The sequence below is a fragment of the Marivita sp. S2033 genome (genome assembly GCF_046592965.1).
Taxonomy (GTDB): domain Bacteria; phylum Pseudomonadota; class Alphaproteobacteria; order Rhodobacterales; family Rhodobacteraceae; genus Marivita.
The window spans coordinates 57672-114545 of sequence record NZ_JBISBV010000002.1; the positions used below are offsets into that span (position 1 = coordinate 57672).

Annotated in this window: 51 protein-coding genes, 1 tRNA gene and 1 riboswitch (2 of these 53 running past the window's edge); of the genes, 28 read left to right on the forward strand and 24 right to left on the reverse strand. The window is 61.2% G+C overall.

What is annotated here, in order from left to right:
* A protein-coding gene (locus ACGKZZ_RS04385) for a pilus assembly protein TadG-related protein (RefSeq protein ID WP_411222255.1) crosses the window boundary here: on the reverse strand, positions 1-300 show its 5' end (the start). Its footprint begins 1365 nt before the window's first position; only the first 300 of its 1665 coding nucleotides appear in the window; the start codon lies at positions 298-300; the stop codon falls past the left edge of the window.
* Between the two features lie 299 nt (positions 301-599).
* Between ACGKZZ_RS04385 and ACGKZZ_RS04390 the strand changes: the two genes are divergently transcribed.
* The 5 genes from ACGKZZ_RS04390 to ACGKZZ_RS04410 all read left to right on the forward strand — a co-directional run bounded on the left by ACGKZZ_RS04390 (position 600) and on the right by ACGKZZ_RS04410 (position 6785).
* Positions 600-2036 (forward strand): Glu/Leu/Phe/Val family dehydrogenase, encoded by a 1437-nt coding sequence (locus tag ACGKZZ_RS04390; RefSeq protein WP_411222256.1) that lies wholly within the window; start codon positions 600-602, stop codon positions 2034-2036.
* 71 nt (positions 2037-2107) lie between these two features.
* Positions 2108-2410 carry a hypothetical protein gene (locus ACGKZZ_RS04395; protein WP_411222257.1) on the forward strand — a complete coding sequence of 101 codons (303 nt, stop codon included), beginning with the start codon at positions 2108-2110 and terminating at the stop codon, positions 2408-2410.
* 52 nt (positions 2411-2462) lie between these two features.
* Positions 2463-4409, forward strand: coding sequence for a DNA primase (gene dnaG / locus ACGKZZ_RS04400; RefSeq protein ID WP_411222258.1), 1947 nt, complete (start codon positions 2463-2465; stop codon positions 4407-4409).
* A 112-nt stretch (positions 4410-4521) separates the two neighbouring features.
* A complete protein-coding gene (rpoD, locus tag ACGKZZ_RS04405; RefSeq protein WP_411222259.1) occupies positions 4522-6507 on the forward strand; it encodes an RNA polymerase sigma factor RpoD in 1986 nt (661 codons plus the stop codon).
* A gap of 2 nt (positions 6508-6509) precedes the next feature.
* A complete protein-coding gene (locus ACGKZZ_RS04410; RefSeq protein WP_411222260.1) occupies positions 6510-6785 on the forward strand; it encodes an HlyU family transcriptional regulator in 276 nt (91 codons plus the stop codon).
* Between the two features lie 282 nt (positions 6786-7067).
* Here the strand turns inward: ACGKZZ_RS04410 and ACGKZZ_RS04415 are convergent, their stop codons facing one another.
* Both ACGKZZ_RS04415 and ACGKZZ_RS04420 read right to left on the reverse strand, forming a co-directional pair.
* A complete protein-coding gene (locus ACGKZZ_RS04415) occupies positions 7068-7271 on the reverse strand; it encodes a dodecin family protein (RefSeq protein WP_411222261.1) in 204 nt (67 codons plus the stop codon).
* A gap of 81 nt (positions 7272-7352) precedes the next feature.
* Positions 7353-8027, reverse strand: a complete 675-nt coding sequence (locus ACGKZZ_RS04420) for an SDR family oxidoreductase (RefSeq protein WP_411222262.1) — start codon at positions 8025-8027, stop codon at positions 7353-7355.
* Positions 8028-8127: 100 nt separating this feature from the next.
* Between ACGKZZ_RS04420 and ACGKZZ_RS04425 the strand changes: the two genes are divergently transcribed.
* From ACGKZZ_RS04425 to ribD, 4 genes are all read left to right on the forward strand, one after another.
* Positions 8128-8535, forward strand: coding sequence for a secondary thiamine-phosphate synthase enzyme YjbQ (locus ACGKZZ_RS04425; protein ID WP_411222263.1), 408 nt, complete (start codon positions 8128-8130; stop codon positions 8533-8535).
* Position 8536: 1 nt separating this feature from the next.
* Complete coding sequence (locus tag ACGKZZ_RS04430; RefSeq protein WP_411222264.1) at positions 8537-10075, forward strand: amidohydrolase; 1539 nt, start codon at positions 8537-8539, stop codon at positions 10073-10075.
* A 133-nt stretch (positions 10076-10208) separates the two neighbouring features.
* The gene (gene nrdR / locus ACGKZZ_RS04435) at positions 10209-10688 is read left to right on the forward strand and encodes a transcriptional regulator NrdR (protein ID WP_411222266.1); all 480 of its coding nucleotides are present in this window, start codon (positions 10209-10211) and stop codon (positions 10686-10688) included.
* Positions 10689-10697: 9 nt separating this feature from the next.
* Positions 10698-11810 carry a bifunctional diaminohydroxyphosphoribosylaminopyrimidine deaminase/5-amino-6-(5-phosphoribosylamino)uracil reductase RibD gene (gene ribD / locus ACGKZZ_RS04440; RefSeq protein WP_411222267.1) on the forward strand — a complete coding sequence of 371 codons (1113 nt, stop codon included), beginning with the start codon at positions 10698-10700 and terminating at the stop codon, positions 11808-11810.
* Here the strand turns inward: ribD and ACGKZZ_RS04445 are convergent.
* The 3 genes from ACGKZZ_RS04445 to ACGKZZ_RS04455 all read right to left on the reverse strand — a co-directional run bounded on the left by ACGKZZ_RS04445 (position 11771) and on the right by ACGKZZ_RS04455 (position 16370).
* Complete coding sequence (locus ACGKZZ_RS04445; RefSeq protein ID WP_411222268.1) at positions 11771-13804, reverse strand: capsular polysaccharide biosynthesis protein; 2034 nt, start codon at positions 13802-13804, stop codon at positions 11771-11773. The two genes, ribD and ACGKZZ_RS04445, sit on opposite strands and share 40 nt — an antisense overlap.
* Before the next feature lie 6 nt (positions 13805-13810).
* Positions 13811-14959 carry a polysaccharide biosynthesis/export family protein gene (locus ACGKZZ_RS04450; protein WP_411222269.1) on the reverse strand — a complete coding sequence of 383 codons (1149 nt, stop codon included), beginning with the start codon at positions 14957-14959 and terminating at the stop codon, positions 13811-13813.
* A 103-nt stretch (positions 14960-15062) separates the two neighbouring features.
* Positions 15063-16370 carry a capsule biosynthesis protein gene (locus ACGKZZ_RS04455; RefSeq protein ID WP_411222270.1) on the reverse strand — a complete coding sequence of 436 codons (1308 nt, stop codon included), beginning with the start codon at positions 16368-16370 and terminating at the stop codon, positions 15063-15065.
* Between the two features lie 107 nt (positions 16371-16477).
* On the opposite strand from ACGKZZ_RS04455, the gene ACGKZZ_RS04460 reads away from it, so the two are divergent.
* Positions 16478-17068, forward strand: a complete 591-nt coding sequence (locus tag ACGKZZ_RS04460; RefSeq protein ID WP_411222272.1) for a riboflavin synthase — start codon at positions 16478-16480, stop codon at positions 17066-17068.
* Between the two features lie 10 nt (positions 17069-17078).
* Here ACGKZZ_RS04460 and ACGKZZ_RS04465 read toward each other — a convergent pair whose 3' ends face one another.
* Positions 17079-18236 carry an MFS transporter gene (locus tag ACGKZZ_RS04465; protein ID WP_411222273.1) on the reverse strand — a complete coding sequence of 386 codons (1158 nt, stop codon included), beginning with the start codon at positions 18234-18236 and terminating at the stop codon, positions 17079-17081.
* A gap of 102 nt (positions 18237-18338) precedes the next feature.
* Between ACGKZZ_RS04465 and ACGKZZ_RS04470 the strand changes: the two genes are divergently transcribed.
* On the forward strand, positions 18339-20786 hold the full coding sequence (locus ACGKZZ_RS04470) for a ligase-associated DNA damage response DEXH box helicase (protein ID WP_411222274.1): 2448 nt from the start codon (positions 18339-18341) through the stop codon (positions 20784-20786).
* A 49-nt stretch (positions 20787-20835) separates the two neighbouring features.
* Here the strand turns inward: ACGKZZ_RS04470 and ACGKZZ_RS04475 are convergent, their stop codons facing one another.
* Together ACGKZZ_RS04475 and glyA are read right to left on the reverse strand one after the other, a co-directional pair.
* A complete protein-coding gene (locus ACGKZZ_RS04475; protein WP_411222276.1) occupies positions 20836-22398 on the reverse strand; it encodes a 2-isopropylmalate synthase in 1563 nt (520 codons plus the stop codon).
* Between the two features lie 304 nt (positions 22399-22702).
* Positions 22703-23998, reverse strand: coding sequence for a serine hydroxymethyltransferase (glyA, locus tag ACGKZZ_RS04480; RefSeq protein WP_411222277.1), 1296 nt, complete (start codon positions 23996-23998; stop codon positions 22703-22705).
* 169 nt (positions 23999-24167) lie between these two features.
* Between glyA and ACGKZZ_RS04485 the strand changes: the two genes are divergently transcribed.
* The 3 genes from ACGKZZ_RS04485 (at position 24168) to ACGKZZ_RS04495 (ending at position 26656) form a co-directional block, all read left to right on the forward strand.
* Positions 24168-24929 (forward strand): NAD kinase, encoded by a 762-nt coding sequence (locus ACGKZZ_RS04485; protein WP_411222278.1) that lies wholly within the window; start codon positions 24168-24170, stop codon positions 24927-24929.
* Between the two features lie 117 nt (positions 24930-25046).
* On the forward strand, positions 25047-25853 hold the full coding sequence (locus tag ACGKZZ_RS04490; protein ID WP_411222280.1) for a trypsin-like serine peptidase: 807 nt from the start codon (positions 25047-25049) through the stop codon (positions 25851-25853).
* A gap of 257 nt (positions 25854-26110) precedes the next feature.
* Positions 26111-26656, forward strand: a complete 546-nt coding sequence (locus ACGKZZ_RS04495) for a cytochrome P460 family protein (RefSeq protein WP_411222281.1) — start codon at positions 26111-26113, stop codon at positions 26654-26656.
* Positions 26657-26722: 66 nt separating this feature from the next.
* On the opposite strand, the gene ACGKZZ_RS04500 is transcribed toward ACGKZZ_RS04495, so the two are convergent.
* Positions 26723-28120 (reverse strand): MORN repeat-containing protein, encoded by a 1398-nt coding sequence (locus ACGKZZ_RS04500; RefSeq protein WP_411222282.1) that lies wholly within the window; start codon positions 28118-28120, stop codon positions 26723-26725.
* Positions 28121-28275: 155 nt separating this feature from the next.
* Between ACGKZZ_RS04500 and ACGKZZ_RS04505 the strand changes: the two genes are divergently transcribed.
* Positions 28276-29937: an NAD+ synthase gene (locus tag ACGKZZ_RS04505; RefSeq protein ID WP_411222283.1), complete on the forward strand. Its 1662-nt coding sequence runs from the start codon at positions 28276-28278 to the stop codon at positions 29935-29937.
* Between the two features lie 4 nt (positions 29938-29941).
* Positions 29942-30973, forward strand: a complete 1032-nt coding sequence (locus ACGKZZ_RS04510; RefSeq protein ID WP_411222284.1) for a glycosyltransferase family 4 protein — start codon at positions 29942-29944, stop codon at positions 30971-30973.
* A gap of 7 nt (positions 30974-30980) precedes the next feature.
* Here ACGKZZ_RS04510 and ACGKZZ_RS04515 read toward each other — a convergent pair whose 3' ends face one another.
* Complete coding sequence (locus tag ACGKZZ_RS04515) at positions 30981-31370, reverse strand: metallopeptidase family protein (protein ID WP_411222285.1); 390 nt, start codon at positions 31368-31370, stop codon at positions 30981-30983.
* A gap of 119 nt (positions 31371-31489) precedes the next feature.
* Here ACGKZZ_RS04515 and gltX point away from each other — a divergent pair, with 119 nt between their 5' ends.
* Positions 31490-32827: a glutamate--tRNA ligase gene (gene gltX, locus ACGKZZ_RS04520; protein ID WP_411222286.1), complete on the forward strand. Its 1338-nt coding sequence runs from the start codon at positions 31490-31492 to the stop codon at positions 32825-32827.
* Here the strand turns inward: gltX and ACGKZZ_RS04525 are convergent.
* Together ACGKZZ_RS04525 and ACGKZZ_RS04530 are read right to left on the reverse strand one after the other, a co-directional pair.
* Positions 32824-34071, reverse strand: coding sequence for a DUF2254 domain-containing protein (locus ACGKZZ_RS04525; RefSeq protein WP_411222287.1), 1248 nt, complete (start codon positions 34069-34071; stop codon positions 32824-32826). The two genes, gltX and ACGKZZ_RS04525, sit on opposite strands and share 4 nt — an antisense overlap.
* The gene (locus tag ACGKZZ_RS04530) at positions 34071-34634 is read right to left on the reverse strand and encodes a gamma-glutamylcyclotransferase family protein (protein WP_411222288.1); all 564 of its coding nucleotides are present in this window, start codon (positions 34632-34634) and stop codon (positions 34071-34073) included. The genes ACGKZZ_RS04525 and ACGKZZ_RS04530 overlap by 1 nt, the downstream gene beginning before the upstream one ends.
* 91 nt (positions 34635-34725) lie before the next feature.
* Here ACGKZZ_RS04530 and ACGKZZ_RS04535 point away from each other — a divergent pair, with 91 nt between their 5' ends.
* The 4 genes from ACGKZZ_RS04535 (at position 34726) to gcvP (ending at position 39958) form a co-directional block, all read left to right on the forward strand.
* On the forward strand, positions 34726-35196 hold the full coding sequence (locus ACGKZZ_RS04535) for an RrF2 family transcriptional regulator (RefSeq protein WP_411222717.1): 471 nt from the start codon (positions 34726-34728) through the stop codon (positions 35194-35196).
* A gap of 38 nt (positions 35197-35234) precedes the next feature.
* Positions 35235-35322, forward strand: a riboswitch (glycine riboswitch).
* 157 nt (positions 35323-35479) lie between these two features.
* On the forward strand, positions 35480-36604 hold the full coding sequence (gcvT, locus tag ACGKZZ_RS04540) for a glycine cleavage system aminomethyltransferase GcvT (RefSeq protein ID WP_411222289.1): 1125 nt from the start codon (positions 35480-35482) through the stop codon (positions 36602-36604).
* 18 nt (positions 36605-36622) lie between these two features.
* On the forward strand, positions 36623-36982 hold the full coding sequence (gene gcvH / locus ACGKZZ_RS04545) for a glycine cleavage system protein GcvH (RefSeq protein WP_411222290.1): 360 nt from the start codon (positions 36623-36625) through the stop codon (positions 36980-36982).
* 132 nt (positions 36983-37114) lie between these two features.
* Positions 37115-39958 (forward strand): aminomethyl-transferring glycine dehydrogenase, encoded by a 2844-nt coding sequence (gcvP, locus tag ACGKZZ_RS04550; protein ID WP_411222291.1) that lies wholly within the window; start codon positions 37115-37117, stop codon positions 39956-39958.
* Between the two features lie 147 nt (positions 39959-40105).
* Here gcvP and ACGKZZ_RS04555 read toward each other — a convergent pair whose 3' ends face one another.
* From ACGKZZ_RS04555 to ACGKZZ_RS04565, 3 genes are all read right to left on the reverse strand, one after another.
* Positions 40106-41017: an inositol monophosphatase family protein gene (locus ACGKZZ_RS04555; protein WP_411222292.1), complete on the reverse strand. Its 912-nt coding sequence runs from the start codon at positions 41015-41017 to the stop codon at positions 40106-40108.
* A 65-nt stretch (positions 41018-41082) separates the two neighbouring features.
* Positions 41083-43599 (reverse strand): ABC transporter permease, encoded by a 2517-nt coding sequence (locus ACGKZZ_RS04560; RefSeq protein WP_411222293.1) that lies wholly within the window; start codon positions 43597-43599, stop codon positions 41083-41085.
* Positions 43599-44291, reverse strand: a complete 693-nt coding sequence (locus ACGKZZ_RS04565; RefSeq protein WP_411222294.1) for an ABC transporter ATP-binding protein — start codon at positions 44289-44291, stop codon at positions 43599-43601. Before ACGKZZ_RS04565 ends, ACGKZZ_RS04560 begins: the two co-directional genes overlap by 1 nt.
* A gap of 69 nt (positions 44292-44360) precedes the next feature.
* On the opposite strand from ACGKZZ_RS04565, the gene ACGKZZ_RS04570 reads away from it, so the two are divergent.
* Complete coding sequence (locus ACGKZZ_RS04570; RefSeq protein WP_411222295.1) at positions 44361-44984, forward strand: arylesterase; 624 nt, start codon at positions 44361-44363, stop codon at positions 44982-44984.
* Between the two features lie 77 nt (positions 44985-45061).
* Here the strand turns inward: ACGKZZ_RS04570 and ACGKZZ_RS04575 are convergent, their stop codons facing one another.
* Positions 45062-45268 (reverse strand): cold-shock protein, encoded by a 207-nt coding sequence (locus ACGKZZ_RS04575; protein WP_411222296.1) that lies wholly within the window; start codon positions 45266-45268, stop codon positions 45062-45064.
* 543 nt (positions 45269-45811) lie between these two features.
* On the opposite strand from ACGKZZ_RS04575, the gene ACGKZZ_RS04580 reads away from it, so the two are divergent.
* On the forward strand, positions 45812-45976 hold the full coding sequence (locus ACGKZZ_RS04580) for a hypothetical protein (RefSeq protein ID WP_411222297.1): 165 nt from the start codon (positions 45812-45814) through the stop codon (positions 45974-45976).
* Between the two features lie 92 nt (positions 45977-46068).
* On the opposite strand, the gene ACGKZZ_RS04585 is transcribed toward ACGKZZ_RS04580, so the two are convergent.
* Together ACGKZZ_RS04585 and ACGKZZ_RS04590 are read right to left on the reverse strand one after the other, a co-directional pair.
* Complete coding sequence (locus ACGKZZ_RS04585; RefSeq protein WP_411222718.1) at positions 46069-46629, reverse strand: L,D-transpeptidase; 561 nt, start codon at positions 46627-46629, stop codon at positions 46069-46071.
* Between the two features lie 250 nt (positions 46630-46879).
* A complete protein-coding gene (locus tag ACGKZZ_RS04590) occupies positions 46880-47086 on the reverse strand; it encodes a cold-shock protein (RefSeq protein ID WP_411222298.1) in 207 nt (68 codons plus the stop codon).
* 258 nt (positions 47087-47344) lie between these two features.
* Here ACGKZZ_RS04590 and ACGKZZ_RS04595 point away from each other — a divergent pair, with 258 nt between their 5' ends.
* Both ACGKZZ_RS04595 and ACGKZZ_RS04600 read left to right on the forward strand, forming a co-directional pair.
* Positions 47345-47680 (forward strand): DUF3140 domain-containing protein, encoded by a 336-nt coding sequence (locus ACGKZZ_RS04595; protein WP_411222299.1) that lies wholly within the window; start codon positions 47345-47347, stop codon positions 47678-47680.
* A 64-nt stretch (positions 47681-47744) separates the two neighbouring features.
* Positions 47745-48167, forward strand: coding sequence for a thioredoxin family protein (locus ACGKZZ_RS04600; protein WP_411222300.1), 423 nt, complete (start codon positions 47745-47747; stop codon positions 48165-48167).
* A gap of 36 nt (positions 48168-48203) precedes the next feature.
* On the opposite strand, the gene ettA is transcribed toward ACGKZZ_RS04600, so the two are convergent.
* The 4 genes from ettA to putA form a co-directional block, all read right to left on the reverse strand.
* Positions 48204-49859: an energy-dependent translational throttle protein EttA gene (gene ettA, locus ACGKZZ_RS04605; protein ID WP_411222301.1), complete on the reverse strand. Its 1656-nt coding sequence runs from the start codon at positions 49857-49859 to the stop codon at positions 48204-48206.
* Positions 49860-49966: 107 nt separating this feature from the next.
* A complete protein-coding gene (locus ACGKZZ_RS04610; protein WP_411222302.1) occupies positions 49967-50350 on the reverse strand; it encodes a GFA family protein in 384 nt (127 codons plus the stop codon).
* Positions 50347-51090, reverse strand: a complete 744-nt coding sequence (locus ACGKZZ_RS04615; RefSeq protein ID WP_411222303.1) for a rhomboid family intramembrane serine protease — start codon at positions 51088-51090, stop codon at positions 50347-50349. Before ACGKZZ_RS04615 ends, ACGKZZ_RS04610 begins: the two co-directional genes overlap by 4 nt.
* Positions 51091-51121: 31 nt before the next feature.
* Entirely contained in the window at positions 51122-54544 is a 3423-nt protein-coding gene (gene putA / locus ACGKZZ_RS04620) for a bifunctional proline dehydrogenase/L-glutamate gamma-semialdehyde dehydrogenase PutA (protein WP_411222304.1), read from the reverse strand.
* Between the two features lie 110 nt (positions 54545-54654).
* Between putA and ACGKZZ_RS04625 the strand changes: the two genes are divergently transcribed.
* Together ACGKZZ_RS04625 and ACGKZZ_RS04630 are read left to right on the forward strand one after the other, a co-directional pair.
* Positions 54655-55125, forward strand: a complete 471-nt coding sequence (locus tag ACGKZZ_RS04625; protein WP_411222305.1) for an Lrp/AsnC family transcriptional regulator — start codon at positions 54655-54657, stop codon at positions 55123-55125.
* A 64-nt stretch (positions 55126-55189) separates the two neighbouring features.
* Positions 55190-55275, forward strand: a tRNA-Leu gene (locus ACGKZZ_RS04630).
* 66 nt (positions 55276-55341) lie between these two features.
* On the opposite strand, the gene ACGKZZ_RS04635 is transcribed toward ACGKZZ_RS04630, so the two are convergent.
* A complete protein-coding gene (locus ACGKZZ_RS04635; protein ID WP_411222306.1) occupies positions 55342-56124 on the reverse strand; it encodes a DeoR/GlpR family DNA-binding transcription regulator in 783 nt (260 codons plus the stop codon).
* A gap of 249 nt (positions 56125-56373) precedes the next feature.
* On the opposite strand from ACGKZZ_RS04635, the gene glpD reads away from it, so the two are divergent.
* A protein-coding gene (gene glpD, locus ACGKZZ_RS04640; protein WP_411222307.1) for a glycerol-3-phosphate dehydrogenase crosses the window boundary here: on the forward strand, positions 56374-56874 show its 5' end (the start). 1092 nt of this gene lie beyond the right edge of the window; only the first 501 of its 1593 coding nucleotides appear in the window; its start codon is at positions 56374-56376; its stop codon lies beyond the right edge, outside the window.

Consider the following 56874-nt stretch of genomic DNA (forward strand, 5'->3'; position numbering starts at 1 on the left):
GTCGAAATGGTCTTCGACAACAAGATACGGATCAAGCCTCTGCTCAAGATTTGCAGCAGCAAGAGCCGATCCATCGAGGGTATTTTGAATTTTCGTTCGTTCGACTTCGGCGAGCATCATATCGATCCCGACGCCTCCGAACACCAGCATGAGCATCGATCCGGCCAAAGCGAGGATCGACATGTTGCCTTCGGTTTCCCGGGCGAAGCGGCTGAGTGTTACGGCCGCACTGGACCGTAGCATGGATTTCTTCCGTTTCCCGACCGGCAGCCTTGGCAGAAGGTTGCTTGATCCGATCATTAGTTACCTCTTTCCCGCCTTTTTGAAGACGGACTGACACCCCACTTAGATTTTGTCAGGAATGATCGCAAAACACGGCGGGAATAGGGCAGGAATTGTGGAAAAATTAGGGAATATGTTGAATTAACGAGATGATTCAGTTTGGGTAGGGCATATTGAGGCCCGATTTGAAACAGTCGACAGTCTGTGGTGCCGCAACTCCGGGACACCGCCAGCGTAGAAAGGCGTGTCATATCAAGCCGGCTGTCATAGGCTGATCAAGAACGAGGGCAGGAGCCTGCAACCCCCAGGAGGGACCGATGAACATTTTACCCGCACACGAACCGACATTCCGCCAATCCGTCGACCTGATGTTCAACCGCGCCGTGGCGCTGATGGACCTGCGCCCGGGTCTGGAGGAGAAAATCCGGGTCTGCAACGCCACCTATACAGTGCGGTTCGGTGTGCGACTGCGGGGCCACATACAGACATTCACCGGCTATCGCTCGGTTCATTCCGAACACATGGAGCCGGTCAAGGGTGGTATCCGCTACGCGCCCTCCGTCAATCAGGACGAGGTCGAGGCGCTGGCTGCGCTGATGACGTATAAATGCGCCCTGGTCGAAGCGCCGTTTGGCGGCTCGAAAGGGGGGCTGTGCATTGATCCGCGCGAATACGATGAACACGAACTTGAATTGATCACGCGCCGCTTTGCCTATGAATTGATCAAGCGCGACATGATCAATCCTGCGCAAAACGTACCGGCGCCCGACATGGGCACGTCAGAGCGTGAAATGGCCTGGATTGCCGATCAATATGCGCGCATGAACACCACCGACATCAATTCCCGCGCCTGTGTTACCGGCAAGCCGTTGAATGCCGGTGGTATCTCCGGTCGTGTCGAGGCGACGGGCCGTGGTGTCCAATACGCCCTTCGCGAGTTCTTTCGTCACCCCGAAGACGTCAAGGCGACCGGTTTGTCAGGGTCTCTAGATGGCAAGCGGGTCATCATTCAGGGCTTGGGCAACGTCGGCTATCACGCTGCAAAATTTTTGCGCGACGAAGACGGCGCCAAGATCACCGGCATTATCGAACACGATGGCGCGCTCTTCAACGAGGCGGGTCTGAACGTCGATGCGGTGCGCGAATGGATCGTCAAGCATGGCGGCGTCACCGGTTATCCGGATGCGACCCACACCGCCGAAGGTGCGGCTGTGCTTGAGGAGGAGTGCGACATCCTGATCCCGGCGGCTCTGGAAGGTGTCATCAATCTCAAGAATGCTCATGAAATCAAGGCACCATTGATCATCGAGGCGGCGAACGGTCCAATCACCGCCGGTGCCGACGACATTCTTCGCGAGCGTGGCGTCGTCATCATTCCGGACATGTATGCCAACGCAGGCGGCGTGACCGTATCCTATTTCGAATGGGTCAAGAATCTCAGCCATATACGCTTTGGCCGGATGCAGCGCCGTCAGGAAGAGGCGCGGCACGAATTGATCGTGAAAGAGCTTGAACGACTGAGCGATCATCTGGGCGACAAATGGACCATGACGCCGGATTTCAAATCCAAGTACCTGCGCGGCGCCGACGAGCTGGAACTGGTGCGCTCGGGGTTGGATGACACAATGCGCATTGCCTATCAATCGATGCGCGAAATCTGGCACGGTCGCGGAGATGTCGAGGATTTGCGCACCGCCGCCTATATCGCGTCGATCGAGAAAGTTGCCGCCAGCTATCGTGCGAAAGGCCTCTGACACATGACAACCGGATTGGGCTGCGCTAGGTAGCAATCGAAACCGAAGCAGCCCAATTCCGAGGGACCGACATGATCCGTACCGTTTTCACCACCGCCTCCGTCATGCTTGTACTGGCCTTGCCAGCGATGGCTCAGGAGAAAGAGGCGGAATGCCGCAAGCAGGGCCAGATCGCCACCAACATCATGTCGGAGCGCAAGAGCGGCACATCCTCCGGAGCCGCGGAAAAACGTGTGATCCGCATGCTGCCCGACGATGCCAAGAATTACGAAGCGGCGATTCCGGCCTTGGTCGAGTGGATCTACGGGCTGCCAGAAGAACAGATGACGCCGGAGGTCAGCAATGCGCTCTATCAGGTGTGCCTGTCTCAGTAAGACGCCACCGGCGCCACTGGACTCTTAGACCCTCAAGGCCAATATTCGTTGAATGAGCCTGCCACCCGGATTTCTTGATGAATTGCGCACGCGCACCAGCCTCACGCAGGTTGTTGGGCGCAAGGTGCTTTGGGACACGCGCAAGTCCAATCAGGCCAAGGGCGATATGTGGGCGCCGTGCCCCTTCCACCAGGAAAAATCCCCCAGCTTCCACGTCGATGACCGCAAGGGGTTTTACTATTGCTTCGGCTGTCACGCCAAGGGCGATGCCATTTCCTTCGTGCGCGAGACCGAGAACGTGTCGTTCATGGAAGCGATTGAAATTCTTGCGGGCGAGGCCGGAATGCCGATGCCCGCACGCGATCCGCAGGCGCAGGAAAAATCCGATCACCGCAGCGCCTTGATCGACGTGATGGAAAAGGCGGTGCGGTTCTTCCGCTTGCAATTGCGCAGCGGCGCGGGATCGGCGGCGCGGGAATACCTCGCGCGGCGCGGTTTGGACGAAGCGACGCAAGACCGTTTCGGCATCGGTTTTGCACCCGCAGGTTGGCAGGCACTTTGGGATCACCTGACAGGGCAGGGCATTCCACCCGAGCATATCATCGAGGCCGGACTGGCGAAGCCGTCGCAGAAGGGCGGCAAACCCTATGATACGTTTCGCAACCGCATCATGTTCCCGATCGAGGACGCGCGCGGTCGTCCCATCGCTTTCGGTGGCCGGGCCATGGACCCGGACGACAACGCGAAATACCTCAACAGCCCCGAGACGCCACTGTTTGACAAAAGCCGCACGCTTTACAATCAGGGTCCAGCGCGCGAGGCGGCAGGGAAAGGTCAACCGCTGATCGTTGCCGAAGGCTACATGGACGTGATCGCGCTGACGACGGGCGGATTCGATGCCGCCGTGGCACCGCTTGGCACCGCCGTCACCGAGACGCAGTTGCAGATGCTCTGGCGCATCACCGACGAACCGATCATGGCGCTGGATGGCGACAAGGCCGGGCTTCAGGCAGCCTACCGCGTCATTGATACCGCGCTCCCGTTGCTTGAAGCCGGCAAATCCCTGCGGTTTGTCCTGTTGCCCGAGGGGCAGGACCCGGACGATCTGATCCGCGCGCAAGGGCGCGATGCGATGCGCGCCCTGATCGATGCGGCCCAGCCGATGGTGCAGTTGCTTTGGCGACGTGAAACCGAAGGCCGCGTGTTCGATAGCCCCGAGCGCAAGGCCGGGCTCGACAAGACACTGCGCGAGCGTCTCAAGACCATCCAGGATCCGTCGTTGCGCGGCCATTACGGCGAAGAAATCAAACGCCTTCGCTGGGATCTGTTCAAGGCACCACGCAAAGCTGCCAGCGGTTCGTTTCGCCGCTTCAATGCGCAAGCGCCCACCAAGCCGACCGAGGACACGCGCGCGTCCGTGCTGGCGGCTGGCGGTGACAATGTCGAAACGCGTCTGCGCGAGGCCGTGATCCTTGCCGCGCTGCTGACCGTTCCCGATCTGATTGCCGAGTTCGAGGGCCAGATCGAGGACATGCGCTGCACCGATCCCGATCATGCCGCGCTGAGAGCGTGTCTTTTGCGCCACGCTGCTGATGCGCCGGAAAACGTGCAGGCCGCTGCCGATGCGATACTTGGCGGCGATGCTCTTGAAATGCTGTGCCGCGCACGCCATGTCGCCATCACGCCCTGCCTGCGCAACCCCGGCGATCGCGGATTGACCCGTTTGACGATTGCGGAAGAACTGGCGAAACTCGAAGCCCGCACCGGCCTTGATACCGAAATTGCCGAGGCATCCGAAGATTTGCACGGACCGGCCGATGAATCGCTGACCTGGCGGTTGGGCCAGGCAGCAAGAGCCCGACAATCCGCGCAGCGCGCGCAGTCGGAAGATACGACCGAATATGATCGCGGCCCCAACGGGGCATCGATCAACCGAGAAGAACGCAGCGCATTTGCCGCTTTGATGGAAACGATTCGATTCGACAAACCCCGAAGCTGACGGTGTTTTGCTAAGGAACATGTAAACAAAAAAGGGTAAACGGGTGTGCGAATCGCTATTTCGCGCTAATGATTCGGGTCAACCGAATCGCCCCGCCTCGACAGGAGCACACATGGCCGCCAAAGATAACGACGACGCCAAGACAGAACCCCGCGAGGAAGATGTCAGTCTTGATCTGAGCCAGGCTGCGGTCAAGAAGATGATCGCCGACGCGCGGGAGCGCGGTTACATCACTTACGATCAGCTGAACGAGGTGTTGCCTCCCGATCAGGTCAGTTCCGACCAGATCGAGGATGTGATGTCGATGCTGTCGGAGATGGGCATCCAGATCACCGAAGAAGACGAGGACGCCGAGGAAGACGACAAGGGCGCCACCGATCTTGTTCAGACGGCGAAACCCGGTGAGGTCACGCTGGCTTCGGGGACGTCTGAAAAGCTTGACCGTACGGATGATCCGGTGCGGATGTACCTGCGCGAGATGGGCAGCGTTGAACTGCTGTCCCGCGAGGGCGAGATCGCCATTGCCAAGCGGATCGAGGCCGGTCGCAACACGATGATCCTGGGGCTGTGCGAAAGCCCGCTGACCTTTCAGGCCATCACCATCTGGCGCGAGGAATTGCTGTCAGAGGATATTCTGCTGCGCGATGTGATCGACCTCGAAACCACGTTCGGCGACCAGATGGGCGAGGAAGAGGTTGTTCAGGCCGCAGTCGTCGGCGCTAGCGACAGTTCCGGCGAGGCAAAGTCTGACGATTCCAAGGAGCTTGATGCTGACGGCAACCCGATCGCAACCGATGACGATGATGACGACGATGACGATCAGGCCAACATGTCTTTGGCCGCGATGGAAGCCGCGCTCAAGCCGCGCGTGCTTGAAACGCTCGACCGGATTGCGCAGGACTATGAAGAACTGGCGAGCATGCAGGACAACCGCATCTCCGCCACGTTGAACGAAGATGGCTCTTTCAGCAGCGGTGACGAGAAGCGGTATCAGAAACTGCGCTCCGAGATCGTCGAACTGGTCAACGAACTGCACCTGCACAACAACCGCATCGAAGCGCTGATTGACCAGCTCTATGGTATCAACAAGCGCATCATGTCGATTGACTCCGCTATGGTGAAACTGGCCGATCAGGCCCGCATCAACCGGCGCGAATTTGTCGATGCCTATCGCGGGCGCGAGCTTGACCCGAACTGGCTTGAAGAGATGGGTGAGAAATCGGGTCGCGGATGGCAGATGTTCATCGAACGATCGCTGCCCAAGGCCGAAGAACTGCGCGCCGACATGGCGCAGGTCGGTCAGTATGTGGGCCTTGATATCTCCGAATTCCGCCGCATCGTGCAGCAGGTCCAGAAGGGCGAGAAAGAAGCGCGGCAGGCCAAGAAGGAAATGGTCGAGGCGAACCTGCGTCTCGTGATCTCCATCGCCAAGAAATACACCAACCGCGGTTTGCAGTTCCTCGATCTCATTCAGGAAGGCAATATCGGCCTGATGAAGGCGGTGGACAAGTTCGAATACCGGCGCGGCTACAAGTTTTCCACCTATGCGACATGGTGGATTCGTCAGGCGATCACCCGGAGTATCGCGGATCAGGCGCGCACCATCCGTATTCCGGTGCACATGATCGAGACGATCAACAAGCTGGTGCGTACAGGCCGCCAGATGCTGCACGAGATCGGCCGCGAACCGACGCCCGAGGAACTGGCCGAGAAGCTCCAGATGCCGCTGGAGAAGGTTCGCAAGGTGATGAAGATCGCCAAGGAGCCGATATCGCTCGAAACGCCCATCGGCGACGAGGAAGACAGCCAGCTTGGCGATTTCATCGAGGACAAGAACGCGGTTCTGCCCTTGGACGCTGCCATTCAGGACAACCTCAAGGAAACGACAACGCGGGTTCTGTCTTCTCTGACCCCACGCGAGGAACGGGTTCTGCGGATGCGCTTTGGTATCGGCATGAACACCGATCACACGCTGGAAGAGGTGGGCCAGCAGTTCAGCGTCACGCGCGAACGCATCCGCCAGATCGAAGCCAAGGCGCTGCGCAAACTCAAGCATCCCAGCCGGTCGCGCAAGTTGCGGTCGTTCCTGGATCAGTAACGATGTCGTTGTTGAAAAAGCTGTTCGGCGGTGGCGGCGGGACGCCCCCCGCCGCTGCGGCCGAAACACATAACGGGTTCACCATTTATCCCGATCCGATCAATGAAGACGGTCGCTGGCGCATCGGTGCGCGGATCGAGAAAGAAATCGATGGCGAGTTGAAAACCCACCGGATGATCCGTGCCGATATGCTGGAAAGCCGCGCTGCTGCGGCGGACGCGTCATTGGCGAAGGCCAGAAATCTGATCGATCAACAGGGCGATGGAATTTTTCAATAACAATTCGCCAAGGCCGGGAGCGTCTGCCCGGCCCTGATCACGTCAGGTGCGATCTGCCTGGTTTGGATCGCTTGTCGTACCCGGCCCTGTCTTGGGATCTGGGTTTGTCTGCTCCGGTTGGTCAGACGTCTCGGGTATATCTTTGAACGGGTCGCGCCGGGGGTCTCCCGTGCGGTCCGCCTGATTAGGATCCGATGTTGTGCCCGGACCCGTTTTTGGGTTGGATGAACTCATTGATGCGCCCCTCTCCGTGCAAATTTCCGTTGACCTGACCGGCGAGTGTCAGTCCTCAAGCAGGAATGTGATCGCCAGGTTCACTCGGAACGTGGAAATCTTGCCGTCCTCGATCTTGACGTGCTGGTCCTTGACCCATGCGCTTTTCATGTTGCGAATGGTGCGCGACGCCCGGTCGATTCCCTCGCGGGTCGCGTCGTCAAAGCTTTTGGTGGATGTGGCCGAAATTTCGGTGACTTTGGCAATGCTCATGGTGTCTTCCTTTCGGTGTGTACCTGTCAGGCCAACAAGGACCGGGCGCGTTTTGTTCCATGCGCTCTGGCGATCGACGCTTCAGTTGGTCGGCATCACAAAGACTTCCTGCACGTTTGCACGCGGATCGGCTTCAAGCGCGAACATGACCGATCGTGCGATATCTTCGGGATGGAGCTTGTCGGGTTTGGCTTCGTCAAAGAATGGCGTATCTACCATACCGGGCGCAATGACGGTGCAGCGGCCACCCCATTCCCGCATCTCTTGGGCGATATTGCCGCCATAACCGTGCACGAACCACTTTGACGCGCCATAGACGGAGCCCGAAATATGGACGCGGCCCGCCGCAGAGCCCGTCATCACCAGATGTCCGGTGCTTTTGCGCAAATGCGGCATCGCGGCTTTGGTTGTCCACAAGACACCCAATATGTTGATGTGGACCATCTTCTGCCACTCGTCCGGGTCGCCGTCTTCCGTGCCGGACGCGCTGAGACCTGTTCCGGCATTGGCATAGGCGGCGTCGACAGCACCGAAGTGGTCGGCCAGCGTGTTCAATGCCTCTTTCTGTTCGCGGAATTCAGTTGCATCGCCGGGCAAAGCGAGCGCCTGATCTCCAAGATCCGATGCCAGCGACTCAAGCTTGTCTTTCGAGCGCGCAAACAATCCGACGTTCCAGCCCTGTTTGACAGCGGCGCGCGCCGTCGCCTCGCCGATACCCGTCGACGCTCCGGTGATGAAAAGTGTTTTGCGATCCATGAAATCCTCATTGTGTTAGGTGATGTCGTTGGAACGCGGAGTTCGGCAATCCAGTTGCATCACACTTGGCGTGATGAGCGGAGTGTGATGAGGTGCACGGATGCAAACGACCTTCACGATCCACACGAGCGGCCCCGGACTTTACGAATTTACAAAAGACGTGTCTGCGTGGGTGCAAGGCACCGGATTGCTGACGCTGTTCGTTCAGCACAGTTCGGCCAGCCTGTTGATTCAAGAGAACGCCGATCCAGAGGTGCAAAGCGATTTGACCGCGTTTTTCGACCGGCTTGTCCCGCCGAGCACCGATCCCTCGATGGCCTATCTGACCCATACCTATGAAGGCCCGGATGACATGCCAGCCCATATCAAGGCATCGCTCTTGCCTGTGAGCCTATCGATTCCCGTCAGCGGTAACCGCTTGGCGTTGGGGACATGGCAAGGCGTTTATCTTTTTGAGCATCGCACCGCGCCGCACACGCGCAACGTCGTCGCACATCTGGGAGCCTGACATGAGTATCACCGACATAGCCGACCGCTGGGTGGCCGATCATGCGCGAGACTTGTCAGACTGGTGCGCGCATATCTTCGATCTGGCAGAACCCGCATGGCGGGAATATCAATCAGCGGCCTGGTACGTTGAGCGGTTGCGCGCAGAAGGATTCGATGTCGAAGACGGGTCGGGCGGAATGCCCACCGCCTTTTGTGCCCGATGGACGAACGGCGACGGCCCGACCATCGGGATGTACGCCGAATACGATGCCGTTCCTGCCAATTCCCAGGCCGCCTGGCCCGAGCGCGCTCCGCGTGACGATACCGGCTGGCAGGCGGCGGGCCATACAGATCCGCATTCCGCGCTTGGCATCGGCAGTCTGGGCGGCGTGCTCGCCACCAAGGCGGCGATGCAGGAGCAGGGCATCCGCGGCACATTGCAGTTGACCGGAGAACCGGCGGAAAAGGTGCGCGGTTCGAAACCGATCCATGCCGCACAGGGGTATTACGACGGGCTGGATGCGATGCTGTCGTTCCACCCGTTCTACATGCTGCCGCTCTGTAATACCGTGCGCTGGGACACCCAGTGTGGTGCGGCCTATTCGATGATCTATCGGTTCGTGTGCGATGCCCCGCAAGGATGGGGCGCCAGCGACGGAGCGCCGATCCCGCAGGCCCATTCCGACATCCGCGCGCCGGGGGCGAACGATGCCCTGATTCTGATGTATCAGACCGCGCGGCAGTTGCGCGATGCGATGCTGCCCCACCGTGGCGGCTGGTCGGTCTCCGAAGCGATCCTTGGCATGGGGCAGGCAAGTGCCGACAATCTGCCGGCGCTCTGCGCCGATCTGCAATACATGATCCGGGTGCCCGATCTGGCGATGGCCGAGCAGATTACCGCGCAACTCGACCGGCTGGCCGACAGCGCTGCGGCGATCACCGGCTGCCGGGTCGAGAAACACTGGGTCAGCAAATCGCGCCCCGGACTGACCAATCACGTCATGGCTCAGGTGGTCTGGGACTCGTTGCAACAGGTTGGACCGCCACATTGGGGCGAGACGGCCCGCGCCATCGCGCGGAAGGTTCAAACCGCCTGCGGCCAGAAGGCGGACGACGACCCGCTGATCCCCGAATGCACCGCCCTGATCGCGCCGCAGGATGCCGAAGCGATCCTGCGGCGCGATCTGCCGCCCGCCCAAGAGAACAGCACGTCGGATGATTATACCGACATGTCATGGCATTGCCCGACCGCGCGGTTTTATATCGCCCGCCCGGCCTTGCGCGGCGGACCGTACCCGCCCTGGGCGATGAACGCGCTGGGCGGCATCCGCGAAACCATCGACCCGACAGTGCAAACGGCGGCGCGAGTTCTGGCCCATAGCGCGCTGCGCCTGCTCACGCAGCCTGACACACGCGCCGCGTCATGGGCCGAGTTCGAAACGCGCAAGACCACGCAAGGCAACATTCCCCCGCTTGCGGATTACCCCGCCCCGATCGCCTTCAACTGGCCAGAATATGTCGAGACTCCGCGCGGACGGCACTGGCACCTGCCGTTTTGACGCCATCGCAACACCACCGCTTGCGGCGTGAATTGCCCCCTACCCAAAACCTCGCGGCGCGCCTATAGTCGCTGTGGATAAGTGGGGAAAACCCACAGGTCGAGGCAGAGATGAATAAAGAGGGGACCGGCCGATGCGCTGCCCGTTTTGCGGAAATATCGATTCACAGGTCAAGGACAGCCGTCCCGCAGAGGACCATGTCGCCATCCGGCGCCGACGCTTTTGTCCGGCCTGCGGCGGGCGTTTCACCACGTATGAGCGTGTGCAACTTCGCGATCTGGTGGTGATCAAGACCAACGGCCGACGCGAGGATTTCGATCGCGACAAGCTGGAGCGCTCCATTCGCATGGCGATGCAGAAACGCCCGATCGAGCCTGAACGCATCGACCAGATGATTTCGGGCATCGTGCGGCGGCTGGAAAGCCTGGGCGAAACCGACATTGCCTCCAAGCAGATCGGTGAGATCGTGATGGAAACGCTGGCGCGGATCGACACCGTGGCCTATGTGCGCTTTGCCAGCGTCTACAAGAACTTTCAGGAAGCCGACGATTTCGACAAGTTCGTCAGCGAATTGCGCCCGTCGGAAAAAGACAAACCCAAACCCGAAGGCTAAGTCACGCAGATGTGCCCGGACGATGAGCACTATATGGACCGGGCGCTCGAGCTGGGGCGGCGCGGGTTGGGTAATACATGGCCGAACCCGGCGGTGGGGTGCGTTCTGGTCAGAGACAACCGGATCGTCGGCGAAGGCTGGACACAGCCGGGCGGCACACCCCACGCAGAGACACAGGCTTTGGCGATGGCGGGCACATTGGCGCAAGGGGCCACGGCCTATGTCACGCTGGAACCCTGCGCCCATCACGGCAAGACACCCCCCTGTACGGACGCACTGATCGACGCCGGTGTCAGCCGCGTGGTCGCGCCGTTCGATGATCGCGACCCGCGCGTTGCGGGGCAGGGGTTTGACCAGTTGCGCGCAGCAGGCATAGAGGTAACGACCGGCATCGCCACCCTTGCCGCGGCCGAACATCACGCCGGGTTTTTCCATAGCATCGAACTGGGCCGCCCGCTGCTGACGCTGAAACTGGCCACCAGTCTTGACGGGCGGATCGCCACGGCCAGCGGCGACAGCCAGTGGATCACCGGGCCGGAGGCGCGCGCTCATGTGCACAATCTTCGCGCCAGCAACGACGCGGTGATGGTGGGAGCCGGCACTGTCCGCGCCGACGATCCGTTGCTGACGGTGCGGGGGCGGAATGTGCCAAAACAACCGGTTCGGATCGTGGTCACACGGCGGTTGGATCTTCCGCGCGACGGCAACCTCGCACACACAATCCCTGACGCGCCGCTATGGCTGTGTCACGGTGAGGACGCTCCGTCAGAGGCCCGCCATGCCTGGCAAACGCTTGGCGCAAAGCTGGTACAGGTGCCGCCGATTGGCCGTCAGCTCGACATCGCAGCAATGATTCAGGCACTTGGCGACGCCGGACTGACGCGTGTGTTTTGCGAAGGCGGCGGCGAGCTTGCCGCGAGCCTGCTTCACGCCGATGTCGTGGATCGGCTAGAACTGCACATGGGCGGCGTGATCATCGGTGCCGAAGGCCGTCCGGCTTTGGGTGCGCTTGGGCTTGACCGCCTGTCAGATGCACCGCGTTTTGCCTTGCGCTCGGTGCGCCAGATCGGTGACGATGTCGTTCAAAGCTGGTCCCGTCTGCCCCGCCAGAGCCAAGCATAGCTGGCCAATACCCCTTGCGCCTTGGCCAGAATACGCAATCGTTTCGAGCGTGGCACATTGGCCGAGACCAGACGATCAACCGCCACTTCGACGGGGCAAGGCCCGTTCGATAGTGGATCGTGGTAGCGCGGATAGCCAATCAGCGCCGCGTGCGCCAGCGCGTCCAGACTCACCCCCTTCCCACGACGCTCGGGCTGGGTGCAAAGATCGGTCGTCAGACCCCAGCCGGCGTAAAAGGGCTGACCAAGCGTTGTCACAGGCACTCCCCGCAGCAGCGCTTCGAAGCCGGTGAGCGAGGTCATGGTCCAGACGGCATCGACCTGTCCCAGCAGCGCCGCCATCGGCACGTCACTTACAACCTGATCGGCATAAGCGTCGGGCCTGTCCACCACACCGGGGCGCAAACCTGAGACCACATCGGGGTGCGGTTTATACACGATAAACGCGCCTTCATTGGCTTTGCGCACCCGTTTCAACAGCGCCGCGTTGGTCTTGATCTCGGGGCTGCCCAACAATACCGACGCGTCATCTTCGACCTGTCCCGGCACAAGGATCACCGGTTTGCCGCGCGTATCACCCAGCGGCGGGGGTGTGCCGCCGGACGCGTATTTCGTCACGCCACGCGCCACGATCCGCTCGATCACCCTTCGAGCGCGCGAGAGGGCGTATTCGGGCAGTGATCCACTTTGCGAAATCAGCGTTTCGAGCCGCGAGGCGCGCGTGGGATCGTAGTATATGCCCAGATCGTCCAGCACCAAAGACAGCGGCGGCACCAGTTCCGCACCCAGACCGCTGGAGCGCAAGAACCCGTCCTCAACCCGCCACGCCTCTGCCGGAGCCTCGGCCCCCCATGACATGACGCGCTGTGGCGTTGCGCTCTTGTTAAAGCGCATCGGCACGTGCTGGCCGAAGATCTCCTGCATGTGCGGGCGCTTCCAAAGGCGGATATTTTGACCCGTCCAGCCGTGCCGGTCTTCGTCCCAGGCACGTCGCGTCGCTTCAAGGGTGTCGATCACGCGGGCCAGACCGCACAGCCGGTCCCCGTAAGGATCGTACCACACCGGATAGCGCATCATCGCGCCGGCAAAGAGTTGCGCGCGGGTCAGGGCGCGTTGGCGCCGGGCCAGTTGATGTTCATCCTCGCTCAGCCCCCACCCGGCGTAGAACGGCGTGCCGAAAACGCGGGGCTTGTGGCCTGCGAGTATGGCCTCGAACCCCATTTGCGACGACAGGGTGTAAACCGCGATCGCCCCCTCCAGAAGTTCTGCCGGAGCGTGATCGCCATTGACGAACGATACTTTGCCCGTGGCCTGCTCGGTCGAGTAATGCCCGCCGCGCTTGCCAGCGCGGGTTTCGGGATGGGACCGGATCAGTATGCGGGCGGTGGGGTGTTCGGTCTGCGCGTAATACAGCATTTCGGCAAACCGCGCCTTGGCCATACCCTCGCCTGCCACCGATGCGCGCACCGATGCGTCGTCTTCGGCCTGATCGACAACCAGCACATAACCCGGTTCGGGAGGATCAAGATCGGGCTCACAGGCGCTGTATTTCGACAGTTTCAAATCCTGCATCCGCGCCATCAGAGCGCGGGCCTCGTTCAGCAATGCGGTGTCATCCAGCGGATCCTGCATCAGCAGGGTTTCCAGATCCGAGGGATGCGATGCATCAAAATGCAGCCCCGTGCGATCCAGCAGCAAGCCCAGCGGCGGTTCCTTGGCAACGCGTCCGGGATGAAGCGAGCGTAGAAAGGCGTCCTCGACGCGCAGCACGGGTGCATTTCTGCGGTCCGCCACTGCCTGACCGCGCGCCGCGCTTGGAGCCGCTCCCCAGAGGCCCACCAAATCGTTGGGTGAGGGGCGTCCCACGGTCACGCGCCATCCTGCCAGCGCCAGGATGCGCTTGATCCGGCGTTGTGTCAGGAAGCCGCTGTTGTAGACGTATAAACGCCGAAGGGTGGTCCCTTCGGCGTCTGGCTGTGAGGGCGTCTTGTCCACTGCCGGTTACTGGACCCCCAGCCCGGCGGAGGCCGTGTCGGCCAGGCCCGATGCCCCGCCAAGCGTACCGGTGATCGCTGCAATCGTACGGTTCCACTGTACGATTGGCGCTTCGGTGACATAGATCGTGTCGCCATCGCGGATCAGGAAGTCGCGCGCGACGAACAGCCCGTTGGGCTCGGTCAGGTCAAGCACGTAAATCAGGCGCTGTGCGCCCACCAGATCGGTGCGTCCGAGAACGGCGTTGGAGATCTCGGCGGGTTCGTTGCGGAACACGAAGACGCCCGTGGGATCGGCGGTCGATGCGGTGAGGCCACCGAGCTGTGCCAGTGCCTCGACGGCGGAGAGGTTCTGGGTTTCAAACGTCATGCGGGTTTGCGACCCTGTTGCACCCAGCGCAGTGAAGGAGCGTTGATCGGCCTCCACCAGAATGCGGTCGCCGTCGCGCAAGGCGATGTCGAGTTCGGGATGATCGTAGAGATCCTCGAACCAGATGGTTTCGCTTTGATTGCCGCGCGTCAGCGTGATCTGCGCGATTTCCGCCGAGAGACCAACGCCACCGGCGCTAGCCAGCATCGACCCCAGCGTGCGCGTCGGGCGGGTGATGGGAAACACCCCTTGTGTGCCGGTCGAGCCGAGAATCGACACCGTCGCACCGTCACCCGCGGTGCGGCGGACCTGAACCTGCGGATCGGGTGTCTGGTCTTCGAGTTTTTGGGTGATGATCCGGCGGATCGCCTCGGGTGTGTTTCCGGCCGCCTTGATGCGCCCGGCGTAGGGCACAAAGATAAAGCCCGATCCATCGACCTGAACCGCCTCCAGAGTGGTGGCGTTCGACGCTTCACCGGCGAGCAGCCCGTCATCGACGTTTTCCCAAATCGTCAGACCAAGCGTATCGCCGGGGCGGATGATGTCGGCCCCTTGCAGGCTGGAGTTCTTGAGCGCCTCGGAAAATCCAAGCGCCGGAACCACGGCTGTGGCGCGGGTGACACGGTCGTCCACCGATACGACAAACGCATCGCCTTCCCGCTGCACAGATCCTGCAAAGATCTGCTTTTTGCTCGGCCCCATGCCGGGCAGCGTGCAAGACGCCACCAGCGATGCCGACAGCACCAAGGCGATGGATCGTGTCCACCGTAGTTTGGAATTGATCACTGCTCGGTCTCCTCGACCAGTTAAGTCTGCCTCGGTTTTTTGTCGTTTTCCGGTTAAGCTACCGGAATCCTGTCACTCTGACCAGTCCCGCAGTCAAGGATGCCTAGCGAACGACACGCAACTGTTGCGTCTCGGACCCGTGCGGATCAAGGCGCGACTCGTACGGATCGTCCGGTGACAGCATCCTGTCCACCACATGCCTGAGCAATTGCGCCCGCCCACGCGCCGAGTAAAACCCGCCGGGAAGCTGGCTGGTCTCAAGCAGGAACTGGCGGTAAATCGCGTATGCCTTGGTGTCGGGTGGGTGAGGATCGGCAAAAAACGCCGGCAAGGCTTGGTGCGAGACCAGCGCGGGTTTGTCATAGACAGAGGTGCCGAAACTGCGCACCGGCAAGCCGCGCCAAAGCGCCTGATGCGCGGCGGTGGAATTGACCGTCACCGCAGAGCGCGCCGCCTGCACCAGATGGGCAAGCTTGCCGCCCCTGATGAACGTGACCCGATCTGCGATGCCCGTCTGGGCCGCCTTGGAGCGGATGGTCTGCTCCAGAGGGGCGCGCCCATCCTCCAGCGGATGCGCCTTGAAGACCAGCCGGTGATGCGCGGGCGCGCCTTTGGCAAAGGCTTCGATCACCATGTCCACAAATTCGGTCTGCGAGCGGAACTGTGAAAACGCGCGGAAGCTCGCGTCATGTTCGAGTTGCAGGAGAACGACGTGATAGGGCCAGCCGCCGCGCCGCATGTGGCGCGTCGCCAGCCAGCGCTGGACGATATGCCGTGGGCGGCGCAAAAGGCGCAGTAGGTGCAGCCGAAATTCCCGGCCCACGCTTTGATCGCGATGCGACGCGTAATGCGGATAAGCCTGATTCCGGAACAGAACATGCCAATGATAAAGCGCGCCGTGAAGCATGTGTTGACGCAAATCGCCCCATCGGTCGGGCGGCAGCGCCGGCAGGGCGGCGGTCTGGGTCAGGGCGCGCTCCATCTGGTCCAGCGTGATCGACATCAGGCGCGAATTGCCATTCGATCCGTTGCGTTCATAGGTGGCCCAGTAGGGCCGCAGATAGCCTTCTTCGAAAATATGGATCACCAGCCCCAAGGCGCGTGCCGCAGCGATCGCCTCGGCGTGATGGCGGCGGGTGTCGCCGTAGAGCACCAGATCGCTCGCGCCGGTCTCGGCGACCCATTGTGCGAACCGGGCGGGCCACGCATCCTGGGTGCCTAGAAACCGCAACAGTGTCTTGCTGTCGCGCCAGCGTGAGGCATCACCGGCATTGAACGCCACGCGCCAGCACGCCGCGCCGGTTTCTGTCAATTGTGCAGCCAGATCCGCAAAGAACGGGCCATGCGGCCCTTGCAGGAACAGGAACACCCGGCGGGGTGACGTGTCGGGCTTGCCCGTTGTATTTGCCATGTCAGCGCAGTATCCCTCGGCCACGGGCCTCGATACCACAATCGAAGGCACACTTGGAATGGCCGACCGCAGGAGATTGCGGGCCGCGATGGGACGGGGGCAGGATCATGTTTACAGGCATTGTCACGGATATTGGAACCGTCCGGCAGGTTACCCGCAAGGGCGATCTGCGGGCGCGCATCGCCACCGCCTACAACACCGACAGCATCGACATCGGCGCATCCATCGCCTGTAGCGGTGTGTGCCTGACAGTGGTTCTGCTTGGCCCCGACTGGTTCGAGGTCGAGATCAGCGCCGAAACGCTGGACAAGACAACGCTGGGGCAGTGGCGCGACGGCACGCGAGTCAATCTGGAACGCGCTTTGAAGGTCGGCGACGAATTGGGCGGTCATATCGTTTCCGGCCATGTGGACGGCTTGGCCCATATCGTCGAGATGCGCCCCGAGGGGGACAGCGTGCGCTATACGTTCGAAGCGCCGCGCTCGCTGGCGAAGTTCATCGCGCCGAAAGGGTCGGTTGCGCTCAACGGTACGTCGCTGACCGTGAACGAGGTTGACGGATGCCGCTTTGGTATCAACCTCATTCCGCATACGCAGGAGGTGACGACCTGGGGTGACGCCAAAATCGGCGATGACGTCAATCTGGAGATCGACACGCTGGCCCGCTATGTTGCGCGACTGGCGGAGATGCAGGGCTAGGGCGCGCCGATCAGGCAATCGCGCCGAGCGCGCGTCGGCCGATCATCCATGTCAGGCAGATGCCCGCGCCGTAAGCGACGCCGAGGAACAGGAACGGCCCCAACATCGGAGCGCCATGGTAGAGCGCAATCAGCAGCGGTGTGCCGGTCAGGTTACCCACGTTCCCCATCTGCGCCATCGCACCGTTCGCCAGGGCGCGCGCGTTTGGATCGGGGTTGAGTTGCGGCACCAGCGCAAAGCCAGAGCCCTGCACAAAGGCCATTGCCGCGAACAGCGCCAGAACGCTGAGCGTTGAAAACCCGCTTGCCAGCGTCAGTATGGCCGCCAGAAGGCACACGCCAAATCCGCCGATCACTACCGGCCAGGCGCGTATCCGCGACAGCAGGTAGATACCCGCCGTCAACGACACCGCGATCGACACCAAGGGAGCGGCCGAGCCGAGCCAGACGGGTGCGGTGCCGCCGGTCAGCAGGGGCAGGACCGTCAGCACCGATACGAATGTCAGCGTATAGCACAGCCATGCCATCGCAGGGGTCGCGATGCCCGGGGTTGCATAGGCGGTGACGTGGCGTTCAAGGAGCGACCCTTGAGACAGTTGCGGCGCGGGTTCGGACACGGATTTCGGCAAGACCACGGCGCAGAGAACGCCCGCCGCAACCATCCATAGAGCGTGCGACAGGATCAAGGCCGAGAGGCCGCCAAGGGCAATGATGCTTGGCGCAACGATGGCGAGCAGGGCAAAGGCCACCCCGAAAAACGTGCTCCAGAGCGTCAGCGCGGCGGGGCGCAGACGATCCGGCGTTGTCTCGGCAATCAGGGTCGGGGCGGCGACCACGATCAAGAGGTGCGACACGCCCTCGATCACGCGGCTCGCCATGAGCCACGGCATCGACGGCAGGCTGGCTTGCCACAGCGACACCAGAGCGCCCAACGCCAAGGCTCCGATCAGGGCGCGGCGGGTGCCGATGCGGTTTACCACCATGCCGGCAAAAAGGCCGAGCACCACGCCGACAAGGCTGATCAGCGAAATCGCAAGCCCCAGCGTCGTGTCGCGGCCACCGTAAACTTCGCTGAGCGTGATGAAACTGACCGCCAGCTTGGAGAACTGGCCCGCCGCGCCGAGACCGGCCAGATAGATCACCAATGTCAGGAGTAGCGGATGCCTCATGCCGGCCCTTTCGAGTGTCGCGCGACCAATGGCCGAAGCGACAGGACGCTGCAATGGCACAAGGCGTTTTTCTTCTGTCGCGGCTGCGTTATCTAACAGCGCATGACGCAATTGCATCCCTCGCTTCAAGGCTGGTTCGACACGCGCGGATGGACGATCCATCCGCACCAGCGCGCCATGCTGGAACGCGCCCAAGACCCGTGCCTGCTGCTGATTGCGCCCACCGGGGGCGGCAAGACGCTGGCCGGGTTCCTGCCGACGCTCACCGAATTGGCGCACACCCCGCACGAGGGTATGCACACGCTTTATGTCAGCCCACTCAAGGCGTTGGCGGCGGATATCAAGCGCAATCTGCGCACGCCCATCGAAGAGGCTGGTCTGGATATCCGAGTCGAGGACCGCACTGGCGACACCTCGGCGCATATCAAGAAACGTCAGCGGGCCGACCCGCCGCATATCCTGCTGACGACGCCTGAATCGCTGGCGCTTCTCACCAGCTACGAAGATGCGCCGCGCATGTTCAAAGGCGTGCAGAGGGTGGTGGTGGATGAGATCCATGCGCTGGCCGAAAGCAAGCGGGGCGATCAGTTGATGCTCGCGCTGGCGCGGTTGCAGGCCATGTGCCCTGATCTGCGCCGTGTCGGGCTGTCGGCCACGGTGGAAAACCCCGAAGCCATTGCGCGGTTTCTGGCCCGTCACCCCGATCCTTGCGAGATCCTGATCGCCGATCCGGGGCCGGACCCTGACATCGCGATGCTGGTCACCGACGAAGCGCCGCCGTGGTCCGGTGGCGGAGCGAAATACGCCATTCCGGCGGTGCTGGAACAGGTCAAGCGGCACAAGACCACGCTGATCTTTCACAACACCCGCGCGCAGGCGGAGATCTTTTTTCACAACCTCTGGCTTGCCAACGAGGACGCTCTGCCGATTGGTATCCATCACGGCAGCCTTGATCGCGGCCAACGCGAGAAGGTCGAGGCGGCGATGGTGCGCGGCGATCTGCGGGCGATCGTGTGCACCGGGTCGCTGGACTTGGGGATCGACTGGGGCGACGTGGATCTGGTGATCCAGATCGGCGCGCCGAAGAACGTCAAGCGGCTGGTGCAGCGCATCGGGCGCGCGAACCATCGCTACAACGCGCCAAGCAAGGCGCTTCTGGTGCCTGCCAACCGGTTCGAAGTGGTCGAATGCGTGGCAGCACTCGATGCGGTACGGGCGCACGAACTTGACGGAGAACCGCGCGGGCGCGGGCCGCGCGATGTGCTTTGCCAGCATATCCTGATCGCCGCCTGTTCCGGTCCGTTCGAGGCGGATGACCTCTATGCCGAGATGACCGCCGCCGGGGCCTATGCCGACCTGAGCCGCGCTGAATTCGACGCTTGCCTGAACTTCTGCGCCACCGGCGGCTATGCCCTGCGCGCCTATGACCAGTGGCAGCGGCTCAAGCAATTGCCGGACGGGCGCTGGCAGTTGCGCGATCCTCGTTCGGCGGCACGGATCCGGCAGAACATTGGCACCATTCAGGATACCGACACGCTCAAGGTCAAATGGCGCGGTCGGGGCGGTGCGCCGCTGGGCGAGATCGAGGAAGGGTTTGCCGCCACGCTCACAAAAGGTGACACGTTTCTCATCGGCGGCCAGATCGTCCGCTACGAGGGCTTGCGCGAACTCACGGTCGAGGTGACGCGCGATGCCGGGAAAAAGCCCAAGATCGCCACCTTCATGGGCACGAAATTTGCCACCTCCACCCAGCTTTCGGCACGGATCGTGCGGATGTTCGAGCAGGACGACTGGCCCGACCTGCCCCGCCACACGCGCGACTGGCTGCACATGCAACGCCGTGTCAGCCGCCTGCCGGAACCGGGCAGGCTTCTGATCGAGAGCTTTCCCCATGACGGGCGCGAGCAGCTGGTGGCCTACGGCTTTGCCGGGCGCAACGCGATGCAGACCCTGGGGCTGTTGCTCACCAAGCGGATGGAGGAAGAGGGGCTCGCCCCGATGGGCTTTGTCGCGACCGATTACGCGGTGCTGATCTGGGGGCTGGATGCGGTTGTCGATCCTGCACCGCTGTTCGATCTGGCGGCGCTGGAGGCGGGGCTTGAGGGCTGGCTGGCCGGCAACGCGGTGATGAAGCGGACGTTTCGCGCGTCAGCCACCATCGCCGGTCTGATCGAGCGTAACATTGGCGGACAGCGCAAGACCGGGCGGCAGGCGACCATGTCATCCGATATCCTCTATGATACCCTGCTGAAATACGACCCCGACCATCTGCTGATGCAGATCACCCGCGAGGAAGCGATGCGTGGTCTGGTCGATTTCGCCCGCATCCGCGACATGGCCGAACGGGTGGGCGACCGGATCGACCTTGTGCGGCTGAACCGTGTGACACCACTGGCTGCTCCGCTGTTCCTGGAGCCCGGGCGCGTTCCGGTGCGCGGCACGGCGGATGAGCGATTGCTGGAAGAAGAAGTGACGCGGTTGATGGAGGAAAGCGGGCTCGCTCAGGTTACGGCAGAGCCGTCAAAACCGAAATGGCGCGTCCCGTTCTAGTGATCTTCCGAAGAACGGGCCACGCCGAATGCGCAGCCCGTTTTGCCGGTTACGTCAGATCGCGATAGGATATTTCCGGGACATCCTTGCCCGACTTGCCACGCCGCACGATCAAGCGGTTGAGGGCGTGAATATACGCCTTGGCCGATGCGACAACCGTGTCGGTGTCGGCCGACTGTCCGGTGGCGATCATGCCGTTCTCTTCCAGACGCACGCTGACCGTGGCCTGAGCGTCGGTGCCTTCGGTGACGGCGTTCACCTGGTAAAGCTGCAACTTGGCCTTGTTGGGATGCAATATCCGGATCGCCTTGAACGTGGCATCGACCGGGCCATCTCCCTCGCTGACCGCCGATTTGTCCTCGCCGTCGATCTCCATTTCAAGCGTCGCCTGCGCCGGGCCGCCGGTGCCGCAGACCACGCTCAGATTGACCAGTTGCAACGCATCGTCGCCTTCGGTGGTGGCCGAAACAAGCGCGAGGATGTCGTCGTCGAACACCTCTTTCTTGCGGTCGGCCAGATCCTTGAACCGGACGAAGATGTCCTTGAGCTGGTTGTCGCCAACATCGACACCGAGCTCCTTGAGCTTGGCGCGCAAGGCAGCGCGGCCCGAGTGTTTGCCCAAGGGCAGGGAGGTGCCGGCAAGGCCCACATCCTCGGGGCGCATGATCTCGAAGGTTTCGGCGTTCTTGAGCATGCCGTCCTGGTGGATGCCGCTTTCATGGGCAAAAGCATTCTTGCCGACAATGGCCTTGTTGAACTGCACCGGGAAGCCCGACACCGTCGCGACACGGCGCGAGATGTGCATGATCTTCCTGGTGTCGATATTGGTATGGTAGGGCATGATGTCATTGCGCACCTTGAGCGCCATCACCACCTCTTCGAGTGCGGTGTTGCCAGCGCGTTCGCCCAGACCGTTGATGGTGCACTCGATCTGGCGCGCGCCGCCCGCGACAGCGGCCAGCGAATTGGCCGTCGCCATGCCAAGATCGTTGTGACAATGGGTGGCGAACACCACATCGCTCGCGCCCGGCACGGTCTCGATCAGGCGGCGGATCAGATCGGCGCTTTCCACTGGCGCGGTATAGCCGACGGTGTCGGGGATGTTGATCGTGCTGGCGCCGGCCTTGATCGCGATCTCGATCACCCGGCAGAGATAATCCCATTCGGTGCGCGTCGCATCCATCGGCGACCATTGCACATCGTCACACAGATTGCGGGCATGGCTGACGGTCTGTTCGATCCGGTCGGCCATTTCATCCATCGTGAGGTTGGGAATGGCGCGGTGCAGCGGCGAGGTGCCGATAAAGGTGTGGATGCGCGGTTGTTTCGCGGGCTTGATCGCCTCCCAGCAGCGGTCGATATCAGGAAGCTGTGCTCGGGCGAGCCCGCAGATCACCGATTGCTTGGCGCGTGTGGCGATCTCGTTCACCGCGCGAAAGTCGCCTTCGGACGCGATAGGGAAACCGGCCTCGATGATATCGACGCCCATGTCATCCAGCAACTCGGCGATCTCGAGCTTTTCGTCATGCGTCATCGTGGCGCCGGGGGATTGTTCGCCGTCGCGCAAGGTGGTGTCGAAAATCACCACGCGGTTGGTGTCAGTGTTGGTCATGTCAGTGGTCTTTCTCTCTTGATCCAAATCCGTTGGCGCGAAACGGTCTCCCCTGAGCGGTCGCGCCGGAACGGCAACGCTCAGAGGCGGATTAGGAGAAGACGGGTGGCCAGCGCAAGAGGCGCGCGGGTGCGCGAAACCGATGCGATATGGGCGAAACCTGTCATGCGGGCGACTATACGCGGGAAAATCGGAATGAAAAGCCATCAAATTTGAAAAAAGTGCCCCTAGGATCGGGACACTTTCCAGTGCTTCTTTGGGCAATAAATACCTCGGGGGTTTGGGGGCTGGCCCCCATTCCTCGCTAGAGGCCGGGATAAATCGGAAAGCGGGCGCACATCGTGCTTACTTCTTTGCGCACCTTGTCCTCGACGTCCGCATTGCCGTCTTCGCCATTGGCCGCCAGCCCATCGACGACCTCGATGATCCAGTCGGCGATCTGGCGGAATTCGGCCTCGCCAAAGCCCCGCGTTGTTCCGGCCGGGGAGCCGAGGCGGATGCCGCTGGTGATCGTCGGCTTTTCCGGATCGAACGGCACGCCGTTCTTGTTGCAGGTGATGTTGGCACGCCCCAGCGCCTTTTCGGTGGCGTTGCCCTTCACGCCCTTGGGGCGCAGATCGACCAGCACGACATGCGTATCGGTGCCGTGGGTCACCGTATCGAGTCCGCCCGTGATCAACTGATCCGACAGCGCCTGGGCGTTGCGGATGACGTTTTGCTGGTAGGTCTTGAACGACGGATCAAGCGCCTCGCCGAAGGCCACGGCCTTGGCGGCGATGACATGCATCAGCGGGCCGCCCTGGATACCGGGGAAGATGGCGGAATTGAACTTCTTGGCCAGCGCTTCGTCATTGGTCAGGATCATGCCGCCGCGCGGGCCGCGCAGGGTTTTGTGGGTGGTGGTCGTTGCGACATGTGCGTGCGGGAACGGGCTGGGGTGTTCGCCAGCAGCCACGAGCCCTGCGAAATGCGCCATATCGACCAGCAGGTACGCGCCAACGGAATCGGCGATCTCGCGCATGCGGGCAAAGTCGATCTGGCGTGGGATGGCGGAGCCGCCGGCGATGAGAAGTTTCGGCTGGCGTTCGGTGGCGAGCGACTGGACCTGATCGTAGTCCAGCAGGTTGTCCTGTTTGCGCACCCCGTATTGCACCGCGTTGAACCATTTGCCGGACTGGTTCGGCTTGGCACCGTGGGTCAGGTGGCCGCCGGCGTCGAGGCTCATGCCGAGGATGGTATCACCGGGTTGCAAGAGCGCGGTGAACACGCCCTGATTCGCCTGACTGCCCGAATTCGGCTGCACGTTGGCAAAGTCACAGGCGAACAGCTTGCAGGCCCGCTCGATCGCGAGCGTCTCGGCGACGTCGACGAACTGGCAGCCGCCATAATAGCGCCGGCCCGGATAGCCCTCGGCGTATTTGTTGGTCATCACAGAGCCTTGCGCTTCCATGACGGCGCGGGACACGATGTTTTCGGACGCGATCAGCTCGATCTCGTCGCGCTGGCGGCCCAGCTCGTCGGTGATGGCGCCGAAAATGTCTGGGTCGGCATCGGCAAGCGATTTGGTGAAAAATCCGGTGTCGCGGTGCGGAGCATTCATGGGCTGGGCCTCCTAGATGCGGTTTTTGGTTGGCGACTACGTATAGGACACGCGACAAAAGGCAAAGCCGCGAAACCGACGCGCAACGACAAAGCTGCGTCACGGGTGGCGTGCTGGGCGCGTTTGTGATTGGTTTGAAACCAAAGAACCCGATAGGAACCTGTCTTACATGTCACTGCGCATTGCCTTTGCCGCAAGTCACGCGCCAATCGCGCAATCCGCAAAGGCCGGATTGACCCGGCGCTATGGCGATCACGCCGAAGACGGGGCGGATGTCATTGTGGCCCTTGGCGGTGACGGGTTCATGCTCGACACGCTGCACCGCACCCAGGAACTGAACGCTCCGGTCTATGGCATGAACCGGGGTACGGTCGGTTTCCTGATGAACGAATATTCCGATCACCGGCTTGAAGACCGGCTGGCCGAAGCCGAGGAAGCCGTCATCAATCCGTTGTCGATGACGGCCGAAACCCGAGACGGCAGGTCGCATCGCGCGCTGGCGATCAATGAAGTGTCCTTGTTGCGCGCAGGGCCGCAAGCGGCGCAGTTGCGCATCATCGTCGATGACAAGGTGCGGATGTCGGAACTGGTCTGTGACGGTGCGCTGGTCTCGACGCCCGCCGGATCGACGGCCTATAATTATTCCGCGCACGGACCGATCCTGCCGATCGGATCGGATGTTCTGGCGCTCACCGCGGTGGCCGCGTTCCGCCCGCGCCGCTGGCGGGGTGCGTTGCTGCCCAAATCCGCCGAAGTGCTGTTCGAGGTCATCGACCCGGAAAAACGCCCGGTGATGGCGGAAGCGGATTCGCGCGCCGTGCGCGACGTGGTGCGCGTGACTGTCCGGTCGGAGCCCAGCATCGCGCACCGGGTTCTGTTCGATCCGGGGCATGGGTTGGAAGAACGGCTGATCCGCGAGCAGTTTGTCTGAGCGTCAGACGGCGTTTCATCGCAGCAACACGGTCTTGCCCAGATATTGTCATGTGCGACGGCGAGGATGCCCGCTGTGCGCCGCTCTGGCGGTGCCTGTTCGAGGGAAGGACGCATCATGCGTATTTGGGCAATTGCCGGACTTGCGATGCTTTGCGCCAGCGGAGCGTTTGCGCAGGAGCGTGCACGATTGAACGATCGTGGCGCCGTGCTGGGGTGGGAAGCGGTCGGACGCCTTGATCTTGGCAGCGGCACCTGCACCGGAACGCTGATCGCACGGGATCTGGTTTTGACGGCGGCGCATTGCGTGGTCGACTCCGGCAGCGGACAGGTTCTTCCGGTGGACAGCATGGTGTTCCGCGCCGGCTATACCAACGGGGCATCGAACGCGACGCGCGGAGTGCGCAAGGTCGTGGTCGCGGATGGTTATCTATCGGCCAGCAATCTGACAGACCGCATCCGCCGTGATCTTGCCTTGTTGCGGCTGGATAGCGAGATCTTCAGCAGTGAGGCCGATCCGTTCAAGATCCACGCCAGCGCCACGGACGAGATGCGCGTGACCCTCGTGTCCTATGGGAGGGGGCGCAACGAGGCGTTGCAACGCGAATCCGGGTGTCGATTGACCGAAACCTATCGCGGCGGGGTGATGACCTTCGATTGCGACGTGACGTTCGGATCTTCAGGCGCGCCCGTGTTCACGCGCGAAAACGGGCTTCTGCGCATCCTGTCGGTGATCTCGATGATGTCAGAGGCCGAGGGGCGGGAGAAGGAAGCGATCGGCATGTCGCTGCCTGCGGTTGTCGCCGCGATGAAGCGCGAAATGCGCATGGACGCCGCGCAGGCACCGGTGACGGCGGGGGCAAAACGGGTGAGCGTCGGGCAACGATCCTCCGGAGGCGCGCGCTTTGTACGACCTGGCGGATAAAGCTTCGCAGGGTTCGACGCTGACCCGTTGCGGCAAGAGCGGTCGCGCTAAAAATACGCGCCTCGACGGAACGCCACGCTCTTCCGAGCGAACCGGATCTCTCCAAGATGCACAGCTGGATTCTGCCGCGAAAAGCCGATCGTAGATCAAGGCGGCTCACCTTTGCCTGTCCGAAACGTGCATAGATGTGAAAATTCTCTCGATCAGAAACATGTAGGTTGACCGAATAAAGATATTCGATTTGGGAGGATTGATTGATGAAACACCATCTTTGCGCGGTGCTTGCCGCCGCGACCCTGTCTGCAAGCTCCGCATATTCGCAAGACGCCGCGTTTGGGACGGACACCGATACCGCGTATGCGCAACTCTTGTGGGACATCATGATCGAGACTGAAATGGCCGGTGATAGGGCGATCCGCAGCTTCCCATACGAGGGCACCGATCCGCACGGCATGATGCTGGAGACATTTTATACCACTGCCGAGGTGGACGGGCATAGCGGTCCTCTGGTCATCAAGCGAAATTATGGGCCAGAAGGCGTGTCGGTCGACGAGGTGCTGGGCAATCCGGACCAGCACCTTGATGCCGTTACCATCATGTTCAAACGTGAAGCGGGTTACGATGCGGAGAATGGAGACTGGTTCTGGGCCAAGTATCTGCCTGACGGGTCGCTCGACAAGAACCCGGCCGGGCTGCAATTGGCGGGGCGGGTCGCGAAAGGCACGGATGCCGGATGCATTGCCTGCCATTCCGGCGCGGCGGGCGAGGATTACCTGTTCACCACGGATCATCTGGCGAATTGACGCGGCGAAAGCTGGCTGAAAGGCACTTCGAAGTGCCTTGCGTGTCGCTCCAACACGGCATGGCGCTTATCCGTCCGTCAGCGCGCCGTTGATCCATTCGCCGGTCGCTTCTTCGCCGGTGGCATAGCGCATGGTGCCGGTGCCCTGGCGTTTGCCATCGAGGAATGCGCCTTCGTAGACATCGCCGTTGGCATAGGTCGCGGTGCCGGTTCCGCTGATTTCGCCCTTGGCCCAGTCGCCGGAATAGGTAAAGCCGTCGGCCATCGTGATCTTGCCGGTTCCGTGGCGCTGGCCGTCCTTGAACTGGCCGATATACACGGTGCCGTCGGTATAGGTCGCGGTGCCCTGACCGTCGCGCTGGCCGTTTTTCCAGTCACCTTCGTACTTGTAGCCGTCCGGATAGGTCATCACGCCTGTGCCGTGGTTGCGCGCATTCTTGAATTCGCCCTCGTAGACCAGCCCGTTGGCATAGACCGCCTTGCCGGTGCCGTCGATCACCCCGTCGACCCAATCGCCCTCGTAGGTGGAGCCGTCGGGATAGGTGATCTTTCCGGTGCCGTTGGCCAGGTCGCCACGGAACTGACCTTCATAGATCGAACCGTCGGGATAGGTCACTTTGCCCTGTCCCTCGATCTGCCCGGCGACCCAATTCCCGTCATACCGATAGCCGTCGGTGCCGATGAAGGTGCCTTGCCCGTGGCGCAGATCGTCCTTGAACATGCCGTCATAGATATCGCCGTTGGCATAGATCACCTTGCCTTGCCCGTCGCGACGCCCGGCCACCAGTTCGCCTTCGTAGATGTCTCCGTTGGATTGCGTCAGGGTGCCGGTGCCGTCGATCTGCCCGTCCTTCCACATGCCCTCATAGATCAGGCCATCCGGCATTGTCAGCTTGCCTTGCCCCTCGCGTTCGCCATCGGCGACGCGGCCTTCGTACAGCGATCCGTCGGGATAGGTGATGGTGCCGTTGCCTTCCTTGACGCCATTCACCCAATCACCCTCGTAGACATAGCCACCGGGGCTTTGCATGGTGCCGCGTCCGTGGTGCAGGGCGTTGCGAAAGGCGCCTTCGTAGCGCACGCCGTTGGCATACATCGCGACGCCCTGGCCGGTGATCTTGCCGTCGAGCCACGAGCCCTCATAGGTAGAGCCATCCGCAAAGACGATCTTTCCAATGCCTTCGGGTTTGCCCTTGGCGAACTGGCCTTCGTAGACCGAACCGTTGGGAAAGCGCGCCACACCCTTGCCGCGAATCTCTCCGTCGACCCAGTCGCCGGTGTATTCATAGCCGTTGGGCAACCGGTAGGTGCCGGTGCCGTGTTGTAGCCCGCCGCGAAACGTCCCTTCGTAGACGCCGCCGTCATCGTATTGCTTTGTCTGGACGTCGCCGTCCTGCGCCGATGCCGCGCCTGTCAGCGCCAGCGCGACCGCTGCGCCCAGAATGACCGATGTGCCCGCTCTCATGTGCCTGTTGTCCCGTTCATGTCCGTTGCCATGATCTTGCCGTCCAGATCCTAAGCGACAGGGCCGGGTCAGACAATGTCTTATACGACAACGTGCTTTCCCTCGGGCGGGGTTCTGCTATGTCAGCCAGCGATATCGGAGAAGGAAGACGCCCCATGACCGACCGGTTTCGGATTACGCTGGCGCAGTTGAACCCGACGGTGGGCGATCTTGCCGGAAACGCCGCCAAGGCGCGCGCGGCATGGGAGCAGGGGCGGGATGCGGGGGCCGATCTGGTGGCGCTGCCCGAGATGTTCATCACCGGCTATCAGGCGCAGGATCTAACCGTGAAGCCGGCTTTCGTGGCTGCGGTGCGCGATGAGATCGAGAGCCTGGCCGAGGCCTGTGCGGATGGTCCGGCGCTTACGATCGGTGGACCGTCGGTGGGCGAGGATCTGCGGTTGCACAACAGCTACTTTACGCTTGATGGCGGACAGATCGCATCGGTGGTGCACAAGTATTTCCTGCCGAATTTCAACGTGTTCGACGAGGTGCGGCTGTTTTCGCGCGACATGATGCAAGGCCCGGTCGCCGTGCGCGGCGTGCGCATCGGGATGCCGATTTGCGAAGACACCTGGTATCCCGACGTGGTCGAGGCGCTGGAGGAAAGTGGTGCGGAATTCCTGCTGGTGCCCAACGGATCGCCCTATTTTCGCGACAAGTTCGAGACGCGGCTCAACCACATGGTCGGGCGCGTGATCGAATCGCGCCTTCCGTTGATTTATCTCAACATGGTGGGCGGGCAGGACGATCAGGTGTTTGATGGCGGCTCGTTCGTGCTCAATCCCGGCGGTGAAAACGTCGTGCAACTGCCGGTGTTCGAGGAGGTTGTCAGCCATGTCGATCTGGAGCGGACACCGGACGGATGGCGCGCATTGCCGGGCGATTTTACCCAGCATCCGGGCGACATGGAGCAGGACTGGCGCGTCATGGTCACCGGGTTGCGGGACTACATGGCCAAAACCGGGTTCGCCAAGGTCTTGCTTGGCCTCTCTGGTGGGATCGACAGCGCGATCGTGGCGACGATTGCCGTTGACGCGCTGGGCGCCGAGAACGTGCGCTGCGTGATGCTGCCGTCTGAATACACGTCCGAAGCCTCATTGGAGGATGCCAAGGCGGTCGCCGAGGCGCTTGGGTGTCGCTATGATTTCGTGCCCATTGCCGCTACGCGCGATGCTGTCACGCAGACCTTGGCGCCGTTGTTCGAGGGAACCGAACCCGACCTCACCGAGGAGAACATCCAGTCGCGCATACGCGGTCTGCTGCTCATGGCGCTGAGCAACAAGTTCGGGGAAATGCTGCTGACGACCGGCAATAAATCCGAGGTCGCGGTGGGTTATGCGACGATCTATGGCGACATGGCGGGCGGGTACAATCCGATCAAGGACATGTACAAAACCCGCGTCTTTGACGCGTGCCGCTGGCGCAATGCCAATCACCGCGACTGGATGAAGGGTCCGTCCGGAGAGGTGATCGCGGAGCGGATCATCGACAAGCCGCCTTCGGCCGAATTGCGTGACGATCAGAAAGACAGCGATTCATTGCCGGATTATCCGGTGCTGGACGGAATTCTGAAGATCCTTGTGGACGAGGATGGCTCGATCGCCGATTGCGTCGCCGCCGGGTATGACCGGGCGGATGCAAAGAAGGTGGAGCATCTGCTTTATATCAGCGAATACAAGCGCTTCCAGTCCGCGCCCGGCCCGCGCCTGTCGAACCGGGCGTTCTGGCTGGACCGGCGTTATCCCATCGTCAACCGCTGGCGCGATCCGTCGTAACGCTATGGCGTCCATTCTGTTCGTCGTTCCGCGATTTCACACCAACCTGTTTTTCGCCACCAAGGCATTGGTCGAGGCGGGGCATCAGGTCGTGGTGTTCGCGGCGTCTCAAGGGCGGCTTGAGGATCACAGCCACGTGCGGCCCGTCATTCTGGGTAAGGCTCCGGACAGGGCCGATGTTGCGGCGCGGTTGGCCGCGCTCGCACCCGATCTGATTTTTCTGCGGCGGGCAGGGGATCTGTCGAAAGCGGTCTATGCAGCGGCGCGGCGGCAGAGGCTGCGAGTGTTGGCCTATGACCTGCACCCGATGACGCAGCAGCGCGGCTGGCGCAAGCGGCTGTCGTATTGGTCACAGCAGCGCCCCTGGGAGCGCGTGACGCCGGTGCCGGGGCTGGACCGGTCGGCCCCGACGGACCCGGCGGCGCATTATCTGCCGTGGCCGACGCAGGCGGCGCAATTGGCGGATCACGCGTTTCGCGATCCGGCATCGTTTCCGGTGCGCGTGCTGTGCGTGGGAAAACTTGCGCAGGTGCGCAAGAAACAGGATGCGCTGATTGCGGCGTTACAGCCGTTGGCGGATCGGGTAACCCTCACCTTGGTCGGCGCGACAGACCGTGAGATCTCGGGCGCGGATGAGGCGCATTACACCGCGCTCAGGGCGGCTGAGGCACATTGCGACTGGATCACCATCCGGGCTGATGTTCCGTTTGCCGATATGCCCATTCTTTACGCGAGCCACCACGTCTGCGTTTTGCCATCGACAGGTGAACCTTTGGGCGTGGCTCCGCTGGAAGCGATGGCCTATGGCACCATCCCGGTGATTGCGATGGATGCGGGAAGTGCCGGTTACATCACGCCGGGGCAGGACGGGATGCGGGTGGATATGGCACAGCCTGACGGATTGACAGAGGTGATGACAGACCTTGTGAACCACCCGGAGCTGCGCCGAACCCTGTCGGAGGGCGCACGGCAAACCGCCGCGACTGAATTGTCTCCCGCGCGGTTCGTGGCGCGGGTCGAGACGTTGCTGCGCTAAGGCGGCATCACTCCCACCAGCGGTCGATCCGGGCGATGTCGGCGTCGGACCAACCAAAGTGATGCGCGATCTCGTGAACGACGATGTGATGCACCAGTTCCTCCAGCGTCGTGCTCTTGCGCTCGCGCCATTCTGCCAGAATGGGTTCGCTGAACAGCCACACCGTGTCGGGGTAGGGCGACGGCGCTTCGGTGGATTTCAGCGGCAAGGGAATGCCGTGGTAAAGCCCCGTCAGGGAGCGGCGGTCGGTGATGTCGAGATCGTCGAGTATGTCCGGCGCCGGCCACTCGGTCACGCGCAACAGGATATCCTTGCAATGTCCGGCAAACGGTGCGGGCAAGCCGCTGAGCGCTGCTTGGGCATAGCGCAGGATGTCGTCGGTATCTGGCGTGTTCATGGCCAAGATATGCGGAGACCGCGACGCGCGCGTCAAGCGCGATATCGGACTGCGCACCGCGCCTTTTCTGGACAAAGCCTGCGGCATATGGGAAAGCGCGAGGAACAGGAGACATGTCCATGACCACCACACGTTTCGCGCCGTCGCCCACCGGATACATCCATGTCGGCAACCTGCGCACCGCGCTGTTCAACCACCTGATCGCCCGCAAATCCGGCGGCACGTTCATCCTGCGCATCGACGATACCGACCCCGAGCGGTCACGGGAAGAATATGTCGATGCGATCAAGCAGGATCTGGAATGGCTGGGCCTGACATGGGACCGGGTGGAGCGGCAATCGGAACGGCTGGATCGCTACGCCGAGGCGGCGGACAAGCTGCGCGAGATGGGGCGGTTTTACGAGGCGTTCGAGACGCCGACTGAGCTGGATCTCAAGCGCAAGAAGCAACTGAACATGGGTAAACCGCCGGTTTACGACCGCGCGGCATTGAGCCTGAGCGACGACGAAAAGGCCAAGCTGCGCGAGGAACGCGGGCCGGGTGTCTGGCGCTTCAAGCTGGATCAGGAGCGGATCGAGTGGGAGGATGGCATCCTTGGCCCGATCTCGATTGATGCCGCCAGCGTCAGCGATCCGGTGCTGATCCGCGCCGACGGGCAAGTGCTCTATACTCTGGCCTCGGTGGTGGATGACATTGACATGGGCGTCACCCATGTGGTGCGCGGGTCGGACCATGTGACCAATACCGCGACGCAGATTCAGATGATCCGCGCTCTGGGCGGCACGGTTCCGTCGTTTGCGCATCACTCGTTGCTGACCGGGCCGCAGGGCGAGTCGTTGTCCAAGCGTCTTGGCACGCTGGCCTTGCGCGACTTGCGCGAGCAGGGGATCGAGCCGGAGGCACTGTTGAGCCTGATGGCGCGGCTCGGATCGAGCCAGCCGGTGGAACTGCGCACCTCGCTGGACGAGATTGCCGAGGGGTTCGATCTGGACCAGTTCGGATCGGCACCGACGAAATTCGATGTGCAGGATCTGTTTCCGCTGACGGCCCGCAAGCTGCACGGTTTGGCCTATGCCGACGTCAAGGACGAATTAAAGGCACTTGGCGTGCCGGACGACATCGCGCCCGATTTCTGGGCCGTTGCGCGCGACAACATCACCGTGCGGAGCGACGTGGCGACGTGGTGGGCGCTGTGTTCGCAAGGCGCCGAGCCCTTGGTCGCGGATGAAGATCAGGAGTTCGTTGCACAGGCGATGGCGCTTCTTCCCGACGGGCCGCTTGACGGGGAAACCTGGGGCACCTGGACCGCAGAGGTCAAGGAGGCCACTGGCCGCAAGGGCAAGGGGCTGTTCATGCCGCTTCGCAAGGCGTTGACCGGTCAGGAACGCGGGCCGGAAATGTCTGATCTGTTGCCGCTGTTACAGAACATCCCGGCGCGGAGCCTCGCGAGCAACTAGGGTTCCTGAGCCTTTTTCTGCAACGATTTCAGCGCGTCGCCGTCATCAATCCTGCGGTCGATGATCGCCAGCGCGCTGTCGCGTGCCTTTTCGGCGGCTTTGGCCAGTTCGGGCCACTCGCTGGTGGTGAGCCGGTTGGTCGCCTTCAGCATCTGCGCCATGACCTCGTAGCGCGCGCCTCCGTCCTGCATCAGCGACGCGTAGCCGTCCTGAATCAGATCTTCGGCCGAAACGGTGCCGATGATCACACGGTCGTATTTGAGCTCGTCCTCACGATCAGCGTCGCACAGCTTGAGACCCAGTTCCCATAAAAGACGTTCGACGCGGTGAATGATGTCGATGGCGGTGCCCGGATCGTTGATGCCCGGAGACAATGCGCGCGAAGCCACTTCTGACAGGATGACAATGCCGAACCGTGCGTCCTGTTCGTTGGTCCGCCGACCACCCATGGTGAAATTGTCGATCAGTTCGTCAATGTCGGTGTCGCCTTCGACATAGCCAAGAGGTGATCCTTTCAACACCCAGCTTCCCGGAGACGTGGTGACCCAGAGCCGCGCATCGTCTTCTTCAAGGCGCGCGTGGAGTTCGGACATGCTGATGAACTGGACAAACCCAGATTCTGGCGATGGCAGCGGTTTGGCGTCATCCGGGATGCGCGGCGCGTTGTCGGCGGCGCGTCCACCCAGATAGCGCGCCTCGGCCAGCCGCTTGAGCGACGGACGTGCCGCCTGTTCGACCATGCCCAGCGTGTGATCCAGACTGCCGAGCCGGCTGAGATGCGCGATCCAGCGCAGGATCGCCACGACGATCATCACAATGCACACGATGGTCAGCGCGAAGACGATCACGGCTCCGGATTCGCCGTAAAACCCGGCGCGGAACATGACAATCGCTCCGAGCGAGAACAGAAATGCGCCCACGAAAACCGACAGAACATTGAGCGTGGTCATGTCTTGCATCAGGATGTTGTAGACCCGTGGCGTTGCCTGATCCGCCGCGGACCTGAATGCGGTGACCATCATGCCCAGGGAAAAGGTGGTGACCGCCAGCATCGAGGACGCCAGAATGCTGAGGATCGGCATCACGGCGTCGCGCGTGAATCGTTCCGTCAGGCTGTCGGGGATGGATTGATCGAGGAAGGGCGCGATGAAGGCGATCAGGAGGGCGGCGGCGCCATAGGCGGAAATGCGTACGCCCGGAGTGCGCCACAGGCGCTTGATCCACAGGAGTATCCGCGCGCGCATCAGTCAAACACCCGGGCACGGGTCGTGACCAACATGTCATCGACAAAGCTGCGTTCCGCAAGTGTCAGGCGCTGAGCACGCGAGTAGACGGGGTCGGCACGGTCATTGCGCACTGGCGACGCCCAGCCCTCGGTCGTGTGTACGAAACGCGTTGCACCGTCTTCTCCGAATTCTTGCAGATAGCCTTGCAGCACCGCGTCGATATAGCTGAGAAGTATCGGATGCTCGCGATCCGGTGTGGCGGCGGTTTCCGGCGGAATGGCGTAGATCGAAATATCGCGCACAGCTTGCGCTGTATGCGTTACCGCATCGGTAACGGCAACGCGGTCGTAGGAAAATTCGCGCGTGTCCAGCGCCACCCAATCGTCATTGGGGACAGGTGCGATAACACCGTCAATTTGCGCATCGCTGTCGCGTATCACCGACAGGAACGCGGCGGGGCGGGTGGCCGCGCGTTGCCAGACCCTGCGCCATCCGGTGATCCGCGATGCGTGAACCGGCGTGAAGCTGTGTGTCTTGCGATTGACCAGCGATCCGTATCCGAAGAAATGAGAGTGTTCCAAATTCTATCCGCTCAGGCCGTGTTGATGTAAGTCAAAGACAACTTTGCACGACAGGGTAGTTTTGGACAATCAAACCGAAGGGATCTTCACCTTGCGTGTCACCAAACGTACCAATATCGCGATGCGTGTCCTCATGTTCTGTGCCGCAAATGACGGGCGTCTTGTCACCAAAGCCGAAATTGCCGAGTGCTGCAATGCGTCGGAAAATCACCTCGCACAAGTGATCAACCAACTTGGGCAGCTTGGGTTCCTTCACACCCAGCGCGGTCGCAATGGCGGGTTGTCTCTGGGTCGACCCGCGGACGAGATCAAGATCGGCGATGTCTTTCGTGTGCTCGAAGCGCCGGTTCCGGTGGCGGAGTGTTTTGCCGATGTGGACAACACCTGCCCGCTGACCGCATCGTGCCGGTTACGCTCTGCGCTGACGGTCGCGGTCGAGGCGTTTTATCAATCGCTCGATCCGATCACGCTGGATGCGTTGATGTGTCACAATCACGGATTGCTGCAAATCCTGAACCCCGAAGGTGCCTGTGATCGTCGGGAACTGGCGGCCGCGGTTTGAAGGCTTGAGGCCGGGCCGGTTCCGGTCTACGGTCGCATACATTCATGATGGGAGAACCGGTGTATCCGGTGCCGAAGGAGCAACCGCCCCCGGAAACTCTCAGGCTCAAGGGACCGTCGTGACCATAAACTCTGGAGAGACCTCGGCCACGCCCGGGGCGCCGAAGGGATAACGATCTCAGGCAAAAGGACAGAGGGGGCATAAGATACACGCGCAGGACGCGTGTTGGCTTATGCCGGTTGTCGCTTTGGCACATATCCGGTTGGACATGAGGGGATGCTACGTGAGCGATTTGAAACGCACGCCGCTTTACGATCTGCACGTTTCGCTTGGCGCGAAGATGGTGCCGTTCGCGGGGTACGAGATGCCGGTCCAATATCCGATGGGTGTCATGAAAGAGCATTTGCACTGCCGCGCGGCGGCGGGCCTGTTCGATGTCAGTCATATGGGTCAGGTGATCCTGCGAGCGGATGATCCGGAGGTCGCCAAGCGTGCCTTGGAACGGCTGATACCGCAGGATGTGCTGGGTCTTGAGGAGGGCCGTCAGCGCTATGGCTTTTTCACAAATGAACAAGGCGGGATTGAAGACGACCTGATGTTTGCCAATCGCGGCGATCATTTGTTCGTCGTGGTCAACGCGGCCTGCAAGGAGGCCGATGTTGCACGCATGGGCGCTGCGATGACGCCCGAGGTGACGGTCGAGCTTTTGACCGACCGCGCGTTGCTGGCGTTGCAGGGACCCGAGGCGCAATCGGTCCTGTCGCAGTTGAGCGGCGAGGTCGCTGACATGACGTTCATGGACGTGGCTACGGTCACGCTCAACGGTGCCGAGTGCTGGGTGTCGCGTTCGGGCTATACCGGTGAAGACGGATACGAGATTTCCGTGCCTGCCGACGAGGCCGAGGATCTGGCCAAGGCGCTGCTGGCATTCGAGGAGGTTGAGCCGATCGGTCTTGGTGCGCGGGATTCCCTGCGGCTTGAGGCCGGGTTGTGCCTTTACGGCCATGATGTCGATGCCACGACGACGCCGGTCGAGGCGGGCTTGACCTGGGCCATCCAGAAAGTTCGCCGCACCGACGGCGCGCGCGCTGGCGGGTTTCCCGGGGCCGAGCGCGTCTTGCAAGAGATGTCGGATGGCACCGCAAGGAAACGGGTTGGATTGCAGCCCGAAACGCGCGCCCCGATGCGCGAAGGCACCGCGTTGTTTGCCAGCGAGAGTGGCGATGCCCAGATCGGAACCGTGACCTCGGGCAGTTTCGGGCCAAGTGCCCAAGGTCCTGTTGCAATGGGATATGTGGACGTTCAACATGCAGCACCGGGCACGGCTTTGTTCGGCGAAGTGCGCGGCAAGAGATTGCCGGTCAGCGTCGTCAAACTACCCTTCGTCGCACCCGGCTTCAAACGATAGACATTCCAGGAGGGACTTATGAAATACACCGAAGAACATGAATGGCTGCGCGTCGAGGGTGACGAAGTGGTTGTTGGAATCACGGCTCATGCGGCGGAACAGCTGGGTGACGTTGTGTTTGTCGAATTGCCCGACGCCGGCAAGGTGGTGAGCAAGGATGACGAAGTCGTCGTGATCGAGTCGGTCAAGGCCGCGTCCGATATCCTGGCCCCTTTGGACGGCGAAATCACCGAGGTCAACGAGGTGCTGGTGGATGAGCCGAGCAAGGTCAATGAGGATGCCGAAGGCGACGCGTGGTTCTTCAAGATGAAAATCGAGGACATGTCGGCGCTGGACGATTTGATGGACGAAGCGGCCTACAAGAAGTTCATCGGCTAGGTCACGCGGTCTCGGGCAGGCTGCCGGTCAGCGAAGGAAAATGCCGCCGGGTGTCACCGGCGGGATTTGAGTATTTTTGAAGAGAAGAAGCAGCGCGGCGGAGCGCCGTTCCTAAAGTCTGGGAGACTATTCATGGGTTATGATCCGATTGACTATCTGCCGTATGATTTCGCCAACCGGCGCCACATCGGACCGTCTCCTGCAGAGATGGCGGACATGCTGGAGGTGCTTGGGGTATCGAAGCTGGACGAATTGATCGACGAGACATTGCCGGATTCGATCCGGCAGGACGCGCCGCTCGATTTCGGAAAGGCGCTGTCGGAAAGCGAGTTGATGCATCACATGCGCGACACGGCAGGGCAGAACAAGGTTCTGACGTCGCTGATCGGCATGGGATACCACGGCACGGTGACGCCGCCCGCGATCCAGCGCAATATCTTCGAGAATCCGGCGTGGTACACGGCCTATACGCCCTATCAGCCCGAGATCAGCCAGGGTCGGCTTGAGGCTCTGTTGAACTATCAGACGATGGTCAGCGACCTGACCGGGCTCGAAATCGCCAACGCATCCCTGCTTGACGAGGCCACCGCCTGCGCCGAAGCGATGACGATGGCGATGCGATCGGCCAAATCCAAGGCGACGGCATTCTTTGTCGATGAGAATTGTCACCCGCAGAACATCTCCGTGATCAAGACGCGCGCGGCCCCGCTCGGTATCGAGGTGATTGTCGGGGATGTCGCGGATCTGGACGCCTCCGGCGTCTTTGGGGCGATTTTCCAGTATCCGGGCACCTATGGCCATTTGCGCGACTTTTCCGATGATATCGCGGCTTTGCATGCCGCGGGCGCGATTGCGGTCGTCTCGGCCGATCCGATGGCGCTTTGTCTGCTGAAAGAGCCGGGCGCCATGGGTGCGGACATCGCAGTGGGATCGACCCAACGGTTCGGCATTCCGCTGGGCTATGGCGGACCGCACGCGGCCTACATGGCGACCAAGGATGCCTATAAGCGCGCCATGCCGGGGCGGATCGTGGGCGTGTCGATCGACAGTCACGGCAACAAGGCCTACCGGTTGGCGTTGCAAACCCGCGAGCAACATATCCGGCGCGAAAAGGCCACATCCAACGTGTGCACCGCGCAGGCACTTCTGGCCGTGATGGCCGGGTTCTATGCGGTGTTTCATGGCCCCAAGGGATTGCGTGCCATTGCGCAGCGTATTCATCGCAAGACCGTACGGCTGGCGCGCGGTCTGGAGGCGGCGGGCTTCAAGATCGAACCGGAAACATTCTTCGATACGATCACTGTGGACGTCGGCCTGTTGCAGCAAGGCGTTTTGCGGGCCGCCGTGCGCGAGGGGTTGAACCTGCGGGCGGTGGGCGACACCAAGGTGGGCATCACGCTTGACGAGCGGTCACGCCCGGCCACGATCGAAGCGGTGTGGCGGGCGTTTGGGTTGCTGCGCAAGGATGACGACCTGACGGCGGAGTACCGTCTGCCGGATGCGCTGTTGCGCACGTCGGAGTATTTGCAGCACGGCGTCTTTCACATGAACCGCGCCGAGACCGAAATGATGCGGTACATGCGCCGTCTGGCTGACCGCGATCTGGCGCTGGATCGTGCGATGATCCCGCTTGGCTCCTGCACGATGAAGTTGAACTCCGCGGCGGAAATGATGCCGGTGAGCTGGCGCGAGTTTGCCGACATCCACCCCTATGTGCCGGACGATCAGGTGCGCGGCTATCATGCGCTGATCGGAGACCTGAACGCCAAGCTCTGCGCGATCACCGGTTATGACGCGATTTCCATGCAGCCGAACTCTGGTGCGCAAGGCGAGTATGCGGGCCTGTTGAGTATTGCCGGATATCACCGCGCGAATGGTCAGGAGCAGCGCAACATCTGTCTGATCCCGGTCAACGCCCACGGAACCAACCCGGCCTCGGCACAGATGGTTGGATGGAAAGTTGTCCCGGTGAAATGCGATTCCAACGGGTCGATCGATCTGGAGGATTTCCGCGCCAAGGCAGAGAAACATTCCGATCATCTGGCGGGGACGATGATCACCTATCCCTCGACACATGGCGTATTTGAACGCACGGTCAAAGACGTTTGCCAGATCACCCATGATCACGGCGGACAGGTCTATATCGACGGTGCGAACATGAACGCGATGGTCGGCCTGTCGCGTCCGGGCGATCTGGGCGGTGACGTGAGTCACCTGAACCTGCACAAGACGTTCTGCATTCCGCATGGCGGCGGCGGGCCGGGCATGGGGCCGATCGGCGTCAAGACGCATCTCATTCCGCATTTGCCGTCCCATCCGCTGGAGGGCCGCGGCGCTGTCTCGGCGGCGCCCTTCGGATCACCCTCGATCTTGCCGATCTCTTGGGCCTATTGCCTGATGATGGGCGGCGAGGGGCTGACGCAGGCGACGCGGGTGGCGATACTGAATGCCAATTATATCGCGACGCGGCTCGAAGGCGCGTTCAACGTGCTGTACCGGGGTGACAACGGGCGGGTTGCGCATGAGTGCATTCTTGATGTGCGCCCGTTCGAAAGCTCGGCGGGTGTCACGGTCGAGGATATCGCCAAGCGGTTGATTGATTGCGGGTTCCACGCACCGACGATGAGTTGGCCCGTGGCCGGCACCTTGATGGTTGAACCGACGGAATCCGAAACCAAGGCCGAGTTGGACCGGTTCTGCGATGCGATGCTGGCAATCCGCGAAGAGATCCGCGCCATCGAAGACGGCACTGCGGATGCGGAGCAGAACCCCTTGAAACTGGCTCCGCACACGATGGAGGATCTCGTGAAGGATTGGGATCGTCCCTATTCCAGAGAGCAGGGCTGTTTCCCTCCGGGCGCGTTCCGTGTCGACAAATACTGGCCGCCTGTGAACCGTGTGGACAATGTCTATGGCGACCGGCATCTGGTGTGCACATGTCCTCCGATGGAGGAATATCTGGACGCTGCGGAGTAGGGCGCCGGTTCGATATCAGTGCGCAAGACGGGATGGGGGGAGTTCGAGACCTCCCCCCATTTCCATTGACGGCATAACCCCTTCACGACGTTTCGGTGATCAGGCCGGCGCGATTTTCAGCACAATCCAAACCCTCGATCTTCAGCGTCAGGATTTGTCTGTCGGTGCCTCGATCGGCGTTTCCAGCAGGAACAGCATCGTATCACGGACGCGCCCCCAAGTGGCGGCATCAGACGCACACAAAAGATAGCCCGAGCGCATATCGGCCCGATATTCGCCGCCGTCGAGCATGGCGACGTGACCGCCGGCCTGCTTGATGATCAATGCGCCAGCGGCGTGATCCCAGGGGCTGAGCCCGGAGCAGAGCACGAAATCCATGTGGCCTTGGGCCACCAATCTGAACTCATGCGCAATGCAGCGCAGGGTGAGCAGTTGTTGAAACCGCGGCAGGATCGCGGCCATCGGCGCCAATTTGTCATCCGGCAGAGAATAAAGAGAAACGTAACCGCTCAGGTTTTCGATCGGTCCGCCATTCGAGACACTGACGCTGCGCGGTGCGCGGCCACGGACGACGATTTCCGTCGCACTGGTTTCGTCGGCCGTCATCACTTCGTCGGTGATCGGGTCGTAAATCAGCCCGAACACCGGTCTGCCAAACCGTGTCATCGCCAGGATCAGGCCGAACGTGGCCAAGCCGTGCGCATAGTTCCAGGTGCCGTCGACCGGGTCGATGGTGAAACCCATCTCGGCGTCGGCAAGCTTGGCAATCGAGTCTTCGGTGGCGGTTTCCTCGCCCACGATATGGGCGTTGGGAAACAGCTGCAAAAGCCCGCGTGCGATCATCTTTTCGGCGTTGCGGTCAGCGTCTGTCACCACATCCATGGGGCCGGACTTCTGGTCGATCTCTGTTGCGACAAGAGAGCGGAATCGCGGCATGATCTCGGCCTTGGCGGCGCGGCGGATCAGGTTGGTGATCTGTGTGCGTTGCGCGAAGGTCAGCGCGGACGAGATGGGAATGGGGAGCGTTTCGGAAACAGGTTTTGATGCTTTTTCAGACACGGGTACGATTCTCCTGACGTCGGGGTGGTTTGGTTTCGCAAGGCCACCGCTAAAGCGCAAGGCGACTATTCGCGCGCCCTCAGGATCTGCGCCGGACGCGCGGCCAAGGGGCGCCACGCGAATGCAAGCCCTGCCAGAAGGGTGGCCATCACGCCCCCGAGGATGATGCCAAGCGCGGATGGCCAGACGACCGCATAGCTGCTGTCCATGATAAACGTCATAACCGCCCAGCTGCCAAGGATTCCCGCGGCCAGAGCGACGATCCCGGCAGCGCCGCCCAGAAGCGCGGAGCGTAGCGCAAAGCTCTGTAGAATGCGCGCACGGCTTGCGCCAAGTGTCTTGAGCACAGCCGCCTCGTAGGTGCGTGCGTCTTCGCCTGCGGCGGCAGCGCCGATGAGGACGAGGAAACCGGTCAATAGCGTGGCGGCAGCCCCCCAACGTACCGCAGCGCCGATCCCTTCAAGAACGCCGCTGACGCTGGAGATGGCGTCGCGCACGGAAATGGCCGTGATGTTGGGAAATTCCGTCGCGAGATTGCGCAAGATGCGGGCCTCTTCGTCGGCGGGCGCGTACACGGTCGAAATGAACGTGTGCGGCGCACCCTGCAGGGCGTTGGGCGAGAGCGTCATCACAAAGCCCATACCGGCGTTGGAAAAATCCACGTCGCGGAAGCTCGTGATCGTGGCCGTGATGTCACGGCCCAGGATGTTGACGGTCAAAGTGTCTCCGAGGGCAAGGCCCATTTCCTCGGCTTCTTCTCTGGCGAAACTGACCTCGGGCGGCCCGTCATGGCCGGCTTCCCACCATTCGCCAGAGACAACGCGAGTGTTCTCGCTGGGTTGGTCGGCATAGGTGAGGCCGCGGTCGCCGGTCACCACCCAGTGATTGCCCGCCACTTCGGCGGCCGGTTTGCCGTTGATACGGCTGAGGATGCCGCGCAGCATCGGCGCGGTATCGACACGGTCCACCGTTGGGTCGCTCTCAAGGATGTCGCGGAACCGGCTGATCTGGTCGGGTTGGATGTCGACGAAAAAGTACGCAGGCGCGACTTCGGGCAGATCGCGGTCAATCGCCGTGCGCAGATTGCCGTCAATCTGCCCGATCGCGGCCAGCACCGACAGGCCAAGGCCAAGCGACAGGATGACAGGTGCAGCGGCATCGCGCGGTCCGCCGATGGCGGCCAGCGCCCAACGCCAGACGGGATGGCCGCGTGTGACGCGTGTGCCGCGCTTGGCAAGCCAACGGATGGCGATAGCGGCGACGACGAGCACGACCAGCGCGCCAATCAGGCCGCCCGCGGTCCAGAGGGTGAGGAACGGGCTGCCGGAAAAGAACGCCGCCGTTGCGACAAGCAGCGCGAGAAGCGCGAGCGTGGCGATGACATAACGTGCAGCAGGCAGGAGCTTGCCGCCGCTCAGGGCATCGCGAAAAAGCATCGCCGGGCGGATGTCTTCGGTGCGTGCCAGTGGCCAGAGGGTGAAGACCAGCGCAGTGAGGATGCCGTAAAGCGCCGCCTCGATCAGCGGCGCCGGGTGGACCGTGAAGATCGCGGGAACCGGCAGCGCGGCGCTGATGAGCGGGCCAAACAGGATCGGGACGAGCGCCCCAAGGATAAGCCCGATAACGATGCCGAGCAGGCTGAGCACACCGATTTGCAGAAAATAGGTTTGAAATATCGTGGCGCGGGTAGCACCGAGCGTGCGCAGCGTTGCGATCACGCTGGTCTTGCGGGCCAGATAGGCGCGCACGGCGGCCGACACGCCGATGCCGCCGACGGCAAGGCCGGAGAGGCCGACAAGGATCAGGAACGCGCCGAGCCGTTCGACAAAGCGCGCGACACCCGGCGCGCCATTGCGCGCGTCGCGCCAGCGTAGGCCGCTGGTGGGGAAGGCATCCTTGGTGCGGGTTTTCAGGGCTTCGAGATCGGCACCCGGAGGCAGGAGCAGCCGGTATTCGGTTTCATAAAGCGTGCCCGGTTGCAGCAGGTCCGCGTCGCGCAGGGCGTCGGTGGTGACGATGGTGCGCGGGCCGAGCGAGAACCCGGCGGCGGCGCTGTCGGGCTCATTGGTCAAGATCGCCGACAGGGTGAAGTCGGAACTGCCAAGGCGGAAGCTGTCACCGGGCGAAAGTGCGAGGCGGTCGGCGAGCAGCGGTGCCATGACCGCACCGTTGTCGGCAAGCGCCCGCTCCAGCGGCATTGGCGGGTCGAGTGTGACGGTGCCGGTCAGCGGATAGGCGGAATCAACGCCCTTGACCTGCGTGAGCGCGCGTTCGGCGGTTCCATCGGGATCCTTGACGACCATGGAGCGGAAATCGGTGATTTCGGACAGCCCGGTCGAGATGGTTTCGAGCCATGCGCGTTCTTCGGGTTCGGCAAAGCGGTAGGTGAATTCCACCGATGCATCGCCGCCAAGCAGGACGGCCCCCTGTTCCGAAAGCCCCGATTGGATCGCCGAGCGGACGGACCCGACACCAGCGATTGCGGCCACTCCGAGCGCAAGACAGGCCAGGAAGATGCGAAAGCCCTTGAGTCCTCCGCGCAATTCGCGGCGGGCGAAACGGACAGCGGTTCCAAGAGCCATTATTCGGCGGCCTTGAGCGCGTCTTCGGAGATGTGGCCATCGGTCAGGCGCACGACCCGCGAACATTTGGCGGCCAGTTCGCGGCTGTGGGTGACCAGCACCAATGTGGCGCCGTGACGGTCGCGCAAATCGAACAGCAGGTCGATGATCGCCTGTCCGTTGGCCCCGTCGAGATTGCCGGTGGGCTCATCCGCCAGCAGGATTTCGGGGCGGGTGACAGAGGCGCGGGCCAGCGCCACACGCTGTTGTTCGCCGCCCGACATCTGCGCCGGGTAATGATCGGCGCGCGATACCAGCCCGACCGCCTCAAGCTCGGCTGCGGCGCGGGCAAAGGCGTCTTTCTCGCCCGCCAGTTCAAGAGGAGTCGCGACGTTTTCCAGCGCCGTCATAGTCGGGATCAGGTGGAAGGATTGAAACACGACGCCCATGTGGTCGCGTCGAAACCGGGCCATCGCGTCTTCGTTCATCGTGGTGAGGTCTTCGCCGAGCACCGTGACCGACCCGGACGTGGCAGTTTCCAGACCACCCATCACCATCAGCAAAGAGGATTTTCCCGATCCGGACGGTCCGATCAACCCCAAGGTCTCGCCTTTGTGAACCGAAAGAGTGATCGCGTGCAGGATCTCGACCATTCCGGCATTGCCCTTGAGGCTGAGCGTGACATCTTTGAGGTCGATAATGGGCTTGGTCATGGGATATGTAACTTTATGCAAACGGGCTCGTTCACATATGGGGCTTTGCAGGTGTTGAGCAAGGCGCGCATGGCGGCTGTTTTGCTGTGTACCGCCGTCGCCGCGCAGGCAGAGCCGGTCGAAGTCCTGGCTTTGGGCGATAGTTTGACGGCCGGATATGGCTTGATGGACCGGGACGGGTTTGTTCCGCAGATGCAGGACTGGTTGGACGCGCAGGGTCTTGACGTGCGTCTGGTCAACGCCGGTGTGTCGGGCGATACGACTGCGGGCGGCTTGTCGCGGGTGGAATGGTCGCTCAACCCCGGCACGGATGCGATGATCGTGGCGCTGGGGGGCAATGATTTGCTTCGGGGGCTGGATCCGGCGATATCACGTGCAAATCTCGACGGCATCCTCAAGGTGGCAAGAGAGCATGATCTGGAGGTTCTGCTTGTCGGCATGGAAGCGCCGGGAAATTACGGGCCAGAGTACAAGGCCGAGTTCGACGCGATGTATCCCGAATTGGCGGCGCAATACGACACACTTTATTTTCCACGGTTTTTCGAAGGATTGTACAGCGTCGGGTCAACCCCGGCCGAGCTGCGGGACGTGATGCAATCGGACGGCATACATCCCGCTTCCGAAGGTGTCGCGCTGATTGTCGAGGCGATGGGACCGATCGTTGCCGATCTGGTGCGGCGCGCGGATCAGTGATGTGCAACGGGCGGCACAAAGGCCGCCCGCGCCACTCTCAGACCGTTGCGCGAAGGCACGGTCTTACGTTGAATGTGTCAGGCGAGCTGAATGTTGACAGCTGACTCGCGTCCATCGCGACCGGATTCAAGGTCATAAGTGACCTTTTGATCGTCTGCCAAGCCGGTGAGACCGGATCTTTCAACTGCGGAAATGTGCACGAAGACATCTTTGCCGCCGCCGTCCGGGGCAATAAAGCCGAAACCTTTGGTAGTGTTGAACCATTTAACGGTGCCTGTGGCCATCCGTTCTACTCCTGTCTGTCTTAACTTCCGCAGGGCAATCGGGCCCAACGGGCGCGGTCAGTCATGATCGCTTAACTGAGCCGTTTTGGAGCAGTGGTCGATAATCGTAACTTTGCGCTTAGATTGTTCGTGTGATTCCGATGCCTTGGCAAGGGAAATCGGAAGGCATCGCTTGAATGTTATGTGTCTTCGCCTCTATGACAGTCGGGCGAGCGGGGCGTGTCGGGGATTTATCACTGCGTGCAAGTCGAGCGAAATGTGGCTGGGGGAGTGATGGTTGACGTGAAGGCTCGTGTGCGAGTTTGGCGGAGATTCTTCAGATAACTTAATGTTATAATTGAGTTATTTTTTTTCGTTACGATGGCCTGCTCGGTGCCGTCGTTCTTTGAATGCGCCAACATGCAAACTTAAACGCAGTTGTTTGACGCTGGGAGACTGGTCCGCGCAAGGGATCGAAGGGATTGCAACGATCGGCGGATTACCGCGCTTGATCAGGAGGCCGATGCCTTGGCACGCGTACACGAGAGGTAAAGCGTTGCCATCATGATGGAAACGCCAGTGGCAAGAAAAACGATGAATGCGGTCGATGCAAAGGCACCTGCAAGCAATGCGAATGCGGCAGCAATCCAACCGACGACACTGCCCAAAATCAAAGAAATCGCCGCCATGCCCAAGCTCCTGATCTTAGGATTTGCTTCAACCCGTTAATGTCTCATTAAAGGCGGGCGAATTTGCTGGCTTTGGGGCGGTGATGCGGAAAGAATAAGGCCGCGCGAACGCGGCCTCACCTGTCGTTCGGTTTACAGAACGGTGACGACCGTCCCGATCGGGACACGCTCGTACAGTTCCTTGACGTGTTCGTTCAACATACGAATGCACCCATTGGACACGGACCGTCCGATCGAACGCGGCGCGGTTGTTCCGTGAATCCGGAAATAGGTGTCGCGGCCATTCTGGAACAGATAAAGCGCGCGTGCGCCCAACGGATTGCTCGGGCCGCCGGGTTCGACATAATCGTTGTCGATAAATTTCTTGTACGCATCCGGCTCGCGCTCGATCATCTCGTCGGTCGGACGCCAGGTTGGCCATTCCTTTTTGACCGCGATATTGGCCGTGCCGGTGAATTCCAGCCCGGCCTTGCCCACACCGACACCATATCGCCGTGCGACGCCGGGCGTCGTGACGTGGTACAGGAAATGAGCGCGCGGCAGGATCAGGATCTGGCCGGGTTGCACCGCGGCCTTGATCCGCACGTTCTGCGGTTGGAAGATCGGATCGATTTTGAAGGCCTGCGCCGAGGCGATGCTGGGCGCGGCCAGACCGGCCGCTGCGGCGGCTATGAAATAACGTCTGGAGAACATGGGCAGCAGTCTTTCTTTCGTCACGGTGTACAATTCGGATCGCAAGATTTTGCCATCGCTTTCATGTAAAACAAGTGTCGGCTGATATGGTTTCACACGATTGGCGCTAAATTTGCGACACAAAGACCGTTGAACCGGGCCATTGTCACTCAAAGGTGATGAGTCCGCGATACATTTGCGGCCGCCTCAAATGCAAAACCGCCCGGACGCGATGCGTCCGGGCGGCCAGAATTCCGAAAGATCGAAAGGCTTATGCCAGCGCGAGGTTGATCGCGCTTTCACGACCATCGCGACCGTCTTCGATGTCGAAGGTCACTTTCTGGTCGTCGCTGAGACCGGTAAGGCCCGAACGCTCGACCGCGGAGATGTGCACGAACACATCCTTGGAGCCGCCATCGGGTGCGATAAAGCCGTAGCCTTTAGTGGTGTTGAACCATTTCACTGTGCCTGTGGCCATGTGAAGTTTCCTTTGTTTTACGTTGCCCACGACATGCGGCAACCCGGCGAAGTCACATCTGGATCGAAAGCTGCGTGCCGGTAAAGGAAAACAGAAGGTCGAGTAGAAGATCGTTAGCAATCGCGCATATGACAGCTTGCCGCGGATTTGGCAAGCGTCGTCTTATTGCGGGTGGCGCGAATTCGCCGGCACCGCGCGCGTCTCGGAAACCAATGCCGAGATCCTGCGTTTGACAGGCAGGCCGAACGGGAGAACCACATGTCATCATCGAAATCACGTGATCAAATCTGGGACGAATGGCGCGATCTGGTCAACATGACACCCAGCGAACTTGAAGACTGGCTTGAAACCGATGCCTCCAAGTCGGTCGGCGATGCGGACGATCAAGAGAGCACCGGACATAAATCCGGCAGACGGATTGTGAAGATCAAGAACACGAACAAGGATGATCTGAGCGACGATCAGTGGGATCACATGGCGACGGTCGTCGGCTACATCAAACGTCACCTTGCTCAGGATGGCCCGGACGAGGATGTGGAACAGTCAGATTGGCGGTACTCGCTTATGAATTGGGGTCATGATCCACTGAAATGAGGGCTTGTTGTGTGCGACGGCGCGTATCATATAACGTTTATCGAATATAAATCGGAGCCGTAGCATGACGGGAAAGAAACTGACCTGCCTTGAATGTGCGCAAATCAATCGCGTCCCCGAAGATCGACTGTCTGCGGGCCCGAAATGCGGCACCTGTGGCGCTGCCCTGATGCCAGCCAAGGCGATTGATGTAGATTGGACAACGCTGCAAAAGGCCGCGCGTGCCGATGAGGTGCCATTGGTGGTGGATTTCTGGGCGCCCTGGTGCGGGCCGTGCAAGATGATGGGCCCCGAATTTTCCAAAGCAGCCGGAACTCTGGCGGGGCGCGCCCGGCTGGTGAAGTTGAACACCGAGGACTTTCCGCAATCCAGCCAGACGTATGGGATTCGCGGCATCCCGACGATGATCCGGTTTGAGAAAGGGCGCGAAGCGAAGCGACAGGCCGGTGCGATGCGGGCTGACGGCATCGTGGCGTTTGCAGGATGAGCAAGGCGGCGTGGATGCCGCCCTGCCGCGCTTGGCTTATCGCGCGAATTTCTTGAACTTCACCCGCTTGGGTTCGATCGCGTCGGGGCCCAGGCGGCGCTTCTTATCCTCTTCGTAATCTTCAAAGTTGCCTTCGAACCACTCGACATGGGCGTCTCCCTCGAAGGCGAGGATGTGGGTGCACAGACGGTCGAGGAAGAAGCGGTCGTGGCTGATGACCACGGCGCAGCCGGCGAAATCGGCGATGGCATCTTCGAGTGCGCGCAGGGTCTCGACATCAAGATCGTTGGTCGGTTCGTCAAGAAGCAGAACGTTGCCGCCCTCTTTCAACAGGCGCGCCATGTGGACGCGGTTGCGTTCGCCGCCCGATAACTGGCTGACCTTTTTCTGCTGGTCGCCGCCCTTGAAGTTGAAGGCCGAGCAATAGGCGCGCGAGTTCATCTGAGCGTCGCCCAACTCGATGATCTCGGCACCGCCGGTGATCGCTTCCCAGACGGTGTCACCGCCATTCAGATCGTCGCGCGACTGATCGACATAGGCCAGTTGCACCGTGTCGCCGTAGCTGACCTCACCGGCGTCGGGCTGCTCCTGTCCGGTCAGCATCTTGAACAACGTCGATTTACCTGCGCCGTTCGGGCCGATCACGCCAACGATTCCCCCCGGCGGGAGAGAGAAGGACAGATCCTCGATCAGGAGTTTGTCACCCATTGCCTTTTTCAGACCTTCAACCTCGATCACCTTGGACCCAAGTCGCGGACCGTTCGGAATGATGATCTGGGCACGGCCCTGACGCTCGCGCTCGGACTGGTTGGCCATGTCGTTGTAGGCGCTGATCCGGGCCTTGGATTTCGCCTGGCGTGCTTTGGCCCCCTGACGAATCCACTCCAACTCGCGTTCGAGCGTCTTTTGCTTGGCCTTGTCCTCGCGCGCTTCCTGCGAAAGCCGCTTGGCCTTTTGCTCAAGCCAGCTTGAGTAATTGCCCTCATAGGGAATGCCGCGGCCGCGATCGAGTTCGAGGATCCAGCCGGTGATGCTGTCAAGGAAATACCGGTCGTGGGTGACGATCAGGATAGTGCCCTTGTAGGCGATCAGATGGTTTTGCAGCCACGCGATGGTTTCAGCGTCAAGGTGGTTGGTCGGTTCGTCCAGCAGCAGCATGTCGGGCGCTTCGAGCAGCAGCTTGCACAGCGCGACGCGGCGCTTTTCACCGCCCGAGAGCGTAGTGACATCGGCATCATCCGGCGGGCAGCGCAGTGCTTCCATGGCGACGTCGATCTGACTGTCCAGATCCCAGAGGTTGTTGGCATCGATGTCGTCTTGCAACGCGGCCATCTCATCGGCGGTTTCGTCGGAATAGTTCATCGCCAGTTCATTGAACCGGTCAAGCTTGGCCTTTTTTTCGGCCACCCCCAGCATGACGTTTTCGCGTACGCTCAATGACTCGTCAAGTTGCGGTTCCTGTGGAAGATAACCAACCTTTGCACCTTGCGCGGCCCATGCTTCGCCGGAGAAATCGGTGTCGATCCCGGCCATGATGCGCATCAGGGTGGATTTGCCCGATCCGTTGACCCCGACAACGCCGATCTTGACGCCGGGAAGAAAGCTCAGGCGGATGTTTTCAAAGCACTTCTTGCCGCCGGGATAGGTTTTTGAAACCCCTTCCATGTGGTAGACATATTGATAGGCGGCCATGCTGAAATTCCTTGGTAAGACGGATTTGGCAGAGGGATACACGGGCCGCGCACGGCGTGCAATCCATGCGGACCGGCGCGCGTTCAGGGGTTGTTCAGATTTGACTGCTAGGTCTGGTCGCGTTTCGCGTCGGAAGGATGATTCACACCGTCATGCCAACCAATTGGTTCATACTCTTTTGGGTTCACCCCTTCGATGGCGCCCATGTTCACGCCGTATTCCCTGGGATCGGAGCGGCGCTGGTGATGCGTGTAGATACCGCAGGTCTTGCAGAAATAGTGTTTTGCGGTGTGCGTTCCCCATGTGTAGCGCGTGAGGTTGTCCTTGCCCTTGACGATGGTCAGATCATCCAGAGGCACCGATACCGTGGGCGTGCCCCGCCTCCGGCAATACGTACAATCGCAGCGCGCGGCGTTACTGACGTCCTCGGAAAGCTGCACCGCAAGTTCGACGGCACCACAATGGCAAGTGATTTTCGCGGCTGACTTCATTTGCGTCTCACCACCGGAATGTTTGACCGTCCGATCCGGTATCTCGCGTCGGGATGCGGTGGGTGGCCATCGGTTCGGTTCCAGAAGGCCGGCCCGCCAGCGCGCAGCCATATCGGCACCGTCAGGACAATGCCGATGCCGAATCCGCCGATATGCGCCCAGTAGGCAATGCCACCCTCGTCTGCTGGTGTGCCGAAGCCGCCGAACACCTGCATTCCGAACCAGACGGCCAGCATGATCCAGGCCGGGATCGGAATAATGCGGAAAATGAAGACGATGATGATCAGAATATCCACCTTGGCTTTCGGAAACAGCAGAAGATACCCACCCATCACACCGGCAATCGCACCCGATGCCCCGACCGTCGGAACCGGAGAGCCGGGTGCGCTGATGTAGTGAACCACTCCGGCTCCGATCCCGGCGACCAGATAAAAGACAAGAAAACCGACATGGCCCATCTTGTCTTCGAGGTTGTCCCCGAAAATATAGAGAAACAGCATGTTGCCCAGCAAATGCATCCAGCCGCCATGCAGGAACATGGACGTGAAAAATCCGGCCCATCCGCGACCTTCGCTGACCAGCGCCGGAATCAGCGCCCAGTCGAAGTAAAAGCTCATCAACGCGCGATCGTCTTGCATCAGCGGAATAAAGCTGAGGAACGCGACCACATTGGCAGCGATCAGCGCGAAGGTGACGTAAGGCGTGCCTTCAGAGGGGTTGTGATCACGGATCGGGAACATCGGGCAACAATTGTTGCATTCAGAGGTTCCGTCAAGCCGCGCCGCTCAGAAGTTGCGCGTTGCCGCCGGATGCCGTGGTATCAACGCAGACATGCCGTTCGCGACGCACATGACCGGTGTCCGGCATACCTGTGATCAACGGCAGGATCGGTCCGGCGCGGCGTGCCAATGCCACTCGAAACGCGCGCGCGCTCTGTTCGTCGCCCCACCACAGGGCACCCTGTACGGGTAACTCTGCCAGCCAATCCGGCTCGATCGCACCAGATGCCATGATTGCGCATCCACCGAGGGCCTCGACGGCTTCGGCCTGCTGTTCGCAAGCCTCGCGCCCCGGTCCAAGGCAAAGGATCGGCCCTCGGGCAAGCGTCGTCAGGACGTTGGACTCGCCGGTTGGTCCGGGGAGATCAAGCATGTTCTGAGAACGCGCGCAGGCCGCGTCTTTTATGGACTTGTGAAGCCGTGCCAGATCATCCTGTGCATCCCAATCCGACGCATGATGCGGTGCTTCATGGTTGCGAAAGCGCGCCAGGTAATGCGGCCCGCCTGCCTTTGGCCCGGTCCCTGAGAGACCCTCGCCGCCGAACGGCTGGCTCCCGACGATGGCGCCGATCTGGTTGCGGTTCACATAGATATTGCCAGCCTCGATCCTTTCAGAGATGTGCTGTACGCGATCATCGATGCGGGTTTGCAGGCCAAAGGTGAGCCCGTAGCCGGTCGCGTTGATGGCGTCGATCACTGTGTCGATCTCGCGGGATTTGAACGTTGCGATGTGCAGCACCGGGCCGAAGATTTCACGCTCCATGTCCGCGATTCCGTTGACCTCTATCAAGGCAGGAGGAACGAACGTGCCGCCGCGCGGCAGAGGGACGCGATGCAACAGGCGGCCTTCAGCTTCAGCCGCGTCGATATAGGCGGCGATGGTGTCGCGCGCCTCGACATCGATCACCGGGCCGACATCTGTGCCATAGTTCCACGGATCACCGATCACCAAAGCGTCCATCGCCCCGGTCAACATGTCGGTAAAGGGTTTTGCAATGTCTTCCTGCACATAAAGGCAGCGCAGCGCAGAGCACCGTTGCCCTGCGGATTGGAAGGCTGATTCCACGATGGCTTGAACCGCCTGTTCGGGCAGCGCGGTGCTGTCCACGATCATTGCGTTCAGGCCACCCGTTTCGGCGATGAACGGCGCGCCGGGGTTCAGGTTCTCGGCCATGGAGCGATGGATGATCTGGGCCGTGTCCGTTGATCCGGTAAACGCTACACCCGAAACGACCGGGTTCGCGGTGAGCGCCGCGCCGACATCGCCGGCACCGGGCAGAATTTGAAGTGCAGTCGCCGGCACGCCGGCCTCGTGCAGAAGTTGGGCCGAGCTATGGGCGATGAGCGGGGTCTGTTCGGCGGGTTTGGCCAGAACCGCGTTGCCAGCCGCGAGAGCGGCGGCAATCTGACCGGTGAAGATGGCGAGTGGGAAATTCCACGGGCTGATACATGCAAACACACCCACCGGCGGCGCACCGTCAGCGCGCGCTGCATAGTAGCGCAGGAAATCCACGGCTTCTCGCAGCTCTGCTATCGCGTCTGGCAAGGACTTGCCCGCCTCGCGAGCGAGGATTGCGAAGAGTTCGCCGTAATGCGTTTCGTAAAGATCAGCGGCGCGATTGAGCACCTCGGCGCGCGTTGAGGCCGAGGCCTCCCAAACGCGGGCGGCGCTGGATGCGGCGGCGACCGTAGCACCTGACGCCCATGTGATCTGTCCGACCGTATCGCCGGGGCGTGCGGGGTTTGCGATTGGCTCGGTTGCGCCCGTGTCCGCTGTCACTGCGATCAAGGGCGCGACGTCCCATTGTGCCTCGGCAAACGGAGCACGCGCGTCGAAGATCGCCTCCCGGGTGGGGCGATGGGCCAGATCCCATCCTGCCGAGTTGACGCGCTCGGGGGTGAATAGCTGCGGCCCGGTTGCGATATCCGTCGTGTGATGGTCCTCGAACGGGTCCGAGGCGACCACATTGGCGGGAACATCGGTGTCGACGATCTGGTTCACAAAGGAGCTGTTTGCACCGTTCTCAAGCAGGCGTCGCACGAGGTAGGCCAGAAGATCCCGGTGAGCCCCGACAGGAGCGTAGATGCGGCAGCGCGTGCCCTCGGCGTCTTTGACGATGTCGTGCAGCGCTTCGCCCATCCCGTGCAGACGCTGGAACTCGAAGGAGTTTTTGTCCTCCGCCATATGCAGGATGGCCGCCACCGTATGTGCGTTGTGGGTCGCGAATTGCGGATAGATGCGATCGGTCATGCCAAGCAGTTTGCGCGCATTGGCGATGTAGCTGATATCGGTGTTGTGCTTGGCGGTGAAGACCGGGAATTCCGGCAGCCCTGCCACCTGCGCGCGCTTGATTTCGGTGTCCCAATACGCGCCTTTGACGAGCCGTACCATGATCCTGCGATCAAGACGTTCAGCCAGATCGTGAAGCCAGTCGATAACGGGCGCGGCCCGCTGGCCGTAAGCTTGTACGACGACGCCAAACCCGTGCCAGCCTTTGAGCGACGGCTCGGACAGCACCGCCTCGATCACATCGAGGGATATGGACAGGCGATCAGCCTCTTCGGCGTCGATATTCAACCCGATACCGGCAGACCGGGCCAACTGCGCCAATGTGCGAAGCCGCGGAACAACTTCGTTCATGACGGTGTCGTGCTGGGCCTGTTCGTAACGTGGATGTAGCGCTGACAATTTAACGGAAATTCCGGGATTCTCCCGTATGTCCTTTGATGTCGCGGCCTCGGCAATGGCGCTGATGGCGCGCGAATAGGCGAGGTGGTAACGCCGTGCGTCGCTCTCGGTTCGCGCCGCTTCGCCAAGCATGTCGTAGGAATAGGTGTACCCCTTTGACTCCATCTTGGATGCGCGGGCCATTGCGGACTGGATGGTTTCGCCCAGAACGAACTGCGCGCCCATTTCCTTCATCGCGCGGCCAACCGCAGTGCGGATGACAGGCTCCCCAAGACGCTTGATCGCGCCGCGCAGATGCCCGACCGGGCCGGGCGTGTCGTCCTGCAACACCTTGCCAGTGAGCATCAGCGCCCAGGTGGACGCGTTCACCAAAGGCGACGTGCTTTCTCCCAGGTGTTTTGCCCAGTTCGACGGCGCGATCTTATCCTCGATCAGCGCATCGATCGTTGCCGCGTCGGGCACGCGCAAAAGGGCCTCGGCGAGGCACATCAGCGCGATCCCCTCATCCGTGGAGAGTCCGTACTCGCTCAGAAACACTTCCATCAAGCCGGGTCGGGAGTCGTTTCTTATGGCCGAGACAAGCTTTGTCGCGCGCGACTTGATGTCGGCGCGGTCGGATGCGCTCAGGTCCGCAACGTCGCGCAGCGATGCGATGGCGGGCTCTTCGGCAGAATATTGTTTGGCGTCGATCACGGCGCGTAGATCGGGGGCGGCATCACGGGGCATGGCGATCTCCAGTCATTTTGTCTAAGCTACCCGACAACAGACAGGCGAAGTACCGGTATTTTGATCTTATGACTCACAATCGATCCGATTATTCAAGGGATTTAAGGCAAATGAACTTTTCGGAGTTTGACAGATTCGACCGCGCCATTTTGCAGGAAATGGCCGGCGACGGTCGGGTGTCGATCACCGAGTTGGCGCGCCGGATTGGTTTGTCAAAATCCCCTACCCAAGCGCGGTTGCGAAAGCTGGAGGAAGTGGGGGCGATTCAGGGTTATCGCGCCTTGCTCGATCCGATCCGTCTGGGGTTGGATCATATCGCTTTCGTCGAAGTGAAAATGACCGAGACCCGCGAGGCGGCGCTGTCTGCATTCAATGACGCCGTCACCAGGATTCCCGAGATCGAGCAGGCGCATCTGATCGCCGGAAACTTCGATTATTTGCTGAAGGTGCGCACCGCTGACATGCACAGTTATCGACAGGTCCTGGCCGAGAAGATTTCGACATTGCCCTACGTCGCCGCGACGTCGACATATGTCGCGATGCAGGCGGTCAAGGAAGAGTCTTTCGGCAACGTGACCTGAGGGATGGCTTCGCAAACGGTTAGTATTGTTCTCGGACTCTGCCGCCGTTAAAGACTGAATTCGTGCGGGCGTGATGGAATGGTAGACATATCGGACTTAAAATCCGAAGGCCCTAGCGCCGTGTGGGTTCGAGTCCCACCGCCCGCACCACTGTGTTTGGCTGGACGTCTTCCATGAGATATTGCAGCACGCTTGTCGCCAGGGTCGAGAGCGAGTCTAGCAATTCTCGACTCCGCCAACCTTGTTCACGACAACATCCGTGTCCCACTGGTCGCACAGGCTCTTGAGGTTCGCCTCTATCGGTCTGTCGGTGAAAAACACATCAATGTCACCCAGCGACGTGACCCGCGCCGGAGCGACCCTTTTCAGCTTGCTGTGATCCGCAATCAGGAATGTCCGGCGTGATTGCGCCAGAATGGTGCGGGTGACGCCGACTTCCTGCACGTCGAAATCGAGGATATCGCCGTCCTGGTCGATCGCGGAACATCCGATCACACCGATGTCGAACTTGAACTGACGGATGGTCGAGGTTGTGATGTCGCCGACCAACCCGCCATCAGACTGTCGCAGGGATCCACCGGTGACGATGACCTGCGAATTCGGGTTCTGCGACAAGGTGTTGGCCACGTTCATGTTGTTGGTGACGACAAGCAGGTTGTTGTGGTGACGCAATTCGTTTGCGACGGCCTCGGTGCTGGTTCCGATATTAAGAAACACCGTGCAGTCGTCCGGAACCTGTGCGGCACAGGCGCGGGCCATTGCGGTCTTGGCCGCCGCGTTCAACTGCCTGCGTTCCTCGTAAGCGATGTTGGTTGTGCCCGAGGGCAGCACCGCACCGCCATGAACCCGCTCCAGCCGTCCCGCCTCTGCGAGATCGGTGAGATCGCGGCGGATCGTTTGCAAGGTGACTTCGAAATGTTCGGCCAGCCCTTCGACGGTCACTTTGCCGTCGCGGCGCGCGATTTCGAGAATTTCGGGATATCTGATCGCCTGCGACACATCACTCTCCAAGATTGGTCGCGTGTTTCGCAGATTTTGCACCCTGTGAAAATACGTTTCGGACACGTGGACTGCGCAAGAGAATCGCCGCACCTTTGGTGCTGATCGAGCGAGGCCGAAATTCTGCAATAGATTTCTTCGGAAAAACAATAAGTTGAAAGAAAGCGAAAATATACGAACACATTTGCTGTTCTTTTTTTATAAGTTTGTTAAAGTGATCGGGCAAAACGAGGATTTGGGAGGATCTGAGTGACAGGGGCGGGGCACATCAACGATCTTTTGGTGATCGGCGGCGGCATCAACGGCTGCGGCATCGCGAGAGATGCGGCCGGGCGCGGATTGTCCGTCACGCTTGCCGAGATGTCCGATCTGGCCTCCGGCACGTCTTCGGCGTCAACCAAGCTCTTTCATGGCGGTTTGCGGTATCTCGAATATTTCGAGTTTCGTCTTGTGCGCGAAAGCCTGATCGAACGCGAAACGCTGTTGCGAGCGATGCCGCATATCTCCTGGCCGATGCGGTTCGTTCTTCCCTACACCTCCGACATACGTTTCGAGAGTGATACGCCGACCTCCAAGCTGTTGAACCTTGTCATGCCGTGGTCGAAAGGGCAGCGGCCGGCATGGCTGATCCGGATGGGTCTTTTCCTCTATGATCACCTCGGCGGGCGGAAAATCCTTCCACCAACATCCACGATCGACCTCACGACAGCGCCGGAAGGCGCGCCTCTGCTGGAGAAGTTTGAAAAAGCT

What these genes read in the sequence shown, in the direction of transcription:
- gltX (WP_411222286.1), top strand. Translation starts at nt 31,490, where the DNA reads ATGACCACCACACGTTTCGCGCCGTCGCCCACCGGATACATCCATGTC.
- dnaG (WP_411222258.1), top strand. Translation starts at nt 2,463, where the DNA reads ATGAGCCTGCCACCCGGATTTCTTGATGAATTGCGCACGCGCACCAGC.
- ACGKZZ_RS04585 (WP_411222718.1), bottom strand. Translation starts at nt 46,629, where the DNA reads ATGTTCTCCAGACGTTATTTCATAGCCGCCGCAGCGGCCGGTCTGGCC.
- ACGKZZ_RS04515 (WP_411222285.1), bottom strand. Translation starts at nt 31,370, where the DNA reads ATGAACACGCCAGATACCGACGACATCCTGCGCTATGCCCAAGCAGCG.
- ribD (WP_411222267.1), top strand. Translation starts at nt 10,698, where the DNA reads ATGTGCCCGGACGATGAGCACTATATGGACCGGGCGCTCGAGCTGGGG.
- putA (WP_411222304.1), bottom strand. Translation starts at nt 54,544, where the DNA reads ATGCCCCGTGATGCCGCCCCCGATCTACGCGCCGTGATCGACGCCAAA.
- gcvH (WP_411222290.1), top strand. Translation starts at nt 36,623, where the DNA reads ATGAAATACACCGAAGAACATGAATGGCTGCGCGTCGAGGGTGACGAA.
- ACGKZZ_RS04580 (WP_411222297.1), top strand. Translation starts at nt 45,812, where the DNA reads ATGATGGAAACGCCAGTGGCAAGAAAAACGATGAATGCGGTCGATGCA.
- gcvP (WP_411222291.1), top strand. Translation starts at nt 37,115, where the DNA reads ATGGGTTATGATCCGATTGACTATCTGCCGTATGATTTCGCCAACCGG.
- ACGKZZ_RS04610 (WP_411222302.1), bottom strand. Translation starts at nt 50,350, where the DNA reads ATGAAGTCAGCCGCGAAAATCACTTGCCATTGTGGTGCCGTCGAACTT.
- ACGKZZ_RS04560 (WP_411222293.1), bottom strand. Translation starts at nt 43,599, where the DNA reads ATGGCTCTTGGAACCGCTGTCCGTTTCGCCCGCCGCGAATTGCGCGGA.
- ACGKZZ_RS04590 (WP_411222298.1), bottom strand. Translation starts at nt 47,086, where the DNA reads ATGGCCACAGGCACAGTGAAATGGTTCAACACCACTAAAGGCTACGGC.
- ACGKZZ_RS04525 (WP_411222287.1), bottom strand. Translation starts at nt 34,071, where the DNA reads ATGCGCGCGCGGATACTCCTGTGGATCAAGCGCCTGTGGCGCACTCCG.
- ACGKZZ_RS04410 (WP_411222260.1), top strand. Translation starts at nt 6,510, where the DNA reads ATGTCGTTGTTGAAAAAGCTGTTCGGCGGTGGCGGCGGGACGCCCCCC.
- ettA (WP_411222301.1), bottom strand. Translation starts at nt 49,859, where the DNA reads ATGGCCGCCTATCAATATGTCTACCACATGGAAGGGGTTTCAAAAACC.
- ACGKZZ_RS04495 (WP_411222281.1), top strand. Translation starts at nt 26,111, where the DNA reads ATGAAACACCATCTTTGCGCGGTGCTTGCCGCCGCGACCCTGTCTGCA.
- glyA (WP_411222277.1), bottom strand. Translation starts at nt 23,998, where the DNA reads ATGAATGCTCCGCACCGCGACACCGGATTTTTCACCAAATCGCTTGCC.
- ACGKZZ_RS04430 (WP_411222264.1), top strand. Translation starts at nt 8,537, where the DNA reads ATGAGTATCACCGACATAGCCGACCGCTGGGTGGCCGATCATGCGCGA.
- ACGKZZ_RS04460 (WP_411222272.1), top strand. Translation starts at nt 16,478, where the DNA reads ATGTTTACAGGCATTGTCACGGATATTGGAACCGTCCGGCAGGTTACC.
- ACGKZZ_RS04600 (WP_411222300.1), top strand. Translation starts at nt 47,745, where the DNA reads ATGACGGGAAAGAAACTGACCTGCCTTGAATGTGCGCAAATCAATCGC.
- ACGKZZ_RS04395 (WP_411222257.1), top strand. Translation starts at nt 2,108, where the DNA reads ATGATCCGTACCGTTTTCACCACCGCCTCCGTCATGCTTGTACTGGCC.
- ACGKZZ_RS04490 (WP_411222280.1), top strand. Translation starts at nt 25,047, where the DNA reads ATGCGTATTTGGGCAATTGCCGGACTTGCGATGCTTTGCGCCAGCGGA.
- ACGKZZ_RS04455 (WP_411222270.1), bottom strand. Translation starts at nt 16,370, where the DNA reads ATGGCAAATACAACGGGCAAGCCCGACACGTCACCCCGCCGGGTGTTC.
- ACGKZZ_RS04505 (WP_411222283.1), top strand. Translation starts at nt 28,276, where the DNA reads ATGACCGACCGGTTTCGGATTACGCTGGCGCAGTTGAACCCGACGGTG.
- ACGKZZ_RS04615 (WP_411222303.1), bottom strand. Translation starts at nt 51,090, where the DNA reads ATGTTCCCGATCCGTGATCACAACCCCTCTGAAGGCACGCCTTACGTC.
- ACGKZZ_RS04425 (WP_411222263.1), top strand. Translation starts at nt 8,128, where the DNA reads ATGCAAACGACCTTCACGATCCACACGAGCGGCCCCGGACTTTACGAA.
- ACGKZZ_RS04465 (WP_411222273.1), bottom strand. Translation starts at nt 18,236, where the DNA reads ATGAGGCATCCGCTACTCCTGACATTGGTGATCTATCTGGCCGGTCTC.
- rpoD (WP_411222259.1), top strand. Translation starts at nt 4,522, where the DNA reads ATGGCCGCCAAAGATAACGACGACGCCAAGACAGAACCCCGCGAGGAA.
- ACGKZZ_RS04570 (WP_411222295.1), top strand. Translation starts at nt 44,361, where the DNA reads ATGGCGGCTGTTTTGCTGTGTACCGCCGTCGCCGCGCAGGCAGAGCCG.
- ACGKZZ_RS04500 (WP_411222282.1), bottom strand. Translation starts at nt 28,120, where the DNA reads ATGAGAGCGGGCACATCGGTCATTCTGGGCGCAGCGGTCGCGCTGGCG.
- nrdR (WP_411222266.1), top strand. Translation starts at nt 10,209, where the DNA reads ATGCGCTGCCCGTTTTGCGGAAATATCGATTCACAGGTCAAGGACAGC.
- ACGKZZ_RS04565 (WP_411222294.1), bottom strand. Translation starts at nt 44,291, where the DNA reads ATGACCAAGCCCATTATCGACCTCAAAGATGTCACGCTCAGCCTCAAG.
- ACGKZZ_RS04420 (WP_411222262.1), bottom strand. Translation starts at nt 8,027, where the DNA reads ATGGATCGCAAAACACTTTTCATCACCGGAGCGTCGACGGGTATCGGC.
- ACGKZZ_RS04575 (WP_411222296.1), bottom strand. Translation starts at nt 45,268, where the DNA reads ATGGCCACAGGCACCGTTAAATGGTTCAACACTACCAAAGGTTTCGGC.
- ACGKZZ_RS04510 (WP_411222284.1), top strand. Translation starts at nt 29,942, where the DNA reads ATGGCGTCCATTCTGTTCGTCGTTCCGCGATTTCACACCAACCTGTTT.
- ACGKZZ_RS04390 (WP_411222256.1), top strand. Translation starts at nt 600, where the DNA reads ATGAACATTTTACCCGCACACGAACCGACATTCCGCCAATCCGTCGAC.
- ACGKZZ_RS04415 (WP_411222261.1), bottom strand. Translation starts at nt 7,271, where the DNA reads ATGAGCATTGCCAAAGTCACCGAAATTTCGGCCACATCCACCAAAAGC.
- ACGKZZ_RS04470 (WP_411222274.1), top strand. Translation starts at nt 18,339, where the DNA reads ATGACGCAATTGCATCCCTCGCTTCAAGGCTGGTTCGACACGCGCGGA.
- ACGKZZ_RS04625 (WP_411222305.1), top strand. Translation starts at nt 54,655, where the DNA reads ATGAACTTTTCGGAGTTTGACAGATTCGACCGCGCCATTTTGCAGGAA.
- ACGKZZ_RS04475 (WP_411222276.1), bottom strand. Translation starts at nt 22,398, where the DNA reads ATGACCAACACTGACACCAACCGCGTGGTGATTTTCGACACCACCTTG.
- ACGKZZ_RS04595 (WP_411222299.1), top strand. Translation starts at nt 47,345, where the DNA reads ATGTCATCATCGAAATCACGTGATCAAATCTGGGACGAATGGCGCGAT.
- ACGKZZ_RS04485 (WP_411222278.1), top strand. Translation starts at nt 24,168, where the DNA reads ATGTCACTGCGCATTGCCTTTGCCGCAAGTCACGCGCCAATCGCGCAA.